The organism is Oceanicola sp. S124 (genome assembly GCF_000220565.1).
Lineage (GTDB): Bacteria > Pseudomonadota > Alphaproteobacteria > Rhodobacterales > Rhodobacteraceae > Pseudooceanicola.
This window is the reverse complement of sequence record NZ_AFPM01000281.1, coordinates 1-55,774: the sequence shown is the minus strand read 5'-3', so window position 1 is coordinate 55,774 and position 55,774 is coordinate 1. Positions and strand designations below refer to the sequence as shown.

Here is a 55,774-nt window from a genome sequence, read left to right as displayed (position 1 = left end):
TGGAGACCATCAGCACCAATCGTGCCCATGGCGGCACGCAGGGTGTCTACAGGCATGTCTCGACCGAGACGGGGACCGAGATGACATTCTCGGTCTTCGTGCCCGATCACGCGGAGGGCGAGACCCTTCCCGTGGTCTGGTACCTGTCGGGCCTGACCTGCACCCATGCCAACGTGACCGAGAAGGGCGAGTTCCGCGCCCATTGCGCGAAGCACGGGCTGATCTTCGTCGCCCCCGACACCTCGCCCCGTGGCGAAGGCGTCGCGGATGACGCGGAAGGGGCCTATGATTTCGGTCTCGGCGCCGGGTTCTACGTGAATGCCACGGAAGAGCCCTTTGCCGCCAACTACCGGATGCAGGCCTATGTCGAGGACGAGCTGCCGGCGCTGATCGCCGCCCAGTTCCCCGCCGACATGACCCGCCAGGGGATCATGGGCCATTCCATGGGCGGCCACGGCGCGCTGACCATCGGGCTGCGCAATGCCGACCGCTTCAAGGCCGTCAGCGCCTTTGCCCCCATCGTCAGCCCGCTGAACTGTCCCTGGGGCGAGAAGGCCCTGACCGGCTACATCGGCGCCGACCGCGCGGCCTGGCGCCAGTATGACGCCTGCGCGCTGATCGAGGATGGCGCACGGCTGCCCGACCTGCTGGTCGACCAGGGCGATGCCGACGGCTTCCTGGAAAACCAGCTGAAGCCCGAGCTTCTGGTGAAGACCTGCGAAGCGGCCGACCAGCCCCTGACCCTGCGGATGCAGGAAGGCTACGACCATTCGTATTACTTCATCTCGAGCTTCATGGGCGACCACCTCGACTGGCACGCCGCGCGGCTGAAGGCCTGAAACCGGCCCCCGAAGGGACCCTAGCCTGGCCGGGCGATACGGATCAGCCCGGCCTCGCAGAACGGCAGCAGCCGCTCGTAGACCGCCATCAGGTCGTCATTGGCCGAGGGGTCTTCGAGCAGCATCGGGGCGCGGCCCTCCTGCGCCAACGCGCGCAGCATCAGCAGGATCACGAAGCTAAGCCCATGCGCCACGTCCCCTGGCGCGGCGCCGGGCAGGGCATCCTGCAAGGCCGTGTAGAACACCCGGGCTGTCGGATCGAAAAGTTCGGCCGCCAGCCCGTCGAACCGTGTCTCGGTACCGATGAAACCGAGGATGCGCAGGTAGCTGAACCACCCCGGATCGCCCGACAGCACCCGCTCGAGCAGCGGGCGCATGAAGGCGTCGAGCACCGCGCCGACCTCGGGGGCCCGGTCGGTCGGCAGTGCCTCCAGCATCTCGATCCGGCGGGCGCGCAGCACGGTGGCACGGCGGGTGACCACGGCGGCGTAGAGGCTTTCCTTGGAATGGAAGTGGTACTTGACCAGCGCCAGGTTCACATCGGCTTCACTGGTGATCTTGCGCAGCGAAATCCCGTCATAGGGACCCGTCGCAAAAGCTGCCTCGGCGGAATCGAGGATTCGCGCCTGAGTTGCACGGCCATCGGCGCGGCGCGCTTTGCGAACAGACTGCAAGGGACTCATCCGGCCATTCTGAGGGGCCGGGGCACTCTTGTCACCCGCGTTTGCACCACCCCCTACGAAAGCCTCAGGTTGTGCGCGGGGATCAGCGCGGAGAGCGCTTGGCCAGGATCCGTTGCAACGTGCGCCGGTGCATGTTCAGCCGCCGGGCGGTCTCGGAGACATTGCGGTCGCACAGCTCGTAGACGCGCTGGATATGTTCCCAGCGGACGCGGTCGGCGCTCATCGGGTTCTCGGGCGGCGGGGGCAGGGTGTCTTCATGGGCCAGCAGGGCGTTGACGATATCCGTCGCATCGGCAGGCTTGGCAAGATAGTCGGTGGCGCCGACCTTCACCGCGGCGACGGCGGTGGCGATGGCGCCATAGCCGGTCAGCACCACGATGCGGCAATCCGGGCGCTTCTCGCGCAGCACCTCGACCACGTCCAGCCCGTTGCCGTCTTCCAGCCGCAGGTCGCAGACCGCATAGGCCGGGGGGCGGGCGGTGGCGATGGCCGTGCCCTCGGCGACGGTCTCGGCGGTCTCGACCTCGAAGCCGCGTTTTTCCATGGCCTTGGCGAGGCGTTTCAGGAAGGGCTCGTCATCGTCGAGCAGCAGCAGCGTCCGGTCAGGGCCGATCTCGCGCAGTTCCGTCATCACGCATCTCCAAATGTTGCAACTGAGGGGCACCATTCCGGGCCCCGACAAGTATTAGTGTGCCCCTCCATGGGCGTCAAACGGGGGCAACAGAATGCCGCAGGCAGCGGCCGGGCAGGGGCGGCCGATTGCCTTGCCCCCGAGGGTTGCCTATCACTTCGGTCATCCCGGCGAAGGAAGGCCCCATGGTGACCCAGGAGCAGACAGATCCCCAGAGCGACTTTCCGGTCAACCAGGGCCAGTATCGCGGCAACTGGATCCGGCTGCGCACGCTGATCCTGCTGCGCTGGTTCGCCATCATCGGCCAGCTCTCGGCGCTGATCGTCGCCGCGCAGGTCTACGGGCTGGAACTGCAATACGCCCCCTGCCTCTTCGTCGTCGGCCTCTCGGTGATCGCCAACCTGATCGCCAGCTTCCTGTTCCCCGAAACCAAGCGCCTGAACGAGGTCGAGAACCTCGCCATGGTGCTCTTCGACCTGCTGCAACTGGGGGCGCTGCTCTACCTGACCGGAGGGCTGCACAATCCCTTCTCGATCCTGATCGTGGGGCCGGCCACCGTGTCCGCCTTGGCGTTGTCGTCGCGGATGACGCTGTTCGTCGGCTCGACCGCCATCGTGCTGGTCACGCTTCTGGCCGAATTCCACCTGCCGCTCCGCACCGCCGAGGGGCAGGCGCTGGAGGTGGCGCAGGTCTTCCTGTTCGGCAACTGGCTGGCCATCGTCATCGCGGTGATCTTCCTCGGCATCTACTCGCGCTGGATCGTCAACGAGATGCACTCGATGTCCGACGCGCTGCAGGCGACCCAGATGGCGCTGGCGCGCGAACAGCGGCTGTCGGACCTGGGCGGCGTGGTCGCTGCCGCCGCGCATGAGCTGGGCACGCCGCTGGCCACCATCAAGCTGACCTCCTCCGAGCTGCTGGATGAACTGGAAGACCGCCCCGACCTGGCCGAGGACGCCCGGCTGATCCGCGATCAGGCCGACCGCTGCCGGGACATCCTGCGCTCGATGGGACGGGCCGGGAAGGATGACCTCCACCTGCATCAGGCGCCGCTGTCCGCCGTTCTGGAAGAGGCCGCCGAGCCGCATGGCCAACGCGGCGTGGCGCTGCATTTCCAGCACGGCGACGGCACCGGGACACCGCCCTCGATCCTGCGCCGCCCCGAGCTGATCCACGGGTTGCGCAACCTCGTGCAGAACGCCGTCGACTTCGCCCGCAGCGAGGTGCGCGTGGAAAGCCGCTGGACGGACGACCGGATCACGGTGCGGATCATGGACGACGGGCGCGGCTTCAGCGCCGCCGACCTGGGCCGCATCGGCGATCCCTTCATGCACCGGCGCTGGTCCTTCTCGGAGGGCACCGAGCGGCCGGGATACGAAGGTATGGGCCTGGGCCTGTTCATCGCCAAGACCCTGCTGGAACGCAGCGGCGCAGAACTGATCTTTGCCAACGGCAATGACTTCGACGGTGCCGAGGGCTGGTCCGGCCACCCCGGCGTCACCGGCGCCATCGTCGAGGTCTCCTGGCCGCGCAGCGTGATCGACGCCCGCACCGGTCGCCATGCCATCGCCCCGGGCAAGAACCGGCCCTTCGACTGAACCCTGCGGGCGACATGCCGGTACGGGGAAAACCCGTCCGCATACTGATGATTTAAGACTTTATTTACGCATGAGACACCATCCTTCGCGGGATCCCGGGCGGGTCTGGAAGGAGAATCCTCGTGACGCTTCTTAACGTCATCCCGTTGAAAGAGTTAACCTTTTATGAAGTCACCCTCGCGGTGCTGTTGGGATTTGCCCTGACCGTGGCCTGCCTGGTGGTCCTGCTGGGGGTGAAGGCACCGCGCCTGCGACTGTGGCGGGGCGCAGGTGAGACCTGCACGGCGCAGGAGGTGCGACTGCTGTTCACCGGCGAGCGGCTGACCGAAGCGCCGGAGGACTGGCGCAGGCTGCTCTCTGCCGTTGCGGGGCAGGACCCGGCCCTGTCGGGTGTCTCTCAGGGGATCAAAGGCAGTGACTGGGACGCGCTGCGGCTGGTGCTCTCCAGCCGCTTCCGGGGCCTGCCGCTGCGCCCGGCCCAGGTGACCGGCGCCCCCGCGCGCTACCTTTCCGAATCCACGGCCGACCCCGCCCTGCTGGAGCTGCGCCGCCGGGGCGAGGCGCTGGCCGCGACCCTGCGCGAAAACCGCGCGGCCAGCCTCTCCGACCGCTACGCAGCGCTGGATGCCGGCCGTGCCCGCCAGCTTCTGGCCGACCGGATCGAGGCGCTGCCGATCCCGGTCTGGACCATGGCCGACGGCGGCGTCGTTACCTCGGACAATGCCGCCTTCCGCCAGATCGGCGACTGCTTCGCCGCCTCGCACGAGGCCGTCGCGCCGCTGCTGCGCAGTGCCGACCGCAGCGACGAGCGCCCGGCCTTCGCCTATCGCGCCCTGCTGCCGGCCCAGGCGCGGCAGCCGGAAACCTGGGTCGACGTCTCGGCCCGGCGCAGCGAAGGCGCCTGGGAATGCGCCGCGCTGGATGTAAGCGACCTGGTCAAGGCCGAGCTGGCGCAGCGCAATTTCGTCCAGACCCTGACCAAGACCTTCGCCCAGCTTTCGACCGGCCTGGCGATCTTCGACCGTGACCGCCAGCTGATCCTGTTCAACCCCGCCCTGCTGGACCTGACCCAGCTCAGCCCCGAGTTCCTGGCCTCGCGCCCCGCCCTGTCGCATTTCTTCGACCACCTGCGCGACCGCCAGATCATGCCCGAGCCGAAGAACTACACCTCCTGGCGCGAGCAGCTGAATGCCCTGGTCAACGCCGCCGCCGATGGCCGCTACCAGGACACCTGGAGCCTTCCCAACGGTGCCACCTACCGGGTCACCGGACGGCCGCACCCCAATGGCGCGGTGGCCTTCCTGTTCGAGGACATCACCGACCATATCGCCATGACCCGCCGCTTCCGCCAGCAGCTCTCGCTCGGCCAGAGCGTGCTGGACGCCTTCACCGATGCCATCGCGATCTTCGACGGCGAGGGCCTGCTGAGCCATTGCAACCGCGCCTACCACGATCTCTTCGACCTCGATCCCGACGGGATGGCCCCCGACATCACCGCGCGCGAGGCCCATGGCACCTGGAGCGCGCGCGCCCTCTCGCCCCGCGGCCTGGACGAGGTGCTGGCGCAGCTGGTCACCCGCACCGCCCGCGATCCCAGCCGCCACGTGTTGCTGCTGGACGGCGCCGGAGAGGTCGAATGCCAGGTGCTGCCGCTGGTCGGAGGCGCGCAGATGGTGACCTTCGGCACTCCGCCTCCCGTCACCCTTGCCGTGCCACGGGCCGATAGCGCCCGGACGCCGTTCATCAGCACCGCCTGACCCACACCCGCCACGACAGCACGGTCGGGCGGCCCGGCAAGGCGCCCGGTTCCCCCAGCCCCGCGTATCTTCAGCACGTATCCCCGCCTCGCGGCCAAGAGCTTCACCCGCTCTCCCCGCCAGTTCACGCGATCAAGGGTATCCCGGAGCGGTCTCGCCCCCCTGCCGAAAGGGTCGCCAGATCACCCTTGCGGGTCGGGCTTGGCAGGGTAATGTCCTGCCATGAGCAGCCCCTTCCGCACCGAACTCCGGCTGGCCTCCGCAGAGGAGACCGCCCGCCTTGCCACCCGCATCGCCCCCCTGCTGGGACCGGGCGACGTGCTGCTGCTGTCGGGCGGCATCGGCGCCGGCAAGACCCATTTCGCCCGCGCCCTGATCCAGTCGCTGCTGGTCGAGCCCGAGGACGTGCCCTCGCCGACCTTCACGCTGGTGCAGGAATACGACACCACCGCCGGCACCCTCTGGCATGCGGATCTCTACCGGCTGTCGGATCCGCTGGAGGTCGTCGAGCTGGGGCTGGAAGAGGCCTTTTCCGACGCCATTTGCCTGGTCGAATGGCCCGACCGGCTGGCCGACCTGACCCCGCCGAGCGCCCTCGCGCTTGAGCTGATCCCCGAAGGCCCCGGCGACGCGCGCCTGCTGCGCGCCGATGGACCCACCGACTGGGCCGCGCGCCTCGCCGGGGTGCTGGCATGAGCGAAACCGCCAAGCGCGCCTTCCTCGCGGGCACCGGCTGGGAGACCGCCCGCATTGCGCCGCTGGCCGGCGACGCCTCGGCCCGCGCCTATGACCGGCTGCACCTGGGCAAGCGCTCGGCCATCCTGATGATCCTGCCCGAGGGCAGCGCGGCTGAGCTCGCCGCCTTCTGCCGGATCGCGGATCACCTCTCGGGCCTCGGGCTGGCCGCTCCGGCGCTGCTGAAACGCGACCCCGAGGCGCGCTTCCTGCTGCTGGAAGACCTGGGCGAGGGGCTCTTTCCGCTGGTGCGCGATCCGGAACCGACACAGCTTTACGCCGAGGCCGCCGCAGTGCTGCAGCACCTGCACCGCGCCCCGCCGCCCGGGGGGCTGGTGCGCTACGACAGCGCCGCCATGGCCGGGGCCTGCGACCTGGCCTGGCAGTGGTATCGCCCGGCGCTGACCCCTGGCCCCGGCGACTTCGACGGCTTCCGGGCGCTGTTTCGCGACCATCTCGCGCCGCTGGATGACACCCCGCCGGTGCTGCTGCTGCGCGACTACCACGCCGAGAACCTGGTCTGGCGCGGGACGGGCGAGGGGCTGAGCCGCGTCGGGCTGCTGGATTTCCAGGACGCCCTGCTGGGCGATCCGGCCTATGACCTTGCCTCGCTGCTGCTGGACGCGCGCCACGATGTCGATACCGCCATGGCCGAGGCGCTGATCGACAGCTTCGCGGCGCAGCGCAAGGACGACCCCGCCACCTTCCGCCGCGCCTTCGCCCTGATGGGCCTGCAGCGCAACCTGCGCCTTCTGGGCATCTTCACCCGCCTCGCCCTGCGCGACGGCAAACCGCGCTACCTGGCCTTCCTGCCCCGCGTCTGGCGCCACGTCGAGACCTGCCTCGCGCGGCTCGACGCCCCCGATCTGACGCAGGCGATCCGTACCGACCTGCCCGCGCCTGACGCCGCCACCATCCTGAGATTGCAAGACAAATGCGCCTGACACAGGTCCCTGACACCCCGGCGTCCCTGATGCTTTTTGCCGCCGGCTTCGGGCACCGGATGCGGCCGCTGACCGATGACCGCCCCAAGCCGCTGATCGAGGTGGCCGGGCGCAGCCTGCTGGATCACGCGCTGGCGCAGCGCAGCGGGCTGGCGCTGACCTGCGTGGTCAACGCCCATTACCGCGCCGACGAGATCGCCGCCCATGTGGCCGGCCGCGACATCGCGCTGAGCCGCGAGGACGGAGAGATCCTGGAAACCGGCGGCGGGCTGCGCCACGCGCTGCCGCTGCTCGGCGCCGGGCCGGTCTTTGCGCTGAACACCGACGCGGTCTGGCACGGCCCCGCCGCACTGCCGCTGCTGGCAGAGGCCTGGGATCCGGCGCGCATGGACGGCCTGCTGCTCTGCGTGCCGCGCGACAGGGCGCGCGGGCACCGAGGGCAGGGGGATTTCCTGCTGGACACCGAGGGCCGCGCCACCCCCGGCCCCGGTCTCGTCTATACCGGCGCGCAGATCCTCAGGACCGAGCTGCTGTCAGAGATCGCCGCCAGCAGCTTCTCGGTCTGGGAGCTGTGGAAGCTGATGATGGCGCGCGGCACCTTCCATGCCACCACCTACCCGGGCCTGTGGTGCGATGTCGGCCAGCCCGAAAGCATCGCCCTGGCCGAGGAGATGCTGCATGAGTGACACCCTGCCCCGCCTCTTCGACACCCCCGGCCCGCGCCTCTTCGGGCTGCCGCCGGGGTCGGACTTTCCCGCCGACCTGCTGGCCGGGCTGGACGCGCGCCTTGGCGATGCCCCGCCGCACCAGCGCGCCCGCGTGCAGATCATCGTCAACACCCAGCGGATGCGGCGGCGGCTGCGGCGGCTCTTCGATGCCGGGCCGGCGGGGCTGCTGCCGCGCGTCGACCTGCTGACCGACCTGGAGTGCCGCGCGCCGATCCCGCCTGCGGTCTCGTCGATCCGGCGGCGGCTCGAGCTGATCCGCCTGATCTCGGCCCTGCTGGATGCCGAGCCCGAGCTGGCCCCGCGCGCCGCGCTCTACGATCTGGCCGACAGCCTCGCCCGGCTGCTGGACGAGATGCAGGGCGAGCGGGTGACGCTGGAGGATATCGCCGCGCTCGACGTCTCGGACCTGTCCGGCCACTGGGCCCGGGCGCAGCGCTTCCTCGAGATCGTCGGACAGGTGCCGCGCGCCGATGACCTGCCGGACCCCGAGGAGCGCCAGCGCCGCGTGGTCGAGACCCTGATCGCCGAATGGGACGCCGCGCCGCCGCAGCATCCGGTGATCCTTGCGGGCTCTACGGGCTCGCGCGGGGCGACGCATCTGCTGATGCAGGCCGTGGCGCGGCTGCCGCAGGGCGCCGTCCTGCTGCCCGGCTACGATTTCGACCTGCCGCAGGGGATCTGGGAACAGCTGGACGATCCGCTGACCGGCGAGGACCACCCGCAGTTCCGCTTCCGCAAGCTGATGCTGGGCCTCGGGCTGGAACCGGGCGACGTGCAACAATGGGCCCCGGCGGAATGCCATCCGGCGCGCAACCGGCTGATCTCACTCGCCCTGCGTCCCGCCCCGGTGACGCACCAGTGGCTTGAGGAAGGCCCGACCCTCGGCGCGCTGGAACCGCCGCTTGAGGGCATCACGCTGGTCAAGGCGCCCGGCCCCCGGGCCGAGGCCATGGCCATCGCCCTGCGCCTGCGCCATGCCGCCGAAAGCGGCGAGGTCGCCGCGCTGATCACGCCCGACCGCAGCCTGACGCGTCAGGTCTCGGCCGCGCTGACCCGCTGGGGCATCCTGCCGGACGATTCCGCCGGGACGCCCCTGCAGACCACCGCACCCGGGCGCCTGCTGCGGCAGGTCGCCGACCTCTTCGATGCGCCGCCCTCGGCAGTCAGGCTGCTGGCCCTGCTGAAACATCCGCTGACCCATACCGGCAGCGCGCGCGGCACCCACCTGGACCTGACGCGCAGGCTTGAGCTGTTCCTGCGCCGCGAGGCCCGGCCCCATCCCGGCCCCGAGGATATCCGGGCCTTCATCGAGAGCCAGCAGGACCCGCTGGCGCCGGACTGGGCGGGCTGGCTTTGCGACTGGGCCTTCTCCACCGCCGATCCCGGCCCCGTGCCGCTGGCCGAGAGGGTCGCGGCACACATGGCGCTGGCCGAGAGGATCTCTCGGGGCTCGGACCCCGGCACCGAGGGCACCCTGTGGAAGAAGGACGCGGGCGAGGCCGCGCTGCGACTGATGCAGAAACTCTCCGACGACGCCGGGCATGGCGATGCCTTCACCGCCCGCGACTACGGCGACCTGGCCCATGCGATCCTGGGCACCGGCGAGGTGCGCAACCCCGATGAACCCCACCCCCGCATCCTGATCTGGGGCACGCTGGAAGCCCGGGTGCAGGGCGCCGACGTGGTGATCCTGGGCGGGCTGAACGAGGGCTCCTGGCCCGAGGCGACGCAGCCCGACCCCTGGCTGAACCGGCAGATGCGCAAGGATGCGGGCCTGCTGCTGCCCGAGCGCAAGGTGGGCCTCTCGGCGCATGACTTCCAGCAGGCGGCGGCGGCGAAGGAGGTCTGGCTGACCCGCGCCCTGCGGTCCCAGGATGCCGAGACCGTGCCCTCGCGCTGGCTGAACCGGATGACCAACCTGTTGTCCGGCCTGCCCGGGCAGGGCGGCCCCGAGGCGCTGGCCGCAATGGAGGCGCGCGGCGCGCATTGGCTGGGTCTGGTGCGCGGCGTCGAGGCCCCCGTGAAGGCCCCGCGCGCGCCAAGGCCGAGCCCCGCACCGCCCGTCGCCGCCCGTCCGCGCGAGCTGTGGGTGACCGATATCCGCACCCTGATCCGCGATCCTTACGCGATCTACGCCAAGCGGATCCTGCGGCTGCGGCGGCTCAATCCGCTGATGCGCGACCCGGATGCGATGATGCGCGGGATCGTCTCGCATACCGCGATCGAGACCTTCGTGCAGGGCGTCAACGAGGGCCGGATCGACCTGACCCGCGCGGCGCTGCTTTCCACCGTTTCGGATGTGCTCGACCGGGATGTGCCATGGGGCGAGGCGCGGGCGCTCTGGCGCGCAAGGCTGGACCGCAACGCCGACTGGTTCCTGCGCGGCGAGGAAGCGCGGCAGGCGCAGGCGCTTCAGGTCTTCACCGAGAAGACCGGCAAGGCCGAGATCGCGGGCCTGGGCTTCACCCTGTCCGCCAAGGCCGACCGGGTGGATCTGGACGCCCATGGCCGCGTGCACCTGTTCGACTACAAGACCGGCACCCCGCCCACCGAGGCACAGCAGAAGACCTTCGACAAGCAGCTGCTGCTGGAAGCCGCCATCGCCGAGCGCGCCGGTTTCGGCGACCTTGGCCCGCGTCCCGTGGCGCAGGCGGTCTACATCGGCCTCGGCACCAGCCCGAAGGAGGTGCCCGCGCCGCTGGACGACGAGCCACCGGGCACCGTCTGGGAAAACTTCACCGAACTGGCCCGCGCCTGGCTGGAACCGCAGCGCGGCTATACCGCGCGCCGCGCCATGGAAGAGATGGGACGGGTCGGCGACTACGACCAGCTGTCGCGGCATGGCGAATGGGAAGACAGCGACGCCCCCGACCTGCAACCCCTGAGCATGGAGGGCAGCCATGAAGCGTGATCCGGCCTCTGACCGGCAGATCCGCGCGGCGGAACCGCTGCGCTCGACCTGGCTGTCGGCCAATGCGGGCTCGGGCAAGACCCGGGTGCTGACCGACCGCGTGGCGCGGCTGCTTCTGGGCGGGGTCTCGCCACAGAACATCCTGTGTCTGACCTATACCAAGGCGGCGGCCTCCGAGATGCAGAACCGGCTGTTCCAGCGTCTCGGCGAATGGGCGATGCTGGATGACGGCGCGCTGCGCGAGGCGCTGCAACGGCTGGGGGTCGAGGATGTGATCGACGGCGCGCGGCTGGCGCAGGCGCGCACGCTCTTTGCCAGCGCCATCGAGACGCCGGGCGGGCTGAAGATCCAGACCATCCATTCGTTCTGCGCCGCGTTGCTGCGACGCTTCCCGCTTGAGGCCGGGGTGTCGCCGCAGTTCCAGGAGGTCGACGACCGCAACGCCCTGATCCTGCGCGACGCCGTGGTCGAGGAGATTTCCGAGGGGCCGGACGCGCAGGTGCTGGAACGCGCCGCCCTGCTGATGACCGACGAGAACTTCCGCGATCTGTCGGCCGAGGTGGCAAAGTACCGCGACCTCTTCGACGAGGCGCCCGCGCCCGGCAGTTTCGAGCGGATGCTAGGCCTGCCCGAGGGGCTGACGCTCGACGACCTGCTGGCCCGGGCCTTCACCGCGCAGGACATGGACCTGCTGCCGCGCCTGCTGGAGGCCCTGCGCAGCGGCACCACCAAGGGCGACGAGACCGCCCGGCAGAAGTTGCAGATAATCGACGGGCCCGGCCTCGCCGCGCTGTCGGTGCTGGAAGATGTCTTCCTGACGGGCTCGGGCGCGAAAGAGCCCTACAGCCCCTCGTCCCGCTTCCCCGGCGCGGCGGTGAAAAAGGCCCACGCCCACCTGATGCCGGAACTGGAAGACTGGCAGGCCCGCGTCGCCGAGGTGCGCGCCCTGCGGGTCGGCCTGCTGGCCCGGGATCGCGCCGAGGTGCTGCACGACTTCGCCCGCGCCTTCCTGCCGCGCTATGCGGCAGCGAAGGAGGCGCGCGGCTGGCTGGATTTCGACGACCTGATCCTGAAGACCCGCGACCTGCTGACCGATACCGTGGTCTCGCAATGGGTGCTCTGGCGGCTGGATGGCGGCATCGACCATATCCTCGTGGACGAGGCGCAGGACACCAGCCCGGTGCAATGGCAGGTCATCGCGGCGCTGGCGCGCGAGTTCACCTCGGGCTCCGGCGCGCGGGATGACGTGACGCGGACGATCTTCGTGGTGGGCGACAAGAAGCAGTCGATCTACTCGTTCCAGGGCGCCGATCCGTCCGGTTTCGACCGTATGCGGGATGGCTTCGGCGCGCAGCTGGCCGAGACCGGGCAGCCCCTGCAGGTGCTTGAGCTGGAATATTCCTTCCGCTCGGCCAGCTCGGTGCTGGAACTGGTCGACCGTGTCTTCGACGGGCGCGAGGCGGCGGGCTTCACCACTGACCAGCGCCACAAGGCCTTCAAGTCCCAGATGCCGGGCCGCGTCGACCTCTGGCCGCTGGTCGAGAAGCCCGGCAAGGAAGAGAAAGAGGATTGGTGGGATCCGGTCGACAAGCCCGGGCAGAACAACCACAACGTCCTGCTGGCTCGACAGATTGCCAGTGAAATCAAGCGGATGCTGGATGAGGGCACGCCGATCCCGCAGGAAATCGGCCATGGCGGCAGCTACAACGCACGGCCCCTGCGGGCAGGCGACATCATGATCCTGGTGCGCCGCCGCTCGGGCGCCTTCCCCCATATCATCGCCGCCTGCAAGGAGCTGGGCCTGCCGATCGCCGGCGCCGACCGCCTGAAGGTCGCCGCCGAACTGGCCGTGCGTGATGTCACCGCGCTGCTCAACTTCCTTGCCCTGCCGCAGGACGACCTGAGCCTTGCCGCCGTCCTGAAATCGCCCCTCTTCGGCTGGGATGAACAGCGGCTGTTCCACCTGGCGCAGGGCCGGGGGCGGGCCAGCCTCTGGGAGGTGATGGAGCGCGCGCCGCATCTCTATGGTGCCGAGATCGCCCTGCTGCGCGACATGCGCGACAATGCCGACTTCCTGCGCCCCTACGACCTGATCGAACGGCTGCTGACCCGCCATGAGGGCCGCCGCCGCCTGCTGGGCCGGCTGGGCAACGAGGCCGAGGACGGGCTGGACGCCCTGCTGGACCAGGCGCTGATCTACGAGCAGACGGAAATCCCCAGCCTGACCGGCTTCCTCGTCTGGATGGAGGCCGACGAGTTGCAGATCAAGCGGCAGGCGGATTCGGCCTCCGACCAGATCCGGGTGATGACGGTGCATGGCGCCAAGGGTCTGGAAAGCCCGGTGGTGATCCTGCCCGACAGCCTGAACTCGCCCGCGCAGGACCGCACCAAGGTGGTCGAGACCGGCGGGACCGCGCTTTGGGCAATGTCCAAGGACGAGGAGCCGCAGGCCCTGCGCGATGCCCGCGACCTCCGCGCCGAGCGGCGCGCCGAGGAGCTGGACCGGCTGCTCTACGTCGCCATGACGCGGGCCGAGAAATGGCTGATCGTCTGCGGCGCCGGGCAGATCGCGCGGGACAACAGCGACTGGTACGCCCGCATCGCCGAGCAGATGCAGGAGATGGGGGCCGAGGTCGCCCCGATGCCCGGCGGCGATGGCCTGCGGCTGGAAAACGGCGGTTGGGCCGGGCTTGAGATGACCGGCAGCCAGCCCGTGCCGCAGGGGCTGCCCACGTTGCCCGACTGGGCCCGCCGCCCGGCGCCCCCTGCGGAAGGGCCGGCGCAGACGCTGTCTCCGTCGCAGCTGGAAGGCGCCAAGGCGCTGCCCGGCGAAGAGGGGCTGGATGAGGATTCTGCCAAGCGGCGCGGACGGCAGGTGCACCTGCTGCTGGAACATCTGCCCGGCGTGCCCGAAGGGGACCGCGCCGCGCTGGCCGAAGCACTGCTGAGTCAGGGCCCCGACCGGGCCGAAGCCGCCGAGATCGCGCTGCTGCTGGCCGAGGCGCAGACCGTGCTGGGCAAGCCCGCCACCGCGCGCTTCTTCAGCGGCGAGGCACTGGCCGAGGTCGGCATCTCGGCCACGCTCGCGGAACTGGGCAACCGGCGGATCCACGGCATCATCGACCGGCTGATCGTCGGCGAGGACGAGATCTGGGCGGTGGACTTCAAGACCAACGTGACGATCCCCGAAACGCCCGAACAGGTGCCCGAGGGCCTGCTGCGCCAGATGGGCGCCTATCTTGCCGCACTGCGCCAGATCTACCCGGGCCACCGCATCCGCACCGGGCTGCTCTGGACGCGCACGGCCACGCTGACCGCGCTGCCTGACGATCTGGTCATGGCTGCCCTGCACCGGACGCCGCCCGCTTGACCCACCCGATGGGGATACATAGGTTCCCTGCAACATTCCCTCGATGGAGACGAGATCATGGCCACCGTTGCCGTTACCGATGAGACTTTCGAAGCCGAAGTGAAGAACGCCGAAGGCCCCGTGCTGGTGGATATCTGGGCCGAATGGTGCGGACCCTGCCGCCAGATCGCCCCGGCGCTCGAGGAAATCTCGGAAGAGATGGCCGGCAAGCTGAAGGTGGTGAAGCTGGACGCGGATTCGAACCCGAATTCGGTCATGTCCATGGGCGTGCGCGGCATCCCCGCGCTGTTCATCTTCAAGGACGGCGAGATCGTGTCCAACCGCACCGGCGCCGCCCCCAAGGCCGCGCTGCAAAGCTGGATCGACGAGTCGATCTGACCCTGCCGCGTCAGTTCTCAGCGAAGGGCGTCCCCTCGGGGGCGCCCTTTTGCGTCTCCGCCCCGCGCATGGGAACCCCGCAACGCTCCAGCCGCGCGGCGATCTGGGCCTCGGCGTCGGGCGCGCCTGTATTTACGCTTTGATCCTGCCAGAACCACCAGATGTAGCGATCAAACGCGGGCTGATGCGCTGCGATCCAGGGGAAGGCGCGGGGGCCGAGGCAGATGTGGTGAAAATCGCTCTGGGCGAAGGTCAGCCCAGGTTTGCCGAAGAAGAAACCGAAAAAGGCGGCCGAGCTGTTCTGCGTGACCACGTAGTCGCAGCCCGCCAGCATCTGCTGCATCGGCCTCTCGACCAGTTGCAGGCGGGGGAAGCGACGGCAGAGGTTGTCCAGCGCCGCCAACTCTTCGGGCGTGTAGCTTTCCTTCGGATGCAGGGTCGCCAGCAGGGGGCGGGTCTTTTCGCCCTCAAGCGTGCGCTCCAGCATCTCGATGGGCGCGCAGCTCTGGAAGCTGCGGTGGTCCAGCAGGCGGCCCTGCAGCGGGATGTAGACGAAACCCTCGCGGGTAGCGCGCTGCGGCAGGTCCCCGAACAGGCGGCCCTGCCAGCGGGCGTAGAAGGCCGCGGCCCTGTCCTGATCCACCCTGCGGCGCGGAAAGCGGGCATCGGCGACGGGCCAGCGCCAGCGCTCGGCGACCCTCTCGATCGCCCAGAAGGGCGCATGGTAGACCTTGCGGAAGACCAGCGCCCGGTCGTGGGTCGGGTGTTCCATGTGAAACATCGCCCAGCCCGGGTGCTCATGGGCGGCGTCCCGCGCCGCGCGCCCGGTGCGCAGCAGCTCGACGGAATAGCCGTTGTCCGTCAGCGCCTTGCACAGGCGCGTCAGGAAGCCATGCGTGCCGGCCTCGGCAGAGCGGATCAGCCGCTGGGACAGGTAAAGGCGAAAGTCACGGGACGGGGGCATGACGCCACGCTAGGCTTCGCCGCAAAGGCAGGCAAGAGGGCGGGCGGCTTGCCCCGGCGGGGCATGGCCCTCATATAGCCTGACAGACCAAAGGAGTGAGCAATGGCAGAGAGCGACTTTCCCGGCTGGCACGGCACCACGATCATCGGCGTTCGCAAGGGCGGACGCGTGGTGGTGGCGGGCGACGGCCAGGTCTCCCTCGGGCAGACGGTGATCAAGGGCACGGCGAAGAAGGTGCGCCGCCTCAGCCCCGGCGGCTACGACGTGGTCTGCGGCTTTGCCGGATCGACCGCCGATGCCTTCACCCTGCTGGAACGACTGGAAGCCAAGCTGGAGGCAACGCCCGGGCAACTGGCCCGCGCCTCGGTCGAGCTGGCCAAGGACTGGCGCACCGACAAGTACCTGCAAAAGCTTGAGGCGATGCTGATCGTCACCGACGGCAAGGATCTGTTTGTCATCACCGGCGCCGGCGACGTGCTGGAGCCCGAGCATGACATCGCCGCCATCGGCTCGGGCGGGAACTTTGCCTTGGCTGCCGCACGGGGCCTCTACGACCACGTCGACGACGCCGAGACCATCGCCCGCCGCGCGATGGAGATCGCCAGCGACATCTGCGTCTATACCAACGGCAAGCTGACCGTGGAGTCCATCGATGGCTGACATCACCGCCGAGGACCTGCGCGCCGCCGTGGCCGCCGGTCAGCTGACCGAGGCGCAGGCGGCGGGGCTGAAGACCCTGTCCGAGACCCGCGCCGGCATGCGCACCCCCGAGGACGAGCCCTTCGAGCTGTTTCGCGGGTTTTCCGAGATCTTCGTGACCGTGGGCCTCGGCATCCTGCTGTCGGGCGCCTTCGGGCTGGCGCTGGCCACCTCGGTGCCCGTCGTCATGGGGCTGGCCATTGTCGCGCTCTATTTCCTGGCGCGCTACTTCACCCTGACGCGGCGGATGATGCTGCCCTCGATCCTGCTGGTCGGCGCCTTCGGCACGGCGGTGCTGATGGTCGCGGCGGAGCTGCTGAGCGTGCAGTGGTACCAGGAGTCGACCATCGCGGGCTATACCTATTCCCGGTTCGATCCGGTGTTCGAAATGGCGCAGGCAGTGACCATCGCCACCGTCACCGCCGGGGCGCTGCTGGCCTGGTTCCGCGTCTTCCGGGTGCCCTTCACCATGTTCCTGGTCGGCCTCACCGGATTTGGCCTGGTGATCAGCCTGACCATGGGCACGGGCTACGACGGGGACAATCCCTTCGATCTGCTCGAAGGGTCTGCCATGGCCTGGTGCACGCTGGTGCTGGGTCTTGCCGCGCTGGCCGGGGGCATCTGGTTCGACATGCGTGACCCGCACCGGCTGGGGCGTCTCAGCTCTTCGGGCTTCTGGCTGCACCTCGTGGCGGCGCCTGCGCTGGTCAACACCGTGGCCCAGACCTTCCTCGTCATGGGGCCGGGACTGGGCTACGTGCTGATGGCCCTGGCGCTGGCGCTGATCACCCTGCTGGCGGTGGTGCTGGACCGCCGCAGCTTCCTGACGGCGGGCATAGGCTACCTGATCTTCCTGCTGATCTACGTCACCGACCGTTCCGGCGAGGGCAAGAGCTGGATCTTCGTCTTCCTCGGCACCGGCGTGCTGCTGACCCTGCTCGGCAGCTTCTGGATCGAGGCCCGTGGCCGCATCATGCGTGCCCTGCCGGACTTCCCCGGCAAGGACCGCCTGCCGCCTTACAAGAACACCACCGAAGCGCCCGCCTGACCGGGCCCGCCCGGCAGATCCGGGCGCAAGGAGACCAACATGACCGACCTGACCCCCCGCGAGATCGTCAGCGAGCTGGACCGTTTCATCATCGGCCAGAACGACGCCAAGCGCGCTGTCGCCGTGGCGCTGCGCAACCGCTGGCGGCGCAAGCAGCTGCCCGATGACCTGCGCGAAGAAGTCTACCCGAAGAACATCCTGATGATCGGCCCCACGGGTGTCGGCAAGACCGAGATCAGCCGCCGCCTGGCCAAGCTGGCCCGCGCCCCCTTCATCAAGGTCGAGGCGACGAAGTTCACCGAAGTCGGCTATGTCGGCCGCGACGTCGAGCAGATCGTGCGCGACCTGGTGGATGCCGCCATTGCCCAGACCCGCGACTACATGCGCGAAGAGGTGAAGGCCAAGGCGCATCAGGCCGCCGAGGAGCGCGTCATTGAGGCCATCGCCGGCACCGACGCCCGCGAGGGCACGCGCGAGATGTTCCGCAAGAAGCTGCGCGACGGGATGCTGGATGACACGGTGATCACGCTCGAGGTGGCCGATACCTCGAACCCGTTGGGCGCGATGGAGATCCCGGGCCAGCCCAACATGGGCATGATGAACCTGGGCGATCTGTTCGGAAAGGCCTTCGGTGGCCGCAAGGTGACCAAGCGCCTGACCGTGGCCGAAAGCTACGAGCTGCTGATCAGCGAAGAGGCCGACAAGCTGCTGGACGACGAGGCGGTGAAGCTGGCCGCTCTCACCGCGGTGGAAGAGAACGGCATCGTCTTCCTCGACGAGATCGACAAGGTCTGTGCCCGGCAGGAAGCGCGCGGCGGAGATGTCTCCCGCGAGGGCGTGCAGCGTGACCTGCTGCCGCTGATCGAGGGTACCACCGTCTCGACCAAGCACGGGCCGGTAAAGACCGACCACATCCTGTTCATCGCGTCCGGCGCCTTCCATATCGCCAAGCCTTCGGACCTGCTGCCCGAGCTTCAGGGTCGCCTGCCGATCCGCGTCGAGCTGAAGGCGCTGACCGAGGGCGACTTCACCCGCATCCTGACCGAGACCGACAACGCCCTGACCCGGCAATACGCCGAGATGATGGGCACCGAGGACGTGAAGGTCAGCTTCACCGAAGACGGCATCGCCGCCATCGCCCGCATCGCCGCCGAGGTGAATGCGACCGTCGAGAACATCGGCGCGCGGCGGCTCTACACGGTGATCGAGCGGGTCTTCGAAGAGCTCTCCTTCCATGCCCCCGACCGGGGCGGAGAAGAGATCGTGGTGGATGCGGCCTTCGTGCAGAAGAACGTCGGAGAGCTGGCGGCCAGCGCCGACCTCAGCCGCTACGTCCTGTAATCTGGCTGTAATCTGGCGCGACCGCGCGGACCGGGCCCCTGCAGCAGCTGCGGGGGCCTTTTTCGTCGGGTCCCATGCCCGGCCCGGCCTTGACGACCCGCGCCAGAGCGGGGACATGGGGGCAAGTTTCATCGCTTCCGGGAACCCCGCCATGACCAGCAAACGCATCGCCCTGTCCTCTGACCATGCCGCCATCGAGCTGCGCCAGAAGGTTGCGGCCCATATCGCCTCTCTCGGCTGGGAGGCCGTGGACGTCGGCCCGACCTCGCCCGAAAGCACCCCTTACCCCGAGCGCGGCGCCGAGGCCGCCCGCATGGTCGCCTCGGGCGATTGCCGCTTCGGCATCGTGCTTTGCGGCACGGGGCAGGGAATCATGATGGCCGCCAACAAGGTGAAGGGCATCCGCTGCGGCGTCTGCTCGGAGGAATTCTCGGCCCGGATGATCCGCCAGCACAACGATGCCAACATGCTGTCCATCGGTGCGCGGGTTGTCGGCGAAAGCCTCGCGCTGTCGATCGTCGAGGCCTTCCTGGGCGCCGAGTTCGAAGGCGGTCGCCACGCCACCCGCGTCGAGATGATCAAGGCGCTGGAAGACTGAGGGTCGTGGCGGTCAGACCGCCACCCCGAACAACTTGCCGACGCCGGCAGTGACCGCCATGGCGAAGGCCCCCCAGAGCATGACACGCAGCACGGCGGGGCCCTTCGGCGCTCCGCCCGCCCAGGCACCAAGCGCCCCAAGTACCGCCAGCGCCAGCAGGGTCACCACCAGCACCACCGGGATCACCGCTCCGCCCGGCGCCAGCAGCGCGGCGGCGACCGGCAGGGCGGCCGCGAGCGAGAAGGTCAGCCCCGAGGCCCCCGCAGCCTGAAGCGGATTGGCAGAGCTGACTTCGGTCACCCCGATCTCGTCGCGCATGTGGGCCGCGAGGGCGTCATGCTCATGCAGCTCCTGCGCCACCTGCGCGGCGGTCGCGGCGCTGAGACCGCGCGCCTGCCAGATCTCGGCCAGTTCCGCCATCTCGCCCTCGGGGTCGGCCTTCAGTGCCTCGGCCTCGCGCTGCATGTCGGCGCGTTCGGTGTCCGACTGCGACGAGACCGAGACATATTCCCCCGCCGCCATCGACATTGCCCCGGCGGCCAGCCCGGCGACGCCCGCAATCGCGATGGCGCGCGGATCCGGCGAGGCGGCGGCGACCCCGACGATGATCGACGAGACCGAGACGATGCCGTCATTGGCCCCCAGCACCGCCGCCCGCAACCAGCCGGCGCGGGTCATGAAATGGGGATCATCGGCGTGGGCTGAAGGCGAGGGGGCGGATGTGGAAGGGAAAGGGCGGGTCATCGGGGCTCCGAGAGGATTGGAATGATTCTAATTTAGGCAGGGAGGCGAGCAAGGGAAAGAGGATATCGCGATGCCGCTCCCGGTCCCGTTCCGGCCGTGACCGGCAAGCCACGGCACATCCCGGATGCCCGCCGGCGGTTGTTCATGTTTGCGCAACCGGATCCTGCGACACGCCCCCGAGACGCGTTGTTTTGGCAGGGGCTGTCACTTGACTTCGCATCCGCAGAAAGCTTGATTGCCGCACGTGTTGGAATGGCGCATGTAATGCCCTTCCCCGTCCGGCATGTTCCCGGACTTCGAATTGCCCCCACGAGGATCTTGCGATGCACGCAGATGACAGCCAGGTCGCCCGCACGGCTGCCGACCAGCCAGAGGCCGATGCCGCCCTCGCCGCCCGTAACCGTCTGGTCATCGGGCTGCTGATGATCTCGACCTTTACGGTCATCCTGAACGAAACCCTGATGTCGGTGGCGCTACCCCGGCTGATGCACGACCTCGACGTCACCGCCAATGCGGCGCAGTGGCTGACCACGGCCTTCCTGCTGACCATGGCGGTGGTGATCCCGGTCACCGGCTTCCTGCTGCAACGGCTGGCAACCCGCACCGTCTTCCTGATGGCGATGAGCTTCTTCACCCTCGGCACGGCGCTCTGCGCGGTTTCGCCGACCCTGGCGCCGCTGGTCGCCGGACGGGTGGTGCAGGCCGTCGGCACGGCAATCATGATGCCGCTGCTGATGACCACCGTCATGGCCCTCGTCCCTGCGGAAAGCCGGGGCAAGACCATGGGCAACATCTCGATCGTGATCTCGGTGGCCCCGGCCATCGGGCCGACCCTGTCGGGCTTCATCCTGCAATACTTCGAGTGGCGCTGGATGTTCGTCATGATGCTGCCGATCGCCATCGGCTCGCTTTCGCTTGGCTACTTCCGCCTGGTCAACGTGAACGAGCTGACCAGCCGCAAGCTTGACCTCATCTCGGTGCCGCTGTCGGCCATCGGCTTCGGCGGGCTGGTCTACGGCTTCTCGGCCATCGGCGAGGGCCATGGAGAGGGCGGCCCGCTGCCGCTCTGGCTGCCGATCGCGGTCGGCGCGGCGGTGCTGGTGCTCTTCGTCTGGCGGCAACTGGTGCTGGGCCCGAAAGAGCGCGCCCTGCTGGACCTGCGCACCCTCGGGGTGCGGGTCTTCACCGTCTCGGTGATCATGATGGGGCTGGCCATGATGGCACTGTTCGGGATGATCATGCTGCTGCCGCTCTTCGTGCAGAACGTGCTGGGCTATTCGACCCTGCATGCGGGTCTGCTGATGCTGCCGGGCGGCCTGCTGATGGGGATCTCCTCGCCCATCGTTGGACGGCTGTTCGACCGGGTCGGCGCGCGCAAGCTGGTGATCCCCGGCGGGGTGATCGTCAGCGCCGGCCTCTGGGCGATGACGCTGCTGACGCCCGGCTCGACGATGTTCCTGGTCCTGGCGGCGCACATGCTGCTGTCCATCGGCCTGGCGATGCTGTTCACGCCGCTCTTCACCTCGTCGCTCGGGTCGCTGCCCAAGCACCTCTATTCGCACGGCTCGGCGGTGATCGGCACGGTGCAGCAGGTGTCAGGCGCGGCGGGGATCGCGATCTTCGTCTCGGTCATGTCGCTGCGCATCGGCCGCGAGACCGCAGCCGGCGCCGAGATGATCCCGGCCATGGCGGCAGGCCTGCACCAGGCCTTCACGCTGGCGGCCAGCATCTCTTTGCTGCTGATCGTCGCGGGATTCTTCGTGCGTCGCCCGCCGGATGCCAAGGGCGCCGGCGGCCACCACGGCGGCCACTGATCAGCGCGTGCGCCTGAGGTAGATATAGTAGGCCCCGGTCCCGCCGTGCTTCTGGTGGGCCGAGGTCACCTGCAACACCACCTGGCTCAGCGGCGGCAGTGACAGCCAATGCGGCAGCTGGTGGCGCAAGATGCCGTGACGGACCGGAATGGGGCCGTCGTCCTCCGGGCGGCGGCCCTTTCCCGTGATCACCAGCACAAGGCGCATGTCTTCCGAGACGCAGCGCAAGATGAAGCCGGTCAGGGCCCGGTGCGCCCGGTCCACGGTCATGCCGTGCAGGTCGATGCGGGCCTCGGGGCTCATCTTGCCACGGGTCATCTTGCCGTGGGTCTTCTTGTCCATCCGCAGCGGCGCGCGGTGCAGCCGGTCGTGGATCGGATCCAGCACGTCATGCGAGACCGCGCCCCCCTTCGCCTTCTCGCCGAGGCGGAAGGTGGGGATCGGCGCCGGGTCCGGATCGCGGGCAGGCTTGGCCTTGGCCTCGGGCTTCTTCACCGGACGGGCGAGGGCAGGGCGCTTTTCGGGGTGCATCCGCTCGGCACTGCCGGCGACCTTCTCCCACAGCTCCATCTCGTCCGGGCGCAGCTTGCGGCGGCGGCTCATGCCGGATCCTCGGTCAGCATGGCATAGGCGCGCTGGATCGGCAGCAGCACCACCAGCCGCCCGCCGTCCTTGATCTTGGCCGCCTCCTTGCCCGCGCCGGGGCCCGACCCCATGAAGACATCCGCCCGCTGCGGCCCCTTGATCGCCGAGCCGGTGTCCTGGCCGACCATCAGCCGCCGCATGCCGCGAAAGCCCTTCTTCTCGATCCAGACCGGCGCGCCGAGGGGCACGAAGCGCGGGTCGATGGCCACCGACCGGGTGGGCGTCAGCGAGCGGTTCATGGCGCCCTTCGGCCCGGCCTCGGGCGAGACATCGGTGATTTCACGGAAGAAGACATAGGAGGCGTTATGCCGCAGCAGCGCCGCCCCTGCCACCGGATTGCGGCGCACCCAGTTCGAGATCACCTTGGCCGAGACCTGATGCGCCTTGTAGATGCCCCGCCTGACCATTTCCTGACCGATCGAGCTGTAGGGATGGCCGTTGTCGCCGCGATAGCCGATGCGGATATGGCTGCCATCGGGCAGCAGGATGCGGCCCGAGCCCTGGATCTGCAGGAACATCAGCTCGACCGGATCGTCGACCCAGGCGATTTCCAGCCCGCGCCCGGCGATGCCCGGGCCCTCGTCGATCTGCGCGCGGGTCAGCCAGGGGCGACTGACCTCAGCCTCGGGCGGCATGCGGTAGACCGGGTAGCGATAGGTCTCGGTCCGGCTGCGGGAGCCGTTCAGCTCCGGCTCGTAGTAGCCGGTGAAGAGGGCGGGGGTGCCGTCCTGGATCAGCACCGGGGTGAAGACCAGCTCGAAGAAGGTGCGGGCGCTTTCAAGGGGTTGCGCCTTGGCCATGGCGCATATGGCAGTCCAGTCGGGATCGCGCAGGTCGCCGCAGGTGACGCGGAACGCAGCAAGGGCCGCGGCGTGATCGTCCGCGGCCCATCCTGTCAGATCATCGAAATCCAGCACCGATATGGTCGGCGCCTCCGCCTCCGGGGGCTGCTGAGCCTGTCCGGGCGGCGCCAGAAGCGCCAGCGCCAGACATGCCGCAATCGCGCTGCGTGACCCCCGCCGGACCATGGCCCGCCTTACTCTCCGGTCGCGACCAGCTGCCAGTTCAGATCGTCCGAGCCCATGCGGCGCTCGAAGGTCCAGCTGTCCTTCTGGGTTTTCACCTTGCCCGGCTCGCCCTCGATCACCTCGCCGGCGCGGTCGCGGACCACCTGGGTCAGCTGGCCGACATACCGCACGGTCAGCTCGGCCAGGCCGGTATCGGGATCGAAGGTGGCGTCGGAAAGCGACAGCTCGCGCAGCCCGATGAAATCGGCCTCGATCGAGAGACCCTGCGCGTCACGTGCATGCACCACCTCGGCGAAGCTGTCGTAGACCTCTTCCGACAGGAAGGGCTTGATCTCGGCCAGCTCGCCGCGTTCGAAGCCCATCAGGATCATCTCGTAGGCCTGGCGGGCACCACCAAGGAACTCGGACACCGAGAAATCGGGCTCCACGCGCTTCATCTCGGCCAGGGCACGGGCGGCGGGGCTGTCTTCGGCGACGTGATCGGTGATGTCGGGATCGGGGCCGCCCTCGATCACCTCGAACCCGGACCGCTGCAGGGCGTCCTGGCGGGGCTGTCCGGTCACGGGCGGCTTCTCGAACCCTTCCCGTGTTCCCAGCACGTTCTTCAGGCGCAGGATCAGGAAAATGGCAATGCCAGCAAGCACCAAAAGCTGGATAAAGGGCAAGTTCGGAACTCCTCTCGGGCCTCGGGACTTTGTATCCCCCGGGTCTGGTTCCTATGTAGGTGACGGGCAGGGTCAAGTCTACCTTGCCACCGAAAGGAGATTGACCGACATGTGGCTGCTGATTGCCTTCATCGCGGTGCCGATGATCGAGATTGCACTGTTCATCAAGGTCGGCGGGCTGATCGGCCTGGGCTGGACCCTGGCCGTGGTGCTGCTGACGGCGGTGCTGGGCACCTGGCTGGTGAAACAGCAGGGGCGCCAGGCGCTCGAGAACATCCAGCGCAGCTTCTCCGAGCTGACCGACCCCTCTGCGCCGCTGGCCGAGGGCGCGATGATCCTGCTGTCCGGCGCGCTGCTGCTGACGCCCGGTTTCTTCACCGATGCCATAGGCTTTGCCCTGTTGACGCCGGCCTTCCGCCGCATGGCCTTCCTGTGGCTGCGCAAGCGGGTGAAGGTGCAGAGCTTCAGCGCGGGCTTCGACAGCCGCGACCCCCATGCGCCGCGCGGCCCCTCCGGTGATCCCGACATCATCGACGGCGACTTCCAGGAGCTGGAGCCCGGAAAACGACCGACCCACCCCTCGGGCTGGACCCGACACTGAGGGTCACCCCGCCCCGGGCCCCTTGGCCGTTGAGACCCTTCCGCCAAGCTGCTAGGAAACTCGCAAGAATTTGACCGAGGAGGGCCCGATGGCCGAGGAAACCAATGGCGCCGCGCCGCAGCAGGCTCCGGCAGTAAAGATGAACGTCCTGTCCCAGTACATCCGGGACATGTCGTTCGAGAACATCCTGGCGCGCAAGCCAGCCACCGGCAACGTGCAGCCTGACATGAAGGTGCAGGTCGCGCTGGACGCCAAGAAGCGCGACGGCGGCAACCAGTACGAAGTGATGCTGAAGCTGACCATCACCTCGAACAACAAGGAAAGCGGCGACGCCCTGTTCCTGATGGAGCTGGAATACGTCGGCCTGTTCCACATCGAGGGCGTGCCGGATGACCAGCTGCATCCCTTCCTGCTGATCGAATGCCCGCGCATGCTGTTCCCCTTCGCCCGCCGCATCGTGTCGGACGTGACCCGCGACGGTGGCTTCCCGCCGCTGAACCTGGAAACCATCGATTTCGTGCAGCTCTATCGCGCCGAGATCCAGCGCCGCGCCGCCGCCCAGCAGGCTGCCGCCGCCGATACCCTGGCGAACTGATCGCGGCCCCGACCGATCGCGGAAGGTGGGTTGCACCCACCCTACGTCCACTGACAACGAAGGCGCGTATCCCGGTACGCGCCTTTTTTGGTGGGGTTTTACAAGGGTTTTCCGGGGGCTTGCTGTCCCGCTCGGACTGTCAGGGGCCCGGAGTCCGTGGGTCAGGCGCCCTGCAACCGCCTTCGCCCGCCCCGGCATGGGCAGGGCCGCAGGATCAGAGCGTCTTCCAGAGGGCGCTGTCGCCCATCTTGTCGACGAAGGCCTGATGCGCGGCGCGCTCGTCCTCGGTGATCCGCGAGGGCAGGGGCGTCTGACGCGGACGCGGGCGCCAGGTCTCGTCTTCCTGCGCCACGTCACCGCCACGCCGCCCCGCCGAGAGCACCAGCCCCGGTTGCCGCCCGCCGATCAGTTCCAGGTAGACCTCGGCCAGGATCTCGGAGTCGAGCAGCGCGCCGTGCAGCGTCCGGGCCGAGTTGTCGATGCCGAAGCGGCGGCACAGCGCATCCAGCGAGGCGGGCGAGCCGGGGAACTTCTTGCGCGCGATGGCCAGGGTGTCGATGGCCTGTTCCCAGGGCAGCTGCGGCAGGTTCAGCCAGCCCAGCTCGGCGTTGAGGAATTTCATGTCGAAGGCGGCGTTGTGGATCACCAGCTTGGCATCCCCGACGAAATCCAGGAACTGCTGCGCCACCTGCTTGAACACCGGCTTGTCGCGCAGGAATTCGTAGTTCAGCCCGTGCACCTTGAAGGCCTCTTCGGGCACCTCACGCTCTGGGTTGATATAGACGTGATAGCTCTCTCCGGTCGGGACGTGGTTGAACAGCTCGACACCACCGATCTCGACCAAGCGATCTCCCTGCTCGGGCTCGAAGCCGGTGGTCTCGGTATCAAGAACAATCTCACGCATTTTTGATCTTCTCCTTGATATCATTGACGATTTCACGCACCTGGGCGCGGGCATTTTCCATCGTATCCGTCAGCACGACATAGTCGGCACGGGCCCGTTTCTCTGCGTCCGGCATCTGCTTTGCAAGGATCATCTCGAACTGCGCCTCGCTCATCGTGCCGCGCGCCAGCACCCGGGCGCGCTGGACCTCGGGCGGAGCGGTGACGACCACCGTCGCGTCAACGCCCCGACCGCCGCCCTCGAACAGCAGCGGGATGTCCAGAATCACGATCTCCGCCGTGCTCGTGGCGATGAAACCGGCGCGGTCCTCGGCCACCAGCGGATGCACAACGGCCTCGATCCGCTTCAGCGCGGAAGGGTCGGCGGTGATGATGCGCTTCAGTGCTTCACGTGAAACATCGCCCCCCGTCACGGCCTCGGGAAAGAGCGCGCCAAGCGGGGCCACCGCCGCGCCACCCGCCGCGTAAAGCCGGTGCACGGCGGCGTCGGCATCCCAGAGCGCACAGCCCTCGTCCACGAACATCTGCGCCGTGGTCGACTTGCCCATCCCGATGGAGCCGGTGAGACCGAGGCGGAAGCTCATGCCAGGGCGGCCGCGCGGGCCTCATCGGTGACCTGCGGACGCTTGCCGAACCAGCGTTCGAACCCGGGCACGGCCTGGTGCAGCAACATGCCCAGACCGTCGACCGTGGTGCAGCCGGCGGCCTCGGCGGCGGCCAGAAGGGGGGTCTTCAACGGGGCATAGACCAGATCGGTGACAAGCTGACCGCGCCGCAGCCCGTCCAGCGGCACCCGCAACTCGGGTTTGCCGACCATGCCGAGAGAGGTGGTGTTGACCACCGTCGCGGCCTCTTCGATCATGTTGCCGGCCTGAACCCATTCGACCACCGTCAGGCGACGGCCGAAATCGGCGTGCAACGCCTCGGCGCGGGCGCGGGTCCGGTTCGAGATGAAGATCTCGGGCACCCCGGCCTCGAGCAGGGCGCTGATGACGGCGCGCGCCGCGCCGCCGGCGCCCAGAAGCGCCGCCGGCCCGGCCTTGGGATTCCAGTTCGGCGCGTTCTGCTTCAGATTCTCGATGAACCCGTAACCATCTGTATTATCTGCATGAATTTTTCCGTCCGCGCGGAAGATCAAGGTATTGGCGGCACCGATCAGCGTGGCGCGGTCGGTCACCAGGTCGGCGATCTCCAGCACCGCTTCCTTGTGCGGAATGGTGATGTTGACGCCGACGAAGCCAGCCCTGGGCAGGGCGCGCAGCACCTGTTCCAGATCCTCGGGCGCAACCTCCATCGGAATGTAGCGTCCCGGCAGACCCATCTGCTGCAACCAGTGTCCATGCAGCTGCGGCGACTTCGAATGGGCAATCGGACGGCCGATGACACCGGCAAGGGGAATGCGGTCGAGGCTCATGCGGCAAGGGCTCCTCTGAGCGTCAGGTAGTCGAGAATTTCCAGCAGCGGCAGGCCGAGCACGGCGAAATAATCGCCCTCGACCTTCGTCATCAGCCGCGCGCCTTCGCCTTCCAGCTGATAGGCGCCGCAACTCTGGCCGATCTGTGGCCAGTTCCGGTCTATGTAACTGGCCAGATATTCGGGCGAGGGAATGCGCATCGTCAGCTTGACGGTCGAGACCTTGCGCCAGACGGGCTTGCCATCGTTGAAGATCACCGCGGCCGAATGCAGCTTGTGGCTGCGCCCGGCCAGCAACATGATCTGTTCGCGCGCCGCCTCGGCGCTCTCGGGCTTGCCGAGGATCTGGCCTTCGATGTCGCAGGTCTGGTCGCACCCGATGACGAAACTGTCCGGGTACTTGCGCCCGACCTTGGCCGCCTTCGCCTCGGCCAGGGCATCGGCGATGTCGCGCGGGCTGTCGCCCTCGGCCACCAGCGCGGCGGTGATCGCCTCTTCATCCACCCGCGCCTTTTCCACCTCGAAGGGCACCGCAGCGCCGCGCAGCAGGTCAGCCCGGATGGTCGAGCCGGAGGCGAGAAGGATTTTTGCGGGCATGTGGATAAGTCAGTGCAGAACCGGAGTACGAGATGCCGATACTTCTGGGAAAAATCACGGCTTGACGCAAGTCCCCGGCAAGGGCTGTGCACAACCCCCCGAGTCCCACACAGCGCTTAGAAAGACTCCCACCGGTGGGAAAGGATAACCGGGAAAACGCGGACTCACCGGATTCCCCGGATTCAGTCCCCACAGGGCCTTCCCGCTTATGCACAGGATTTTCCCGGCTCAAGTCCTTGGAGTCGTGCGGTTTTCGGAATCTCGCGCAGAATTTTCCCCGATTCGCCCGCGATTCGTCCCAGAGATATCCACCTGTGGATAAGTCGGTGGGCAAAGAAAGGATCCACAGGTTGAAGGCGGACTACATCAAACAACAATCTTTCTTTTCTTTTTTATTGATTGATAGAGAGGATGCGTCCAAGCGGAGTACCCGGATGTTCGACTTTCTCGCCCTTGCCTATCCCTGGACCCTGGTCCTGCACATCGTCTCGGTGATCTCCTGGATGGCCGGGATCTTCTATCTGCCCCGTCTCTTCGTCTATCACGCCGAACAGGTGACCGATCCCAAGACCGACGAGATGTTCCAAACTATGGAGCGTCGTCTTCTGAGAGGGATCATGAACCCGGCGATGATCGCCACATGGGTCTTCGGCCTGGCGCTGGTTCTGACGCCGGGGCTGGTCTACTGGGGCGATGTCTGGCCCTGGACCAAGGGCGCGGCGGTGATCGCCATGACCTGGTTCCATCATTGGCTTGGGAAGCGGCGCAAGGACTTCGTGCGCGGCGAGAACAGCCGCACCGGCCGCACCTACCGCATGATGAACGAGCTTCCGACGCTGCTGATGGTGCTCATCGTGGCCTCTGTGGTGGTGAAGTTCTGAAAACCTCCCCGGGGCCCGGAAGGGCACTGGAAGGGCCTGAGAGCGCCTCTGAGGGCCCTCCCGGGGCGGCAGGAGTCCGATTTCGTTGACTCGCGCTCTGCGAGTCCCTATCTAGCGCAGCAAGCCGCCCGTCCGGGTGAGTCCATTCTCCAGTATAGATACCGTACCGCGCGCCCCGACGGGGCCGGACGAAGGACCTTATTTTCATGACAGAGAACCGTCTGAACCTCTCCGATCTGAAGGCGAAGAGCCCAAAGGATCTGCTGGCCATGGCCGAGGAGCTCGAGATCGAGAACGCCTCGACCATGCGCAAGGGCGAGATGATGTTCCAGATCCTGCGCGAATTGGCCGACGACGACTGGCAGGTCGGCGGCGATGGCGTGCTGGAAGTGCTGCAGGACGGGTTCGGCTTCCTGCGCTCGCCGGAAGCCAACTACCTGCCGGGCCCCGATGACATCTACGTCTCGCCCGACATGATCCGCCAGTTCTCGCTGCGTACCGGCGACACGGTCGAGGGCCTGATGAAGGCGCCCGACGACAACGAGCGTTACTTTGCCCTGACCACCGTCAGCTCGATCAACTTCCAGGACCCCGAGAAGGCGCGTCACAAGATCGCCTTCGACAACCTGACCCCGCTCTATCCCGACGAGCGGCTGAAGATGGAAATCGAGGATCCGACGATCAAGGACCGCTCGGCCCGGATCATCGACCTTGTCTCGCCGATCGGGAAGGGCCAGCGGTCGCTGATCGTGGCGCCGCCGCGCACCGGCAAAACCGTGCTGCTGCAGAACATCGCGGCCAGCATCGAAAAGAACCACCCCGAGTGCTACCTGATCGTCCTGCTGATCGACGAACGCCCGGAAGAAGTCACCGACATGCAGCGTTCGGTGAAGGGCGAAGTGATCTCCTCGACCTTCGACGAACCCGCGACGCGCCACGTGGCCGTGTCCGAGATGGTCATCGAAAAGGCCAAGCGCCTGGTCGAGCATAAACGAGATGTTGTAATCCTGCTCGATTCGATCACAAGACTTGGCCGCGCCTTCAACACCGTGGTGCCGTCCTCGGGCAAGGTGCTGACCGGTGGTGTCGACGCGAACGCCCTGCAGCGTCCGAAGCGCTTCTTCGGGGCGGCGCGCAACATCGAAGAGGGTGGCTCGCTGACCATCATCGCCACCGCGCTGATCGACACCGGTTCGCGCATGGACGAGGTGATCTTCGAAGAATTCAAGGGGACCGGTAACTCCGAGATCGTCCTGGATCGCAAGATCGCCGACAAGCGCGTCTATCCGGCGATGGACATCCTCAAGTCCGGCACCCGGAAAGAGGATCTGCTGGTCGACAAGGTGGACCTGCAGAAGACCTTCGTTCTGCGCCGCATCCTGAACCCGATGGGCACCACCGATGCCATCGAGTTCCTGATCTCGAAGCTGAAGCAGACGAAGACCAACTCCGAATTCTTCGACTCGATGAACACCTGAGGGTCCGATGGACACGATCTTTGCGCTTGCCTCGGCCCCTGGCCGGGCAGGCGTCTCAGTCATCAGGATTTCAGGGCCGGGAGCATTCCCGGCCCTCACGCGTTTCGGCCTGACGGCGCCGGAACCGCGTGCGGCGGCCCTGCGCCTGCTGCGCGACGGAGACGAGGTGCTGGACCAGGCGCTGCTGCTGGCCTTCGCCGGCCCCGCCAGCTTCACCGGCGAAGACGTGATCGAGCTGCATCTGCACGGCTCGCCCGCCATCGTGTCCTCGACCTTGCGCATTCTCGGAGAGATCGACGGCTTGCGCATGGCCGAGCCGGGGGAGTTCACGCGCCGCGCGCTTGAGAACTCCAAGATGGACCTGGCGCAGGTGGAAGGACTTGCCGACCTCATTGACTCCGAGACCGAAGCACAGCGCCGTCAGGCGCAGCGGGTCTTCTCGGGCAAGCTGGGCGAGGTTGTGCAGGGCTGGCGCAAGGACCTGATCCGCGCCGCGGCGCTGCTGGAAGCGGTGATCGACTTTGCCGACGAAGACGTGCCCGTCGACGTGCGCCCCGAGGTGGTCCAGCTGCTGGACGGTGTTTCGGCGTCACTGGCCGCCCAGGCCAAGGGGGCAGAGGTTGCCGAACGTGTCCGCCAGGGCTTCGAAGTCGCCATCCTCGGCGCTCCGAACGCCGGCAAATCGACGCTGCTGAATTTCCTGGCCGGCCGCGAGGCGGCGATCACCTCGAGTATTGCTGGCACCACCCGCGACGTGATCGAAGTGCGGATGGACCTGCGCGGATTGCCTGTGACTCTGCTGGATACCGCCGGCATTCGCGAGACCGAAGACGAGGTCGAGGCGATCGGCATCGCCCGCGCCCGTGAGCGCGCCGAGCTGTCGGATCTGCGCATCTACCTGCTGGAACCCGGCGAGATTTCGCCGCGGATCGAACTACGCCCCGAGGATATCGTGCTGCGTGGCAAGGCTGACGAATCGGGCGATTCGGCCGGCATCAGTGGCGTCACGGGGCAGGGCGTCGATGCCCTGATCACCCGGCTGAGTGCTTATTTTGCTGAGCGCACCAGCCTCGTCGCCACGGCAACCCGAGAACGCCACCGGCTCGCGATCCTGCGTGCCCTTGGCGACCTGTCACAGGCGCGCGAGATGCTGGGCAACCCGGTTTACACTGAGGACCTGATCGCCGAAGAACTGCGCTCGGCTATCCGGGCGCTCGATTCTCTGGTAGGCATCGTGGATGTCGAAAACCTGCTGGACGAAATCTTCTCGTCCTTCTGCATCGGCAAGTGAGGGATGTTTCACGTGAAACAATCTGAGTTTGATGTCGTCGTTGTTGGAGGCGGTCACGCCGGGTGTGACGCTGCCCATGCGGCTGCGCGGGCAGGGGCCCGCACCGCGCTGGTGACGCTGAAGATGGAGGGCATCGGCGTGATGTCCTGCAATCCTGCGATTGGCGGCCTTGGCAAGGGTCACCTGGTTCGCGAGATCGACGCGCTGGATGGTGTCATGGGTCGTGTTGCCGACCTGGCGGGTATCCAGTTCCGCCTGCTGAACCGGCGTAAGGGACCTGCTGTGCAAGGCCCGCGCGCCCAGGCCGACCGTGCCGTCTACCGCGCCGAGATGCTGCGCGAGATGACCAGCTGCCCCGGTCTCGACGTGCTGGTCGGCGAGGTGACCGACTTCATCATGCAGGGAGACCGGATTGCCGGGATCGTGCTGGCCGATGGCTCCGAGGTGCACGCCAGGGCCGTCGTACTGACCACCGGCACATTCCTTCGCGGTTTGATTCATATTGGCGACGTTTCCTATTCCGGTGGTCGCATGGGTGATTCGGCAGCGAACAAGCTGGGGGAACGGATGGAGGATTTCGGCCTGCCGCTTGGTCGGCTGAAAACCGGAACACCGCCGCGCCTGAACGGCAAGACGATCAACTGGGAGGTGCTCGAAGACCAGCCCGGCGACGACGAGCCCGTGCTTTTCTCGTTCCTTTCCAAGGGGTTGAATCTTCGTCAGGTGGCCTGCGGGATCACCCATACCAGTGCGCGCACCCATGAGATCATCCGCGAGAACCTGTCGCGTTCCGCGATGTACGGGGGGCATATCGAGGGCGTCGGTCCGCGCTACTGCCCCTCGATCGAGGACAAGGTGGTGCGTTTCGCCGACAAGGAGAGCCACCAGGTCTTCCTTGAGCCCGAGGGGCTGGGCGATGACACGGTCTATCCTAACGGTATCTCAACTTCTCTGCCCGAGGATGTGCAGCACGACTACGTCCGCTCGATGAAGGGTTTGGAGCAGGTCGAGATCCTTCAGCCGGGTTACGCGATTGAGTATGATTACGTCGATCCGCGTGCGCTGGACATGCGCCTGGCGCTGCGCGACGTGCCAGGCCTGTACCTGGCGGGCCAGATCAACGGCACAACCGGCTATGAAGAAGCCGCTGCGCAGGGGCTTGTCGCCGGCTTGAACGCCGCGAAAGAAGCCCTGGGCCAGGAACCGGTGATCTTCAGCCGCACCGACAGCTATATCGGCGTCATGGTTGACGATCTGACGACCCGCGGGGTGTCGGAACCCTACCGGATGTTCACATCGCGCGCTGAATACCGCCTGTCGCTGCGCGCGGACAACGCCGATCAGCGCCTGACGCCGAAGGGGATTGAGGCTGGTCTGGTCGGGGAAGCCCGGCGCGTGGCCTTCGGCGCAAAGATGGAGCGCATCGGGGCAGGGCGCGAGATCCTGGAACGTACCACGGTGACGCCCAAACAGCTCAACACCGCAGGTATTCGCGTTGGCGAGGACGGCAAGCAGCGCTCTCTCTACCAGGTATTGGCTTTTCCTGAGACGTCAGTGGCAGATCTGGTGCCGCTCGCACCTTCTCTTGCGGACCTCGACGGTGAGACGCAGGAGCAACTGCGCCGCGATGCGCTTTATTCCACCTATATCCAGCGTCAGCAGAACGACGCCCAGGCGCTTCAGAAGGACGAGGCGCGCGGCATTCCGGGGGATTTCGATTACGAGCGTCTCGACGGTCTGTCGAATGAGTTGAAATCGAAGCTTCTGCGCATCCGTCCGTCCAATCTTGCGCAGGCAGGACGGATCGAAGGCATGACTCCGGCCGCGCTGGCGCTGATCCTGTCGCGTATCAACCGGGATCTGAAGGAAAAGTCGGCGTGAGCAGGGAGTATCTCGCCGCAAATGTTTCACGTGAAACATTGGAGCGCCTCGATACCTACGCGGCATTGCTGGAGAAGTGGAACCCCAGGATAAACTTGGTGGCAAGGTCGACGATTCCAGAGCTCTGGACACGCCATCTGCTTGATTCCACCCAGGTCCTGGCACAGGCGGGCGCGTTCCAGCATTGGGTCGATCTGGGAAGCGGAGGCGGGTTCCCGGGCCTTGTCGTTGCGATTCTCGCAGCAGAGAGCCATTCAGACGCTCGGTTTACTCTCATTGAATCGGATCAGCGCAAGTGTGCCTTCCTGCGCCAAGTGGCCCGTGAATGTGGGCTGAAGCCCACGATTCTGGCTGAGCGGATCGAATCTGTGGCCCATCAGGGGGCGGATATCCTGTCTGCGCGGGCGCTGGCGAGCCTGGATCAGCTTCTCGGTTTCGCTGAACTGCACCTGAAATCTGACGGAACGGCCCTTTTCCCGAAGGGAGCACGCTGGAAAGAGGAAGTTGCCGCCGCCGAGAGCCATTGGCGCTTTCACTGCGAACCGGTGCGAAGTACAACCGAGTCTGAGGCTGTGATCCTTAAAATCGGAGGAATCGAACGTGTCTAACCTGCTTTCGGCTCAGGGACCGCGGATCGTCGCCATCGCGAACCAGAAAGGCGGTGTCGGCAAGACCACGACCGCGATCAATCTGGGGGCCGCGCTGGTCGAGCAGGGGTGCCGCGTGCTGCTGATCGACTTCGATCCGCAGGGCAATGCCTCGACCGGTCTCGGGATCGAGCCGGAGGACCGTCAGAACACCACCTATGAGTTGATGCTGGACGATGCGCCGCTGAACGAGATCATCATGCGCAGCCAGATCGAGAACCTGGATGTCGTGCCGGCAACCGTCGACCTGTCATCGGCGGATATCGAGCTGATTTCCAATGAAAAACGCTCTTTCCTGCTGCATGACGCGCTGCGCCAGCCGGCGATGGAGCAATATGAGTATGATTTCGTCCTGATCGACTGCCCGCCGTCGCTGAACCTGCTGACGGTAAACGCCATGGTGGCCGCACATTCGGTGCTGGTGCCGCTGCAGAGCGAGTTTTTCGCGCTGGAAGGCCTGTCTCAGCTCATGCTGACCATCCGCGAAGTGCGCCAAAGCGCCAACCCCGACCTGCGCATCGAGGGAATCGTGCTGACCATGTACGACAGCCGCAACAACCTGTCCCAGCAGGTCGAGGAAGATGCCCGCGACAACCTCGGGGATCTGGTCTTCCGGACGATCATTCCGCGCAATGTCAGGGTGTCCGAGGCGCCGTCCTTCTCGATGCCGGTGCTGGAGTTCGACAGCAACTCCAAGGGCGCGGCCGCCTATCGTGATCTGGCGCGCGAAATCCTGACGAAATACGAAGCCGTGGCCGCCTAAAGCGGCAGGAGAGCAGCATGGACAAGAAGAAATCACGCGGCCTGGGCCGTGGCCTTTCGGCCCTCATGGCGGACGTGCAAGAGCAACCGGCAGCCACTGGCGGCGCTGCGGCTGGGACGCGGCGCCCTGATATGATGGTGCCGATCGAGAACGTGGTGCCCAACCCGGACCAACCGCGCCGCACCTTCACCGAGGATCATCTTGAGGAACTGACCGCCTCGATCCGCGAGAAGGGCGTGATCCAGCCGCTGATCGTGCGTCCGAAGCCCGGTGACCCGGGAAAGTACGAGATCGTCGCGGGGGAACGCCGCTGGCGCGCCTCGCAGCGGGCTCAGCTGCATCAACTGCCTGTTATCGTTCGAGAATTCAACGATACCGAGGTGCTGGAAGTCGCGATTATCGAGAACATCCAGCGCGCCGACCTGAACCCCATCGAGGAGGCCGCAGGCTTCCGTCAGCTGATGGACAAGTTCGGTCATACCCAGGAAAAGCTGGCCAAGGCGCTCGGCAAGAGCCGCTCGCATATCGCCAACCTGATGCGCCTGCTGCAGCTTCCTGACGAAGTGCGTGACTTGCTGCAAGAGGGCAAGCTGTCTGCCGGTCATGCGCGGGCGCTGATCACGTCGGATGAGCCTGTGGTGCTGGCGAAGAAGGTCGTCGCCGAAGGCCTGTCGGTGCGTGCCACCGAGGCGTTAGCGAAGAAGCCGAAGCCCAGTGCAGGCCCCAAGACCACCCGCAGCGCGCCGAAAAGCCTGGGAGAGAAGGACGCCGACACCAAGGCGCTCGAGGGGGATCTGTCTGCCGCGCTTGGCTACAAGGTGACGATCAACCATGTGCCGGGGCAGGATGCGGGCACGATCACCATCAGCTACCCCTCGCTTGAGGCGCTGGACGACATCTGCCAGATCCTCGGCAGCGGCAGCTAGGAAGGGCGGGTCCAGAGGAAGAGCATCACGCAGCAGAGCGTGGCGCCCTGGATCAGCAGCAGCATCGGGCGCAGGCCCATCAGGACCGACAGTAGAAAGACGCCTCCGACCGTGACGGTCGCTAGGCGTTTTGCTTTCAGCGAGACGGCGCCGCGGACCTGCCAGTCACGAATCGCCGGGCCGAATCGCGGGTGATGCACCAGCCAGTCGTGCAGACGTTCGGACGAGCGGGCGAAACAGAAGACGGCGAGCAGCATGAAGGGCACCGTGGGCAAAAGCGGCAGCACGACACCGATGAGGCCGAGTGCAACCGCCAGAAGCCCGCAAATCAGCCAGATCACCCGCATTTTCTACGAATCCAGCAGTTTGTTTATGACCGCGTTCAACAGCATACGACCTTGATCGGTAACGAAAATCCGCCGATTTTCGAGTTTCAGAAGCTCTCTCTCGCAAAGGTCATCGACCTGGGATGCGTTGAGCGGTGCTGAGCTCAATCTCTCGAACCGGTTCAGGTCGATGCCTTCGCGCAGGCGAAGACCCATCAGAAGGTATTCCTCGGCCTGTTCCCGTCCAGTTAATGCCTCTACCAGCGAATCGGCGTTTCCGGCCTCGGCGCGCTCCAGCCACCTGCCGGGGGCGCGGGGCTGCTCGGTCGCATGGCGGTGACCGTCCAGCGTGACGCGGCCATGGGCGCCGGGACCGACGCCGATGTAATCGCCGTAGCGCCAGTAAAGGACATTGTGCCGCGAGCGGGCGCCGTCGCGGGCGTGGTTGCTGACTTCGTAGTTCTCGAAACCGTGGGCGGCGGTGACCTCTTGGGTCAGCTCCCACATGTCGGCGGCCAGGTCTTCCTCGGGCAGGCCCTTGAGGCCGCCGCGCTTGTAGCGGTCGCCGAAGGCGGTGCCCTCCTCGATGGTCAGCTGGTAGAGCGACAGGTGGTCGATGGCCAGGGACAGGGCGCGGTCCAGCTCGGCCTCCCAGGCCGCAAGGGTCTGGTTCTGGCGGGCATAGATCAGGTCGAAGGAGACGCGCTCGAACTGGTTGCGGGCGATGTCGAAGGCGCGCAGCGCCTCGTCGACGGAGTGCAGGCGGCCGAGGCGGCGCAGGTCCTCGTCGTTCATCGCCTGGAAGCCCATCGAGACGCGGTTGACGCCCGCTGCCGCGTAGCCCTTGAACCGGCCCGCGTCGATCGAGGTGGGGTTGGCTTCCAGCGTCACCTCGACCTCGTTCGCTTGGGGCCAAAGCCTTCTGATCGCTGAGAGAATCCCGTCCACCGTGGCGGGCTCCATCAGCGAGGGCGTGCCGCCGCCGAAGAACACTGACTGCACCACGCGGCCCGGCGTCAGGGCGGCATAGCGTTCAAGTTCGGAAATGTAGGATTTCAGCCAGCGGCTTTGGTCGACGCGCTCCCACACATGGGAGTTGAAGTCGCAGTAGGGGCATTTGGATTGGCAGAACGGCCAGTGGACGTAGATCCCGAAGCCGGCGTTCCGCCAATCCTCCTGATGCTCACTCAAAGCAGGCCTTGAGCTTGGCAAAGGCATCGGCGCGGTGGCTGATGCGGTTCTTCTCGGCGGGGTCCATCTCTCCGAAGGTCTGGTCGTAGCCCTCGGGGACGAAGATCGGGTCATAGCCATGACCTTCCTCGCCGCGCATGGGCCATTCGACCTTGCCTTTGCAGATGCCCGCGAAGATCTCGTCATGGCCATCGGGCCAGGCGAGGCAGAAGGTGCAGTTGAAGGCGGCGGTGCGCGGGTAGGGGGCGTTCTTGGCCTCCAGCGCGTCCCAGGTCTTTTGCATCGCCATGGGGAAGTCACGGCCATTGGGCGTTTCGGCCCAGTCGGCGGTGTAGACACCCGGCGCGCCATCCAGGGCGTCGACGGTAATGCCGCTGTCATCGCTCAGCGCGGGCAGGCCGGTGGCCTTGGCGGCGTAGTGCGCCTTGATGCGGGCATTGCCGACGAATGTATCCTGGTCTTCGACCGGCTCTTCCAGCCCGTGATCGGCGGCTGACGACACCTCGATCCCTAGGGGGCCAGAAGCTCCGCGATCTCGCGGAGCTTGCCCTTGTTGTGGCTGGCCAGGACCAGCTTCTGCCCGTCGAACTTACGCATCGACCGCGGCTTTCTGGGCTGCGACCAGCTCTCCCACGCCCTTCTCGGCGAGGTCCATCAGCTGGTTCATCTGGTCGCGCGAGAAGACGGAGCCCTCGGCGGACATCTGCACTTCGATCAGCTTGCCCGAACCGGTCATGATGAAGTTGCCATCCACGCCCGCTTCGCTGTCCTCGGGGTAGTCGAGGTCCAGCACCGGCTGCCCGGCGTAGATGCCGCAAGAGACGGCGGCCACCGGATCGACCAGCGGGTCAGAGGTGATGGCGCCGGTCTTCAGCAGCTTGTTGACGGCCAGTTTCAGGGCCACCCAGCCGCCGGTGATGCTGGCGCAACGGGTGCCGCCATCGGCCTGGATGACATCGCAGTCGACGGTGATCTGGCGTTCACCAAGCGCGACGCGATCCACGCCGGCCCGCAGGGACCGACCGATAAGCCTTTGAATTTCAACGGTTCTTCCGCCCTGCTTGCCCATGGCTGCCTCGCGCCGCATGCGCGAGGTCGTCGAGCGCGGCAGCATGCCATACTCCGCCGTCACCCAGCCCAGGCCCGAGCCCTTGACGAAGGGCGGCACGCGCTCTTCCAGGGTGGCGGTGCAGAGCACATGGGTATCGCCCACCTTGATCAGGCAGGAGCCTTCGGCGTGTTTGGTGACCCCGGTCTCGATTGAAACCTGGCGCATTTCGCTTAAATCTCTTCCAGACGGTCGCATGATAACCCCTTTTGCTTGTCGCCGTGATAGGCAGGCAGGGCCGGGTAAGGCAAGCCCCGTTGACCTTTGGCGGCCACCGACTTTAATGGCTCTTCGCAAGAGAGACCCGATGCCAGAGAAGACCACGACCCTAGAAGAGATGAACGACCGCTCGCGGGAGGTCTTCCGCCGGGTGGTCGAAGGCTACCTTGAAAACGGTGAGCCGGTCGGCTCGCGCTCGCTCACCCGCGTGATGAGCGAGAAGGTCTCGGCGGCCACCATCCGCAACGTGATGCAGGACCTGGAGTACATGGGCCTGCTGGACAGCCCCCATGTCAGCGCCGGGCGGATCCCGACGCAGCAGGGGCTGCGCATGTTCGTGGACGGGCTTCTCGAGGTCGGTGACCTTGACCCGACCGAGCGTCAGAAGATCGACGCCACGGTGGGCAATGGTGGCGATATGGGCGGGTTGCTGGATCGCATCGGCTCTGCGCTCAGCCTGGCGACCCATGGCGCCTCACTGGTGCTGACGCCAAAGCACGAGGCGCCGATCAAGCATATCGAGTTCGTCAGCCTTGGCCCCGAACGGGCGCTGGTGGTGCTGGTTTTCGGTGATGGCCACGTTGAAAATCGCCTGTTCACCCCGCCGCCGGGTCAGACGCCCAGCTCGATGCGCGAGGCGGCGAATTTCCTGAATGCGGCGCTCGAGGGCAAGACGCTCTCCGAGGCGAAGTCGGCCGTTTCACGTGAAATAGAGGCGCGGCGCCAGCAGATCGACGGGCTGGCCCGGGCGCTGGTGGAAAGCGGCGCGGCCATCTGGGAGGGCGAGGGCGATTTCGGCGAACGCCTCATCGTGCGCGGCCGCTCGAACCTGCTGGACAGCCAGGAAGCGGACCTGGACCGCATCCGCAGCCTGTTCGACGACCTCGAGCGCAAGCGCGACATCGCCGAATTCCTCGAACTGACCGAAGAGGGCGAGGGAGTCCGTATTTTTATCGGCTCCGAGAACAAACTTTTCTCACTTTCGGGTTCCTCTCTGGTGGTCTCTCCATATATGAACGCTGACCGGAAGATCATCGGTGCGGTCGGGGTGATCGGGCCTACACGGCTCAACTACGGGCGCATCGTTCCGATTGTTGATTACACGGCGCAGCTGGTCGGGCGGATGCTGACCGACCGGCGCTAGGCCGATATGAGGTGAAAGATGGCAGAGCCGAAGGACGAAGAGTTCCTGGACGATATCGAACAGGCCGAAGCCGAGGCCTATGAGGTCGAGATCGAAGAGATCGACGACGACGAGGCCGAGATCGAGTCCCTGCGCGCCGAGCGGGACGAGATGAAGGACAAGTGGATGCGCGCGCTGGCCGAGGCCGAGAACGCCCGCAAGCGCGCCGACAAGCAGCGCCGCGAGGCCGAGAACTACGGTGGCGCCAAGCTGTCGCGCGACATGCTGCCGGTCTACGACAACCTCAAACGCGCGGTCGAAGCCATGGGCGAGAAGACCGAGGAAAACGCGCCGCTCTTCGAGGGCATCGAGCTGACCATGCGCGAGCTGCTGAACACCTTCCGCAAGCACGGCATCGAGCCGATCGCCCCGGACGTCGGTGACAAGTTCGACCCGAACGTCCACGAAGCCATGTTCGAGGCCCCGGTGCCCGGCACCAAGGCCGGAGAGATCATCCAGGTCTCGGCCGAAGGCTTCATGCTGCACGACCGCCTTCTGCGCCCCGCGCAGGTCGGCGTCTCCAGCTTCACCGGCTGATTTCGCCCCCTGCAGGGGCGAAGCCTCCGGCGGCAGTATTTTCAGCCATCGGATAGATGTAAGAGGCCCTTCCTTCTATCCGATGGCCACAAATACTGCGGGGGAATCCGCAGAGCGGATGGGGGCAGAGCCCCCTCACCAGATCCCGAAAGGCGCCCCGGTCTCCCGGCGGCGCCTTTTTCAGTCCTGAAGCCCTGCCATGGCCAGGATCGCGGCCATCACGGCATAGATTCCGCGCAGGCTCAGCTCCGGCTCGGTGTCGATCCATTCGTCCAGCGTATGCGCCCGGCCCCCAGTGCCGCCCGAGCCGATGCAGATCGCGGGAACGCCCAGAGACATGGGGATATTGGCATCGGTCGAGCTGACGCGGAAGGCGGGTTCGAAACCGAAGGCGCGGACGGCCTCGGCGCTGGCCCTGTGGATGGCCTCCTCGGGTGCGGTGCGGCCTGCGGGGCGGTTGCCCAGCACGTCGAAGCGCGCGGTGATCTCGCCCTTGGAGGTATCGTTGCGGCCGTTTTCCAGCGCCAGGGCACCCTCGACCAGCGCCCGCATCTGCGCATCCAGCGCGTCCAGCGCCTGCGGGTCGACCGAGCGCATGTCGATATCGACGTAGACCTTTTCCGGGATCGCGTTGATCGAGGTGCCGCCGCCGAGGATCGACAGGTTCAGCGTGGTCTTCGGCTCTTCCGGCACCTCGATACGGGCGAAGCCCGCGGCGAACTCGGCAAGCGCATTGGCCGGGTTCACGATGCCGAAATCGCCGAAGCTGTGGCCGCCCGGCCCTTCGAAGGTCACGCGGTAGCGGTAGGAGCCGACGCCGCGATCCACCAGCTCGGGCGTTTCCAGCCCGTCGACGGTGAAGAAGCTGCCGATTTGCGGCCCCAGCGGGTTCTCGTTGAACAGGTAGCGGATGCCGCGCAGGTCGCCCACGCCTTCCTCACCGACATTGCCGACAAACAGGATATCATTCTGCGGCGTGATCCCGGCGGCCTTCATGGCGCGGATGATCGACAGGTTCACCGCCAGCGCGCGGGTGTCATCGCCGACGCCCGGCGCGAAAAGCTTGGTGCCCTCACGCCGCACGGTCACGTCGGTGCCCTCGGGGAAAACCGTGTCCAGGTGGGCCGCCACCGCGACCATGGCGCCATTGCCCGAGCCCCGGTAGATCCCGTGGGCATTGCCGATCCCGTCGATTTGCACGTCTTCCAGACCGGCCTCGCGCAGCATTTCTGCATAGGCCTTCGCCTTCTCCTCTTCCATGAAGGGGGGCGCGGGGATCTCGGTCAGGGTGACGATCTCTTCCACCATGCGGTCATGGTCGGCCCGCAGCAGCTCCTGCGCGTGCTTCACCTTCGGATGGGAGATAATATCGTTCATTTCCATAGGTTTAGTCCTTCATTCCCTCAGCCGCGAGAGGCATCCTTCAGCCGGTACAGCACTTCCAGCGCCTCGCGGGGCGAGAGGTCGTCGGGCGTCACGCCCTCCAGCATCTCGGCCACGGCGCGGATGTGCTCGGGCACCTTGGGCTGGCTTGGTGCAGGCGCGGCGGCGAACAGCGGCAGATCGTCGATCACCGCCTTGGGGCCCGCGCCCTTGCGGTCGTTGTCCTCGAGCGAGGCCAGCACCTCGCGCGCGCGGTTCACCACGCTCTCGGGCAGGCCCGCCAGCTTGGCCACCTGCACCCCGTAAGAGCGGTCTGCGGCGCCCATGCGGACCTCGTGCATGAAGATCACCTCGCCCTCGTGTTCGCGCACGGTGACGGTGGCGTTCTCCACCCCGTCGAGGCGTTTCGAAAGCTCGGTCATCTCGTGGTAATGGGTCGCGAAAAGGGCGCGGGCGCGGTTGACCTCGTGCAGGTGCTCCATGGTTGCCCAGGCGATCGAGAGGCCGTCATAGGTGGCCGTGCCGCGGCCGATCTCGTCCAGGATCACCAGCGCGCGGTCGTCGGCCTGGTTGAGGATGGCGGCGGTTTCCACCATCTCGACCATGAAGGTCGAACGGCCCCGGGCGAGGTCGTCGCTGGCACCGACCCGGCTGAAGATCTGGCTGACGAGGCCGATATGGGCAGTCGTGGCGGGCACATGGCTGCCCATCTGGGCCAGCAGGGCGATCAGCGCGTTCTGGCGCAGGAACGTCGACTTACCGGCCATGTTGGGGCCGGTCAGCAGCCAGATCGCGGCGGCGTCGCCACTGGGCAGCAGGGCGCAGTCATTGGCGATGAAGGGCGCGCCTTCGCGTTTCAGCGCCTGTTCCACGACGGGGTGGCGGCCACCCTCGATTTCCAGCCGCCGGGACATGTCGACGCGCGGGCGCACCCAGTCCTCGGCGCGCGACAGATCGGCCAGCGCGGTGGCCAGGTCGAACTCGGCCAGGGCGCGGGACAGGCGGGTGATCTCGGGTGCGGCGTCCAGGATCGCCTCGCGCAGCTGGCCGTAGAGCCGCAGCTCGATGCTTTGGGCCTGACCGGCGGCATTGAGGATGCGCGTCTCAAGCGTGGTCAGGTCGGGCGTGGTGAAGCGCACCTGGTTGGCAGTGGTCTGGCGATGCTTGAAGGCGTCCGAATGCGGCGGATTCAGCATCTTGTCGGCATGGGTTGCCGTGACCTCGATGAAGTAGCCCAACACGTTGTTATGCTTGATCTTCAGCGAAGAGATACCGGTCTCTTCCGCGTATTGGTTCTGCATGCTGGCGATGACGCTGCGACCCTCGTCGCGCAGCTTGCGCACCTCGTCCAGCTCGGCGTCGTAGCCCGGCGCGATGAAGCCGCCGTCACGGGCCATCAGGGGCGGTTCGGCAACCAGCGAGACGTCGAGAAGGGCCAGCAGCTCGACCAGCCCGGTCAGCCCCTGCGCGCTTTCGGCCAGCAGGGCGGGCAGCTGTACGTCGGACAGGCGGGCGGAAAGCACCTCGGCCTGGGCAAGGGCATTGCGGATCGCGGCCAGGTCACGCGGGCCGCCCCGGTCCAGCGACAGACGCGACAGGGCGCGGTCGAGGTCGGGCACCTTGCGCAGGCTGTCGCGCAGATCCGACGAGAGGCGGGTGTATTCACAAGCGAAATCCACGGCATCCAGCCGCGCGGTGATCACCGGCAGCGCGCGCGAGGGCGACGAGATGCGCCGCTCCAGCAGCCGGGCGCCGACCGCCGTGACCGTGCGGTCGATCGAGGCCAGCAGCGAGCCGGCGCGGGCCCCGTTCATCGCGTGGGTGATTTCCAGATTGCGACGGGTGGCGGCGTCGATCTGCACGTTGCCATCCAGCGCCTCGCGCTGCGGCACCTGCAGCAGGGGCAGTTTGCCCTTCTGGGTGATCTCCAGGTAGTCGACCACCGCGCCCATGGCCGAGACCTCGGCGCGGGAGAAGCTGCCGAAGCTTTCCAGCGTGCCGACCTTGAACAGATCGGTCAGCCGGGTCTGCGCGCCCGAGCTGTCGAAGCTGCCGCGTGACAGGGGCGTCAGCGAGATGCCGAAATCGTCGACCAACTCGCGCACCTCGGCCTCGTCCACCTCGCTGACCAGCAGTTCCGAGGGGCTGAGCCGGGCCAGCTCCGGCCCCAGCTTCACCGCCGCCATGGGCATCACGTGAAACGCCCCGGTCGAGATGTCGACCCAGGCCAGCGCGCTTTCGCCGCGCACGGTGGAAAACGCCGCAAGGAAGTTGTGGCGGCGGGCCTCCAGCAGGCTGTCCTCGGTCAGCGTGCCCGGCGTCACCAGCCGCACCACGTCGCGGCGCACCACGGACTTGCTGCCGCGTTTCTTGGCCTCGGCGGGGTCTTCCATCTGCTCGCAGACGGCGACGCGAAAGCCTTTGCGGATCAGCGTCAGCAGGTAGTTCTCGGCGGCATGGACGGGCACACCGCACATCGGGATGTCCTCGCCCAAGTGCTTGCCGCGCTTGGTCAGGGCGATGTCCAGCGCGCTGGCGGCGGCTTCGGCATCGGCAAAGAACATCTCGTAGAAATCGCCCATGCGGTAGAACAGCAGCGCGTGCGGATATTGTTCCTTGATTTCAAGGAACTGGGCCATCATCGGCGTGACGTTGGCAGCTTGGTTCATGGGGCCCCTCTGGTCTTTCGGGGAACTTACAAGTGCGGGATGGTTGACGAAAGGCGAAACCTTCGCCCAGTTGTCGGGTCGGCGGGTGTTGTGTAAGACGCCATGGCCTTGAAGGGAGTGCACCATGTCCAAGAGCCGGATCAGCCGCGAAGACGCGCTGGCGTTTCACCTCGAACCGACCCCAGGAAAATTCGAGATCAAGGCCTCGGTGCCGATGACCACCCAGCGGGACCTCAGCCTGGCCTACAGTCCCGGCGTCGCGGTCCCCTGCGAGGAGATCGCCGAACGCCCGGAAACCGCTTACGACTATACCAACAAGGGCAACCTCGTGGCGGTGGTCTCGAACGGGACGGCGGTGCTGGGGCTTGGCAACCTGGGTGCGCTGGCCTCGAAGCCGGTGATGGAGGGCAAGGCGGTGCTGTTCAAGCGCTTCGCCGACGTGAACTCCATCGACATCGAGCTGGACACCGAGGACCCGGAAGAGATCATCAAGGCCGTGCGGCTGATGGCGCCGACCTTCGGCGGCATCAACCTGGAAGACATCAAGGCGCCCGAGTGTTTCATCATCGAGCAGCGCCTGAAGGAAGAATGCGATATCCCGGTCTTCCACGACGACCAGCACGGCACCGCCGTGATCTGCGCCGCCGGGCTGATCAACGCGCTGCATATCAGCGGCAAGCGGATCGAGGACGTGAAGATCGTGCTCAATGGGGCAGGGGCCGCCGGTATCGCCTGCCTCGAGCTGCTGAAGGCCATGGGCGCGCGCCATGACAACTGCATCATGTGCGACACCAAGGGCGTGATCTACCAGGGCCGCAAGGAAGGCATGAACCAGTGGAAGTCGGCCCATGCCGCCAACACCAGCGCCCGCACGCTGGCCGAGGCGATGGAGGGGGCAGATGTCTTCCTGGGTGTTTCGGTGAAGGGCGCCGTCACGCAGGAGATGGTGAAGTCCATGGGCGCCAACGCCGTGATCTTCGCTATGGCCAACCCCGACCCCGAGATCACTCCGGAAGAGGTGCACGAGGTGCGCGAGGACGTGATCGTCGCCACCGGCCGGTCGGATTACCCGAACCAGGTCAACAACGTGCTGGGCTTCCCCTACCTGTTCCGTGGCGCGCTGGACATCCACGCCCGCGCGATCAACGACGAGATGAAGATCGCCTGCGCCGAGGCGCTGGCCAAGCTGGCGCGTGAGGATGTGCCGGACGAGGTCGCCATGGCCTATGGCCGGGCACTGTCCTTCGGGCGCGATTACATCATCCCGACGCCCTTCGACCCGCGGCTGATCTACGTCATCCCGCCGGCCGTCGCCCAGGCCGGGATGGAGACCGGCGCGGCGCGTCGTCCCATCGTCGACATGGACGGCTACGAGCAGGCGCTGAAGGCCCGTCTGGACCCGACCGCGACCATCTTGCGCGCCCTGCATGCCCGGGCCCGTCATGCCCAGGCGCGGATGATCTTCGCCGAGGGCGACGACCCGCGCGTGCTGCGCGCCGCCGTCAGCTACCAGCGCAGCGGGCTGGGCGAGGCCATCGTGGTGGGCCGCGAGGCCGACGTGAAGGCCAAGCTTGAGGCCGCCGGTCTCGGCGACGCCGTGGACGAGCTGAAGGTGGTGAACGCGGCCAACACGGAGTATCTGAGCGAATACAAGGACTTCCTCTACCAGCGCCTGCAACGCAAGGGGATGGACCAGCAGGATGTCCACCGCCTTGCCGCGCGTGATCGCCATGTCTTCGCGGCGCTGATGCTGGCCCATGGTCATGGCGACGCGATGATCACAGGCGCGACGCGGAAGTCGGCCCATGTGATGGAGCTGATCAACCACGTCTTCGACGCCGGCCCCAAGGATGGCGCCGTCGGCACCACCGCCGTTCTGCTGAACGGGCGCATCGTGCTGATCTCTGACACGCTGGTGCATGAATGGCCGGACGAGAATGACCTGGCCGATATCGCCGAGCGCTCTGCCGAGGTCGCCCGCGACCTGGGGCTGGAACCCCGCGTGGCCTTCGTCAGCTTCTCGACCTTCGGCTACCCGGTTTCCGAGCGCGCCGAGAAGATGCACCTGGCGCCCAAGGTGCTGGAAAAGCGCGGCGTGGACTTCGAGTTCGAAGGTGAAATGACCGTGGACGTGGCGCTGAACGCCCGGTCGCGGGCGCATTATCCCTTCGCCCGCCTGACCGACAACGCCAATATCCTCGTCGTGCCGGCGCGGCACTCGGCCTCGATCTCGGTCAAGATGATGCAGGAGATGGCCGGGGCCACGGTGATCGGTCCGATCCTTTCGGGCGTCGACAAGCCGGTGCAGGTCTGCTCGACCGGCTCGACCGTCAACGACATCCTCAACATGGCCGTGATGGCCGCCTGCAAGGTGAAGTGATGGCCGTCTGGAATCTTGGATCAATCAACGCGGATCTCGTGTTCCGCGTGCCGCATCTGCCTGTGCCGGGCGAAACCCTTGCCGCCACGGGGTTTTCCCGTGGCCTCGGGGGCAAGGGTGCGAACATGTCCGTCGCCCTGGCCCGCGCCGGGTCGCAGGCGCACCATATCGGGGCCGTCGGCGAGGACGGGCTGTGGATGAAGGAACGGCTGGCGGAGTACGGCGTCTCTGTCGCCCATCTGGCCGAACTTCCGGGCCCATCGGGGCAGGCGGTGATCGAGCTGGATGCCAAGGGCGAGAACCGCATCGTGATCCTCGGCGGGGCCAACCGCATGCTGGACGAGAGCGCCTTCGCGCAGGTCCTTGCCCAGGCCGGTCCCCAGGATTGGGCGGTCTTCACCAATGAAACCAACGGGATCGAGGCCTTCGCCCGGGCTGCCAAGGCGCAGGGGCTGAAGCTGGCCCATGCCGCGGCGCCCTTCGATGCCCAGGCGGTGGCGCCGCTTCTGCCGCTGCTTGACCTGCTGGTGGTCAACAAGGTCGAGGCCGAGCAGCTGGCCGAGGCCACCGGCCAGCCGCCCGAAGCGCTGCCCGTCGCCGATGTGGTGATCACCCTCGGCGGCGATGGTGCCCGCTGGATCCACACCGCCACTGGCGAGGCGCAGGACTTTGCCGCGCCGAAGGTCACGCCGGTCGACACCACGGGCGCCGGGGACACCTTCACCGGCTACCTCGTGGCGGGCCTTGCGCAGGGCATGCCCCTGCCCGAGGCCATCACGCTGGCCCAGAAGGCCGGGGCGCTGATGGTCACCCGCCTCGGCACCGCTGACGTGATCCCGCGCCGGGACGAGCTCTAGCCTCACGCTTTCGTCAGGAGAGGTGAGAAAAAAGGGCGTCGGGGGCTGAAACCCCGGCGCCCTTTCTGCGTGTCTTCATCAACCGCGCCTCGCAGGGGGCGGTTGTTTGTTCAGTAATAGGGGGAGGTTTCCCATGAAGACGACCATTCTTGCCACCGGCCTGATCCTTGCCGCAGGCGCCGCAGTCGCCGACGACCACATGATGCCCATGGTCGAGGCGATGGACCAGAGCGTCGCCAATGGCGTCGTCAGCGCCGACAAGATCTCCGCGCCGGAAAACGGCTGGCTGGTGGTGCACCGCACCGACGCCGAAATGAAGCCCGGCCCGGTTGTCGGCTACGCGCCGCTGCGCGCCGGCGAGACCATGGATGTCGCCGCCATCCTGCAGGAAGACGTCGCCTCGGGCGACATGCTGATGCTGATGGTCCACTCCGAGGCCGGCGGCATGAAGACCGGCGTCTTCGAGTACACGCTGGGCGCCAAGGAAGATGGCCCGATCCGCGTCGACGACAAGCTCGTGATGACCGTGATCACCGCCGAGTGATACCGTGCGGGGTAGGGGCCTTGCCTCTTCCCCGCCCGGTTCGGGTCCGGATCCTTCCACCCAGGCTCTCCGCGACCCTTGAAGGGGGAAGGCCGCTTGGCTTTCCCCCTTTTGCCTCCTAGCTTTGCGCAAAATCGGAGGCACAGATGAGCGATACCCGGGAACAGACCGCCCATGATGCGGAACACGACGCCCGCAACGATGACCTGAAGTTCTGGCTGAACGGCCGCGTGGTCGACAAGGCCGAGGCCGTCGTCTCGATCTACGATTCCGGGTTCATGCTGGGTGACGGGATCTGGGAGGGTCTGCGTCTGTACGATGGTCACTGGGCGTTCCTGGGCGAGCACCTGGACCGGCTGTTCGAGGCCGCGCTGGCCATCGACCTGGAGATCGGGCTGAGCAAGGCCGACCTGGTGCAGGCGCTGGAAGACCTGCGCGCCGCGAACGGGATGCACACGGATGCCCACGCCCGCCTGATGGTGACCCGTGGCGTCAAGGACAGGCCCTTCCAGCATCCCTCGCTGTCGCGCTCGGGCCCCACCGTGGCGATCATCATGGAGCACTCCAGGCCCGTGCTGGGCCGCCCGATCCGCCTGGCCACCGTGCCGCATCTGCGCGGATTGCCGATGACGCAGGACCCCAAGCTGAATTCCCATTCCAAGCTGAACTGCATACTGGCCTGCATCGCCGCCGAAAAGGCCGGCGCCGACGAGGGGCTGATGCTGGATATCCACGGCTTCGTGAACACCACCAACTCCTGCAACTTCTTCATCGTGCGGAAGGGAGAGGTTTGGACCTCGACCGGCGACTATTGCATGAACGGGATCACCCGACAGAAGGTCATCGACCTGTGCCGTGCCAATGAGATCCCCGTCTTCGAGCGCAATTTCTCCCTCGTCGACACCTATGGCGCGGACGAGGCCTTCCTGACCGGCACCTTTGGCGCCCAGACCCCCGTCAGCCAGATCGACGGCCGCCAGATCGGCACAGGCCAGCTTGGTCCGGTGACCGAACGCCTGCGCGGCCTCTACAAGGCGCTGGTCGCGGCGGAGGCTGCCGCATGAAGATCGCCTGCTGGTCCGGCCCCCGCAATATCTCGACCGCGATGATGTATGCCTTCGGCAACCGCGCCGATTGCTCGGCGGTGGATGAACCCTTCTACGCCGCCTACCTGAAGATCACCGGGCGCGAGCACCCGATGGGCGATCAGATCCTGGCTTCTCAGCCGCAGGACCCGGGGCAGGTGATCGCGGCGCTGACCGGCCCCGACGCGACGCCGCATGTTTATCACAAGCACATGGCGCAGCACATGATCCCGGACGTGCCGCGGGACTGGTTCGCCGACATGCGCCATGTCTTCCTGATCCGGCATCCGGCCCGCGTCGTCGCCAGCTTCTCGGCCAAGTACGACAACCCCGAGCTGTCCGAGATCGGCTTTGTCCAGCAGGCCGAGCTTTACGAGCAGCTGCTGACCGAGGGGCACAGCCCGGTGGTGATCGACAGCGTGGACATCCGCGCCAATCCCGAAGGCATGCTGCGCGCGCTCTGCGACCGGCTGGGACTGGACTGGGATCCGGCAATGCTGAGCTGGGAGGCCGGGCCGAAGCCCCATGACGGCGTCTGGGCGGCGCATTGGTACAATGCCGTGCATGGCTCGACCGGGTTTGCCGGCGCCGAGGGGCCGATGCCGCAGTTGCAGGGCGACATGGCCGCGCTGGCCGAGGCCGCGCTGCCGTCCTATGCGCTGCTGCAGGCGGTGAGGTTGCGCGCCTGACCCGGGCAGAGAGCTGTCGGCCATGAAAAAACGCGGCCCCCGGGAGGGGACCGCGTTTCTGGATCCGCAAGGATCCGAAGGCTTATGCCAGAGCGATGTTCGTCGCGGATTCGCGGCCGTCACGGCCGGATTCCACGTCGAAGGTCACTTTCTGGTTGTCGGCCAGGCCGGTCAGGCCGGCGCGCTCGACAGCAGAGATATGCACGAAGATATCCTTGCCGCCGGTTTCCGGTGCGATGAAGCCGAAGCCCTTGGTGGTGTTGAACCATTTTACGACGCCAGTGGCCATGTCGTAGTCTCCTGTAAATGATCTGCCCGCGGTATGCGGCAGCGCGGCGTGGTCGGTCTGGATCGAGACTGAGCGCCGTATTAGAGGAGACAGTGGTCGAAATAGAAAAACGTTAGCCCCTGCGGACTACGCTGGTTAGGTGAGTCTCACAAGGAAAATCTTTTGACGGGGGCAAGTGACGCGGCGCTGTCTGGTCCGGATGAGGGGCCTGGATCAGCTGTTGAGGGGGGCTTGGGGGCGCTTTCGGATGCCCCCGGGGCTCCGCCCGTTCGGCCCTGAAACTGTCCCCCGGACAGTTTCCGAGACGGGCCTCACCCCAGAACCTTCCCAAGTTTCAGCGCCAGGGACATATCACCCGAGACCTTGATCTTGCCGAAGGCGAAGGCGGTCATGGGGTTGAGGTCTCCGGCCATCAGCTTGACGAGGTTCTCGCGGCTGATGTGGATGGTGCAATCGGCAGGCTCGTCCGCCAGTGTCACGGCGCCATCACGTAGGGTGATCGCCCCGTCCTCGCCGCAGTCGAACTTGTAGCTGTCCTCGATCGGGCGCTTCTGCAGCCCGCGCGCCATCTTCGCGGCAATCTCGTCCATTGTCATGGTTGTCACCCTCTGGTTGGCGCCAGAGGTGACCGCGGCCGCGCGACTTGCCAAGCGTGACGTTGCTGCAATTTGTGTAAACTTTGCGTCGTGCCCGCAGGCGTGCAGAGGCTTGCCGAATGGCTGCCGCAGGGTCATCCTGAGCCGTACAACAGGGAGAGACGCCGATGGATCCGGTCAACCTGGTCTACTACGCGGTGATCTGTGCGGGGCTTTCGGGCCTCTCGCCCCGGCTGCGCACACTGCCGCTGCGGTTGGCGGTCGGGGCGCTGGTCGGGCTGGTGGCGGCGGGCCTGCTGCCGCAGATCACATCCGCGCTCGGGGTCTAATATACTGATCCCAAAGGAAAAGGCCGGACCCAGGGGCCCGGCCGGATCGTTTACTTGACGCGCTTGTTGCGCGCTGCCAGCAGCTTCAGCCGCAGGGCGTTGAGCTGGATGAAACCCGCCGCGTCCTTCTGGTCGTAGGCGCCGGCGTCGTCCTCGAAGGTGACATGCGCCTCGGAGTACAGCGAGTAGTCCGACCAGCGGCCCACGGTGCGCGCCGAGCCCTTGAAGAGCATCAGGCGGACAGTGCCCGAGACGAACTCCTGGGACTTGTCAATCAGCGCCTGCAGCATCTCGCGCTCGGGGGAGAACCAGAAGCCGTTGTAGATCAGCTCCGCGTAGCGCGGCATGATCGAGTCTTTCAGGTGGCCAGCGCCGCTGTCCATGGTGATCTGTTCGATGCCCCGGTGGGCTTCCAGCAGGATGTCACCGCCCGGCGTCTCGTAGATGCCGCGGGACTTCATGCCGACGAAGCGGTTTTCCACGAAGTCGAGACGACCGATGCCGTGCTTCTTGCCCAGCTCGTTCAGCTTGGTGAGGATCGTTGCCGGGCTCATCGCCTCGCCGTTGATCGCCACGGCGTCACCCTTTTCGAAGGTCACTTCGATGTACTCGGGCTCGTTCGGGGCCGACAGGACGGGATCGTCGGTGCGCTGGTAGACATAGTCGGGCGCTTCGACGGCCGGATCTTCCAGCACGCGACCTTCCGAGGAGGTGTGCAGCAGGTTGGCATCGACCGAGAAGGGCGCCTCGCCGCGCTTGTCCTTGGCGATCGGGATCTGGTGCTGCTCGGCGAAGGCCAGCAGCGCGGTCCGCGAAGACAGGTTCCATTCGCGCCAGGGGGCGATGACCTTGATTTCGGGGTTCAGCGCGTAGGCCGAGAGTTCGAAGCGCACCTGGTCGTTGCCCTTGCCGGTGGCGCCATGGGCCACGGCATCGGCGCCGGTCTCGGCGGCGATCTCGACCAGCCGCTTGGAAATCAGCGGGCGGGCAATCGAGGTGCCCAGCAGGTAGAGGCCTTCATAGACCGCGTTGGCGCGGAACATCGGGAAGACGAAGTCGCGCACGAATTCTTCTCGGACATCCTCGATGTAGATGTTCTCGGGCTTGATCCCCAGCATCTCGGCCTTGGCACGAGCGGGCTCAAGCTCTTCGCCCTGACCGAGGTCAGCGGTGAAGGTGACGACTTCGCAACCATATTCGGTCTGAAGCCATTTCAGGATGATCGAGGTGTCGAGGCCGCCGGAATAGGCCAGGACGACTTTCTTGGGCGCGGACATAGGTATTCCCTCATTCGGATGCGAGTGCGGCGATAGCGCCTTTCCGGCACAAGGGCAAGCGAAGCGCCGCGAATGCGCCTTGCAGTGCTGGGAAAAGCGGCGCTCCGGGGCGGTTTCCGACTGCGCTGCCCGCGGGACAATGCGGCAGGCGCGCCACAGTGGGTGACAGAGCAGGGCCCCGTGGTCGGCGGGGGGGAGTTGACGTGGTGGGCGTCCTGTTCCTCGCGCCGATGCTGAGCCTGCTCCACCGGGACCTCATCCTCGACGTCGGGGCCGGGCCAGATCGGACTGGCACGACGGCATCCTCCGCCGAGCCTTCGATCGGTTGAGCCCCGCCGGGCAGGGATCATCTGACTTGACCGTCCGTCCATCCCGGGGAAAGGTCGCCGAAATTTCAATCAGGTCTTCATCGGGAGTACATTCATGAAAGGCTGGAAGATTTTCACCCAGAGCCTGAGGCTCGTCTTTGCCAATCTCGGCGCGGCGCTGCGGGTGTCCCTGCTGCCTTTCCTGATCGCCTCGGCGGCGATGACCTGGTTCCTGGTGACCAACGGAGAGTTCCTGGAAGAGAACACCAACGCCAATATCTACGGCTTCAACTGGCTGTCCTTCATCACCTTCATGGTGGTCGGAGCGGTGGCCTACCTGTGGATCGCCGTGGCCTGGCACCGCTACGTGCTGCTGCGCGAAGAGGGCGCGGGCTGGGTGCCGCGATTCCGCAGCGACCGGATGCTGGGCTACCTGGGGCGGGGCATCCTGCTGGTGCTGCTCATGGTAATCCCGGCCATGATCATGGGAATCCTCGTCGGCGCGCTGGCCATGTCGGGCAGTTTCGCGCTGGTCTTCATCGGCTCGGTGGTCATCACCTTCGCGCTGATGGTGATCTTCTACCGCCTCTCGCCGGTGCTGCCGGCCACGGCGCTCGGCGAGCCGCTTAAGATGAAGGAGGCCTGGGCCAAGACCAGGGGCGCCGGCTGGGACATCGCCCTGCTGGCGCTGATCACCGCGGTGATCAACTCGGTCCTGCAGGCCGTGGGTGAGCTGGGCGGCGATCCGGGCGCGCCGCTGACGGTGATCTACGCCATCGTCACCGGCTGGCTGCAGTTCATGGTCGGCCTGTCGATCCTGACCACGATCTACGGCCACTACGTCGAAGGCCGCTCGATAGACTGAGGCGACAGGCGCGGGCTTGCCAAACCCCGCGCCTTGCGCCACCTCTGGCCCATGAACGCTTTCGTCGATGCCGCCCGAAACGCCATGCTGGCCATGCGCGAGGTCTTCCCCGCGACGCCCCTGCTGCGCAATGACCACCTCTCGGCCAAGTATGGCGCCGAGATCTGGCTGAAGCGCGAGGACCTCTCCCCGGTGCGCAGCTACAAGCTGCGGGGCGCCTTCAACGCCATGCGCAAGGTGCTGGCGGATCGCGAGGTTTCGGCCTTCGTCTGTGCCAGCGCCGGCAACCATGCCCAGGGCATGGCCTTCATGTGCCGCCATTTCGAGGTGCCGGGCGTGGTCTTCATGCCGGTGACGACGCCGCAACAGAAGATCGACAAGACGCGGATCTTCGGCGGGGACTTCATCCAGATCCGCCTTGTCGGCGACTATTTCGACGACACCCTGGCCGAGGCGCAGCGCCATTGCGTCGAGATCGGCGGGCACTTCCTTGCGCCCTTCGACGATGAGGACGTGATCGAGGGGCAGGCCTCGGTCGCCGCCGAGATCGAGGAGCAGATGCCCGAACCGGCCGAGATGATCGTGCTGCCCGTTGGCGGCGGCGGGCTGGCCTCGGGGATCCACAGCTACCATGGCGCGGCGATGGATCTGCGGCTGGTCGAGCCGGAGGGCGGCATGTCGCTGGCCGCGGCCCTGCAGGCCGGCGAGCCGGTGACCCTGGCCCATGTGGACAATTTCGTCGATGGCGCCGCCGTGGCGCGGATCGGTGCCGCGCCCTTCGCACGGCTGAAGGACATGGCACCCGAGCATGTGCTGGGCGTGCCCGAAGACCGCATCTGCATCACCATGCTGGAGATGCTCAACGTCGAGGGCATCGTGCTGGAACCTGCCGGGGCGCTCTCCGTCAATGCGCTGGAGGATCTGAAGGACCAGATCGCCGGCAAGCGGGTGGTCTGCGTGACCTCGGGGGGCAACTTCGACTTCGAGCGCCTGCCCGAGGTGAAGGAGCGCGCGCAGCGCTACGCCGGGGTGAAGAAGTACTTCATCCTGCGGCTGCCGCAGCGGCCCGGCGCGCTGCATGACTTCCTGCAGATGCTGGGCCCCGAGGATGATATCAGCCGCTTCGAATACCTGAAGAAATCGGCGCGCAACTTCGGCTCGGTGCTGATCGGCATCGAGACGAAGCGGGCCGAGAACCTGGATGCGCTGGCCACGCGGATGCGGGCCGGGGGCTTCACCTTCCGCGATATCACCGACGACCCGGTGCTGGCCGAATTCCTGATCTGAGCCCCGCCCGGCGCTCAGGCCGCCAGCCGGTCCGAAAGTTCCGCCAGGAAGATCCGGCGGCTTTCGCCGTAGCTGGTACGGATCGCGCCGAGGTTCACCGCACCGCCCTCGCCACGGGCGGCCATGACCTCTCCCTCGGCGCAGAGGCCCGAGAAATGGGTAAAGCCGAGGTTCAGCGCCGATCCCTTCAGCGCGTGCAGCATTGCCTCGAGCTGCGCGCCATGGGACAGCCCGCGCAGCGTTTCCTCGACTTCTTCCAGGAAGATCTCGACCACCTCGCCAAAGTCGTCGTGACCGACATCTTCCCGCAGTTCGATCACCTGGTTCCAGTCGATCATCGGTATCTCCTGCAGCATGCCCTCAGGCTAGGGCAGCCCCGTTAACCGGCCCTGAACCGTCCTGGTCGGGTTAGAGACAGTTTGACCTTTAAGCAGGCCTTAAGGGGCCCTCCGTATCCCTGACCTCCCGTGGCCCGCAGATCCGGTGGCCGGATGGCCCGGGGCCGCCGAAAGCGGGCGGTCCGGCGGTAAGGCGTATCGGAGCAGGCGTGCAGACC

General features: G+C 66.7%; 53 protein-coding genes and 1 pseudogene. 33 read left to right on the top strand and 21 right to left on the bottom strand.

The annotated features are described in order from the left end of the window. Positions 1-839: S-formylglutathione hydrolase (gene fghA, locus OS124_RS0119200; RefSeq protein WP_010141536.1), on the top strand; the 839-nt coding region annotated here is incomplete at its 5' end. Positions 840-859: 20 nt separating this feature from the next. Here the strand turns inward: fghA and OS124_RS26240 are convergent. Together OS124_RS26240 and OS124_RS0119190 are read right to left on the bottom strand one after the other, a co-directional pair. Next, entirely contained in the window at positions 860-1,513 is a 654-nt protein-coding gene (locus OS124_RS26240) for a TetR/AcrR family transcriptional regulator (RefSeq protein ID WP_168161495.1), read from the bottom strand. A 91-nt stretch (positions 1,514-1,604) separates the two neighbouring features. Next, positions 1,605-2,153, bottom strand: coding sequence for an ActR/PrrA/RegA family redox response regulator transcription factor (locus OS124_RS0119190; protein WP_010141534.1), 549 nt, complete (start codon positions 2,151-2,153; stop codon positions 1,605-1,607). 185 nt (positions 2,154-2,338) lie between these two features. Between OS124_RS0119190 and regB the strand changes: the two genes are divergently transcribed. From regB to trxA, 8 genes are all read left to right on the top strand, one after another. Beyond that, a complete protein-coding gene (gene regB, locus OS124_RS0119185) occupies positions 2,339-3,751 on the top strand; it encodes a sensor histidine kinase RegB (protein WP_010141532.1) in 1,413 nt (470 codons plus the stop codon). Between the two features lie 122 nt (positions 3,752-3,873). After that, entirely contained in the window at positions 3,874-5,508 is a 1,635-nt protein-coding gene (locus tag OS124_RS25265) for a PAS-domain containing protein (RefSeq protein ID WP_237708139.1), read from the top strand. Between the two features lie 222 nt (positions 5,509-5,730). Further along, on the top strand, positions 5,731-6,204 hold the full coding sequence (tsaE, locus tag OS124_RS0119175; RefSeq protein WP_010141530.1) for a tRNA (adenosine(37)-N6)-threonylcarbamoyltransferase complex ATPase subunit type 1 TsaE: 474 nt from the start codon (positions 5,731-5,733) through the stop codon (positions 6,202-6,204). Beyond that, positions 6,201-7,187, top strand: a complete 987-nt coding sequence (locus tag OS124_RS0119170) for an aminoglycoside phosphotransferase family protein (protein ID WP_010141529.1) — start codon at positions 6,201-6,203, stop codon at positions 7,185-7,187. The genes tsaE and OS124_RS0119170 overlap by 4 nt, the downstream gene beginning before the upstream one ends. Before the next feature lie 29 nt (positions 7,188-7,216). Beyond that, positions 7,217-7,873: a nucleotidyltransferase family protein gene (locus OS124_RS0119165; protein ID WP_138919591.1), complete on the top strand. Its 657-nt coding sequence runs from the start codon at positions 7,217-7,219 to the stop codon at positions 7,871-7,873. Beyond that, a complete protein-coding gene (addB, locus tag OS124_RS0119160; protein ID WP_010141527.1) occupies positions 7,866-10,826 on the top strand; it encodes a double-strand break repair protein AddB in 2,961 nt (986 codons plus the stop codon). The genes OS124_RS0119165 and addB overlap by 8 nt, the downstream gene beginning before the upstream one ends. Continuing rightward, a complete protein-coding gene (addA, locus tag OS124_RS0119155) occupies positions 10,816-14,196 on the top strand; it encodes a double-strand break repair helicase AddA (protein ID WP_010141526.1) in 3,381 nt (1,126 codons plus the stop codon). Before addB ends, addA begins: the two co-directional genes overlap by 11 nt. Before the next feature lie 57 nt (positions 14,197-14,253). Continuing rightward, entirely contained in the window at positions 14,254-14,574 is a 321-nt protein-coding gene (gene trxA / locus OS124_RS0119150) for a thioredoxin (RefSeq protein WP_010141525.1), read from the top strand. 10 nt (positions 14,575-14,584) lie between these two features. On the opposite strand, the gene OS124_RS25260 is transcribed toward trxA, so the two are convergent. Beyond that, the gene (locus OS124_RS25260; RefSeq protein WP_010141524.1) at positions 14,585-15,538 is read right to left on the bottom strand and encodes a hypothetical protein; all 954 of its coding nucleotides are present in this window, start codon (positions 15,536-15,538) and stop codon (positions 14,585-14,587) included. A 102-nt stretch (positions 15,539-15,640) separates the two neighbouring features. Here OS124_RS25260 and hslV point away from each other — a divergent pair, with 102 nt between their 5' ends. From hslV to rpiB, 4 genes are all read left to right on the top strand, one after another. Next, complete coding sequence (gene hslV / locus OS124_RS0119140) at positions 15,641-16,198, top strand: ATP-dependent protease subunit HslV (RefSeq protein ID WP_010141522.1); 558 nt, start codon at positions 15,641-15,643, stop codon at positions 16,196-16,198. Then, positions 16,191-17,285 carry a hypothetical protein gene (locus tag OS124_RS0119135; protein ID WP_010141521.1) on the top strand — a complete coding sequence of 365 codons (1,095 nt, stop codon included), beginning with the start codon at positions 16,191-16,193 and terminating at the stop codon, positions 17,283-17,285. The genes hslV and OS124_RS0119135 overlap by 8 nt, the downstream gene beginning before the upstream one ends. Before the next feature lie 39 nt (positions 17,286-17,324). After that, positions 17,325-18,626, top strand: coding sequence for an ATP-dependent protease ATPase subunit HslU (gene hslU, locus OS124_RS0119130; protein ID WP_010141520.1), 1,302 nt, complete (start codon positions 17,325-17,327; stop codon positions 18,624-18,626). A gap of 151 nt (positions 18,627-18,777) precedes the next feature. Continuing rightward, positions 18,778-19,224: a ribose 5-phosphate isomerase B gene (gene rpiB / locus OS124_RS0119125; protein ID WP_010141519.1), complete on the top strand. Its 447-nt coding sequence runs from the start codon at positions 18,778-18,780 to the stop codon at positions 19,222-19,224. A gap of 12 nt (positions 19,225-19,236) precedes the next feature. Here the strand turns inward: rpiB and OS124_RS0119120 are convergent, their stop codons facing one another. Next, entirely contained in the window at positions 19,237-19,902 is a 666-nt protein-coding gene (locus OS124_RS0119120; protein ID WP_010141518.1) for a VIT1/CCC1 transporter family protein, read from the bottom strand. Positions 19,903-20,291: 389 nt separating this feature from the next. On the opposite strand from OS124_RS0119120, the gene OS124_RS0119115 reads away from it, so the two are divergent. Next, positions 20,292-21,782 carry an MDR family MFS transporter gene (locus OS124_RS0119115; protein ID WP_010141517.1) on the top strand — a complete coding sequence of 497 codons (1,491 nt, stop codon included), beginning with the start codon at positions 20,292-20,294 and terminating at the stop codon, positions 21,780-21,782. Here the strand turns inward: OS124_RS0119115 and OS124_RS0119110 are convergent, their stop codons facing one another. From OS124_RS0119110 to OS124_RS0119100, 3 genes are read right to left on the bottom strand one after another with little or no spacing between them, the layout of a single operon-like run. Then, a complete protein-coding gene (locus tag OS124_RS0119110; protein WP_010141516.1) occupies positions 21,783-22,385 on the bottom strand; it encodes a Smr/MutS family protein in 603 nt (200 codons plus the stop codon). Next, positions 22,382-23,455 carry a murein transglycosylase A gene (gene mltA, locus OS124_RS0119105; RefSeq protein WP_010141515.1) on the bottom strand — a complete coding sequence of 358 codons (1,074 nt, stop codon included), beginning with the start codon at positions 23,453-23,455 and terminating at the stop codon, positions 22,382-22,384. The genes OS124_RS0119110 and mltA overlap by 4 nt, the downstream gene beginning before the upstream one ends. An 8-nt stretch (positions 23,456-23,463) precedes the next feature. Continuing rightward, positions 23,464-24,120: a Tim44/TimA family putative adaptor protein gene (locus tag OS124_RS0119100; RefSeq protein ID WP_010141513.1), complete on the bottom strand. Its 657-nt coding sequence runs from the start codon at positions 24,118-24,120 to the stop codon at positions 23,464-23,466. Between the two features lie 109 nt (positions 24,121-24,229). Between OS124_RS0119100 and OS124_RS0119095 the strand changes: the two genes are divergently transcribed. Next, complete coding sequence (locus tag OS124_RS0119095; RefSeq protein ID WP_010141512.1) at positions 24,230-24,721, top strand: FxsA family protein; 492 nt, start codon at positions 24,230-24,232, stop codon at positions 24,719-24,721. 88 nt (positions 24,722-24,809) lie between these two features. Beyond that, the gene (gene secB / locus OS124_RS0119090) at positions 24,810-25,316 is read left to right on the top strand and encodes a protein-export chaperone SecB (RefSeq protein WP_040607570.1); all 507 of its coding nucleotides are present in this window, start codon (positions 24,810-24,812) and stop codon (positions 25,314-25,316) included. Between the two features lie 214 nt (positions 25,317-25,530). Here the strand turns inward: secB and dnaQ are convergent, their stop codons facing one another. The 4 genes from dnaQ to OS124_RS0119070 are packed head-to-tail and all read right to left on the bottom strand — an operon-like array spanning position 25,531 to position 28,229. Then, positions 25,531-26,220, bottom strand: a complete 690-nt coding sequence (gene dnaQ / locus OS124_RS0119085; protein WP_010141510.1) for a DNA polymerase III subunit epsilon — start codon at positions 26,218-26,220, stop codon at positions 25,531-25,533. Then, a complete protein-coding gene (gene coaE / locus OS124_RS0119080) occupies positions 26,213-26,803 on the bottom strand; it encodes a dephospho-CoA kinase (RefSeq protein WP_010141509.1) in 591 nt (196 codons plus the stop codon). Before coaE ends, dnaQ begins: the two co-directional genes overlap by 8 nt. Next, positions 26,800-27,633 (bottom strand): shikimate dehydrogenase, encoded by an 834-nt coding sequence (locus OS124_RS0119075; RefSeq protein WP_010141508.1) that lies wholly within the window; start codon positions 27,631-27,633, stop codon positions 26,800-26,802. Before OS124_RS0119075 ends, coaE begins: the two co-directional genes overlap by 4 nt. After that, entirely contained in the window at positions 27,630-28,229 is a 600-nt protein-coding gene (locus OS124_RS0119070; protein WP_010141507.1) for a Maf family protein, read from the bottom strand. Before OS124_RS0119070 ends, OS124_RS0119075 begins: the two co-directional genes overlap by 4 nt. 434 nt (positions 28,230-28,663) lie before the next feature. On the opposite strand from OS124_RS0119070, the gene hemJ reads away from it, so the two are divergent. The 7 genes from hemJ to OS124_RS0119035 all read left to right on the top strand — a co-directional run bounded on the left by hemJ (position 28,664) and on the right by OS124_RS0119035 (position 36,096). Beyond that, positions 28,664-29,110, top strand: coding sequence for a protoporphyrinogen oxidase HemJ (gene hemJ / locus OS124_RS0119065; protein ID WP_010141506.1), 447 nt, complete (start codon positions 28,664-28,666; stop codon positions 29,108-29,110). Positions 29,111-29,316: 206 nt separating this feature from the next. Beyond that, complete coding sequence (gene rho, locus OS124_RS0119060; RefSeq protein WP_010141505.1) at positions 29,317-30,588, top strand: transcription termination factor Rho; 1,272 nt, start codon at positions 29,317-29,319, stop codon at positions 30,586-30,588. Between the two features lie 7 nt (positions 30,589-30,595). Then, positions 30,596-31,879: a tRNA uridine-5-carboxymethylaminomethyl(34) synthesis GTPase MnmE gene (gene mnmE / locus OS124_RS0119055; protein WP_010141504.1), complete on the top strand. Its 1,284-nt coding sequence runs from the start codon at positions 30,596-30,598 to the stop codon at positions 31,877-31,879. A gap of 3 nt (positions 31,880-31,882) precedes the next feature. Beyond that, complete coding sequence (gene mnmG / locus OS124_RS0119050) at positions 31,883-33,760, top strand: tRNA uridine-5-carboxymethylaminomethyl(34) synthesis enzyme MnmG (protein WP_029375578.1); 1,878 nt, start codon at positions 31,883-31,885, stop codon at positions 33,758-33,760. After that, the gene (rsmG, locus tag OS124_RS0119045) at positions 33,757-34,368 is read left to right on the top strand and encodes a 16S rRNA (guanine(527)-N(7))-methyltransferase RsmG (protein ID WP_010141502.1); all 612 of its coding nucleotides are present in this window, start codon (positions 33,757-33,759) and stop codon (positions 34,366-34,368) included. Before mnmG ends, rsmG begins: the two co-directional genes overlap by 4 nt. Beyond that, positions 34,361-35,170 carry a ParA family protein gene (locus tag OS124_RS0119040; protein ID WP_010141501.1) on the top strand — a complete coding sequence of 270 codons (810 nt, stop codon included), beginning with the start codon at positions 34,361-34,363 and terminating at the stop codon, positions 35,168-35,170. The genes rsmG and OS124_RS0119040 overlap by 8 nt, the downstream gene beginning before the upstream one ends. Positions 35,171-35,187: 17 nt before the next feature. Further along, complete coding sequence (locus OS124_RS0119035) at positions 35,188-36,096, top strand: ParB/RepB/Spo0J family partition protein (protein WP_010141500.1); 909 nt, start codon at positions 35,188-35,190, stop codon at positions 36,094-36,096. On the opposite strand, the gene OS124_RS0119030 is transcribed toward OS124_RS0119035, so the two are convergent. The 4 genes and pseudogenes from OS124_RS0119030 to rph form a co-directional block, all read right to left on the bottom strand. Then, positions 36,093-36,443, bottom strand: coding sequence for a YbaN family protein (locus OS124_RS0119030; protein ID WP_010141498.1), 351 nt, complete (start codon positions 36,441-36,443; stop codon positions 36,093-36,095). The genes OS124_RS0119035 and OS124_RS0119030 overlap by 4 nt on opposite strands. Before the next feature lie 3 nt (positions 36,444-36,446). Next, positions 36,447-37,640 (bottom strand): radical SAM family heme chaperone HemW, encoded by a 1,194-nt coding sequence (hemW, locus tag OS124_RS0119025; protein ID WP_050900927.1) that lies wholly within the window; start codon positions 37,638-37,640, stop codon positions 36,447-36,449. Next, positions 37,606-38,210: pseudogene (rdgB, locus tag OS124_RS25255) on the bottom strand (RdgB/HAM1 family non-canonical purine NTP pyrophosphatase). Before rdgB ends, hemW begins: the two are co-directional and overlap by 35 nt. Next, a complete protein-coding gene (gene rph, locus OS124_RS0119015) occupies positions 38,203-38,919 on the bottom strand; it encodes a ribonuclease PH (RefSeq protein ID WP_010141493.1) in 717 nt (238 codons plus the stop codon). Before rph ends, rdgB begins: the two are co-directional and overlap by 8 nt. A gap of 109 nt (positions 38,920-39,028) precedes the next feature. Between rph and hrcA the strand changes: the two genes are divergently transcribed. Further along, positions 39,029-40,084 carry a heat-inducible transcriptional repressor HrcA gene (hrcA, locus tag OS124_RS0119010; protein ID WP_010141492.1) on the top strand — a complete coding sequence of 352 codons (1,056 nt, stop codon included), beginning with the start codon at positions 39,029-39,031 and terminating at the stop codon, positions 40,082-40,084. An 18-nt stretch (positions 40,085-40,102) separates the two neighbouring features. Continuing rightward, a complete protein-coding gene (locus OS124_RS0119005) occupies positions 40,103-40,660 on the top strand; it encodes a nucleotide exchange factor GrpE (protein ID WP_010141491.1) in 558 nt (185 codons plus the stop codon). Positions 40,661-40,840: 180 nt separating this feature from the next. Here the strand turns inward: OS124_RS0119005 and OS124_RS0119000 are convergent, their stop codons facing one another. Together OS124_RS0119000 and mutS are read right to left on the bottom strand one after the other, a co-directional pair. Further along, positions 40,841-42,037 carry a M20/M25/M40 family metallo-hydrolase gene (locus OS124_RS0119000; protein WP_237708138.1) on the bottom strand — a complete coding sequence of 399 codons (1,197 nt, stop codon included), beginning with the start codon at positions 42,035-42,037 and terminating at the stop codon, positions 40,841-40,843. A gap of 26 nt (positions 42,038-42,063) precedes the next feature. Continuing rightward, complete coding sequence (mutS, locus tag OS124_RS0118995; RefSeq protein ID WP_010141488.1) at positions 42,064-44,712, bottom strand: DNA mismatch repair protein MutS; 2,649 nt, start codon at positions 44,710-44,712, stop codon at positions 42,064-42,066. A gap of 124 nt (positions 44,713-44,836) precedes the next feature. Between mutS and OS124_RS0118990 the strand changes: the two genes are divergently transcribed. The 5 genes from OS124_RS0118990 to OS124_RS0118970 all read left to right on the top strand — a co-directional run bounded on the left by OS124_RS0118990 (position 44,837) and on the right by OS124_RS0118970 (position 50,267). Further along, positions 44,837-47,092, top strand: a complete 2,256-nt coding sequence (locus tag OS124_RS0118990) for an NADP-dependent malic enzyme (protein ID WP_010141487.1) — start codon at positions 44,837-44,839, stop codon at positions 47,090-47,092. Then, the gene (locus tag OS124_RS0118985; protein WP_010141486.1) at positions 47,092-47,949 is read left to right on the top strand and encodes a ribokinase; all 858 of its coding nucleotides are present in this window, start codon (positions 47,092-47,094) and stop codon (positions 47,947-47,949) included. The genes OS124_RS0118990 and OS124_RS0118985 overlap by 1 nt, the downstream gene beginning before the upstream one ends. Before the next feature lie 133 nt (positions 47,950-48,082). After that, complete coding sequence (locus OS124_RS0118980; protein ID WP_010141485.1) at positions 48,083-48,493, top strand: DUF7282 domain-containing protein; 411 nt, start codon at positions 48,083-48,085, stop codon at positions 48,491-48,493. A gap of 146 nt (positions 48,494-48,639) precedes the next feature. After that, complete coding sequence (locus OS124_RS0118975; RefSeq protein WP_010141484.1) at positions 48,640-49,557, top strand: D-amino acid aminotransferase; 918 nt, start codon at positions 48,640-48,642, stop codon at positions 49,555-49,557. Further along, complete coding sequence (locus OS124_RS0118970; protein WP_010141483.1) at positions 49,554-50,267, top strand: branched chain amino acid aminotransferase; 714 nt, start codon at positions 49,554-49,556, stop codon at positions 50,265-50,267. The genes OS124_RS0118975 and OS124_RS0118970 overlap by 4 nt, the downstream gene beginning before the upstream one ends. An 82-nt stretch (positions 50,268-50,349) precedes the next feature. Here OS124_RS0118970 and OS124_RS0118965 read toward each other — a convergent pair whose 3' ends face one another. Both OS124_RS0118965 and OS124_RS0118960 read right to left on the bottom strand, forming a co-directional pair. After that, entirely contained in the window at positions 50,350-50,556 is a 207-nt protein-coding gene (locus tag OS124_RS0118965; RefSeq protein ID WP_010141482.1) for a cold-shock protein, read from the bottom strand. 311 nt (positions 50,557-50,867) lie between these two features. Then, positions 50,868-51,152 (bottom strand): SCP2 sterol-binding domain-containing protein, encoded by a 285-nt coding sequence (locus OS124_RS0118960; RefSeq protein ID WP_029375577.1) that lies wholly within the window; start codon positions 51,150-51,152, stop codon positions 50,868-50,870. A 167-nt stretch (positions 51,153-51,319) separates the two neighbouring features. Between OS124_RS0118960 and OS124_RS27605 the strand changes: the two genes are divergently transcribed. Then, positions 51,320-51,481 (top strand): hypothetical protein, encoded by a 162-nt coding sequence (locus OS124_RS27605; RefSeq protein ID WP_168161494.1) that lies wholly within the window; start codon positions 51,320-51,322, stop codon positions 51,479-51,481. 50 nt (positions 51,482-51,531) lie between these two features. Here OS124_RS27605 and OS124_RS0118950 read toward each other — a convergent pair whose 3' ends face one another. Beyond that, positions 51,532-52,758 (bottom strand): argininosuccinate synthase, encoded by a 1,227-nt coding sequence (locus OS124_RS0118950; RefSeq protein WP_010141480.1) that lies wholly within the window; start codon positions 52,756-52,758, stop codon positions 51,532-51,534. 423 nt (positions 52,759-53,181) lie between these two features. On the opposite strand from OS124_RS0118950, the gene OS124_RS0118940 reads away from it, so the two are divergent. Both OS124_RS0118940 and ilvA read left to right on the top strand, forming a co-directional pair. Continuing rightward, positions 53,182-53,931 carry a hypothetical protein gene (locus tag OS124_RS0118940; RefSeq protein ID WP_010141479.1) on the top strand — a complete coding sequence of 250 codons (750 nt, stop codon included), beginning with the start codon at positions 53,182-53,184 and terminating at the stop codon, positions 53,929-53,931. 51 nt (positions 53,932-53,982) lie between these two features. Continuing rightward, on the top strand, positions 53,983-55,218 hold the full coding sequence (gene ilvA / locus OS124_RS0118935; RefSeq protein ID WP_029375576.1) for a threonine ammonia-lyase IlvA: 1,236 nt from the start codon (positions 53,983-53,985) through the stop codon (positions 55,216-55,218). A 14-nt stretch (positions 55,219-55,232) separates the two neighbouring features. On the opposite strand, the gene OS124_RS0118930 is transcribed toward ilvA, so the two are convergent. After that, the gene (locus tag OS124_RS0118930; RefSeq protein WP_010141477.1) at positions 55,233-55,556 is read right to left on the bottom strand and encodes an Hpt domain-containing protein; all 324 of its coding nucleotides are present in this window, start codon (positions 55,554-55,556) and stop codon (positions 55,233-55,235) included. Positions 55,557-55,774 lie beyond the last annotated feature (218 nt).

Bases quoted from the DNA above. Each gene is read 5' to 3' on its own strand.
- OS124_RS0119190 (WP_010141534.1), bottom strand. From the start codon at position 2,153: ATGACGGAACTGCGCGAGATCGGCCCTGACCGGACGCTGCTGCTGCTC.
- regB (WP_010141532.1), top strand. From the start codon at position 2,339: ATGGTGACCCAGGAGCAGACAGATCCCCAGAGCGACTTTCCGGTCAAC.
- tsaE (WP_010141530.1), top strand. From the start codon at position 5,731: ATGAGCAGCCCCTTCCGCACCGAACTCCGGCTGGCCTCCGCAGAGGAG.
- OS124_RS0119170 (WP_010141529.1), top strand. From the start codon at position 6,201: ATGAGCGAAACCGCCAAGCGCGCCTTCCTCGCGGGCACCGGCTGGGAG.
- OS124_RS0119165 (WP_138919591.1), top strand. From the start codon at position 7,217: ATGCTTTTTGCCGCCGGCTTCGGGCACCGGATGCGGCCGCTGACCGAT.
- addB (WP_010141527.1), top strand. From the start codon at position 7,866: ATGAGTGACACCCTGCCCCGCCTCTTCGACACCCCCGGCCCGCGCCTC.
- addA (WP_010141526.1), top strand. From the start codon at position 10,816: ATGAAGCGTGATCCGGCCTCTGACCGGCAGATCCGCGCGGCGGAACCG.
- trxA (WP_010141525.1), top strand. From the start codon at position 14,254: ATGGCCACCGTTGCCGTTACCGATGAGACTTTCGAAGCCGAAGTGAAG.
- OS124_RS25260 (WP_010141524.1), bottom strand. From the start codon at position 15,538: ATGCCCCCGTCCCGTGACTTTCGCCTTTACCTGTCCCAGCGGCTGATC.
- hslV (WP_010141522.1), top strand. From the start codon at position 15,641: ATGGCAGAGAGCGACTTTCCCGGCTGGCACGGCACCACGATCATCGGC.
- OS124_RS0119135 (WP_010141521.1), top strand. From the start codon at position 16,191: ATGGCTGACATCACCGCCGAGGACCTGCGCGCCGCCGTGGCCGCCGGT.
- hslU (WP_010141520.1), top strand. From the start codon at position 17,325: ATGACCGACCTGACCCCCCGCGAGATCGTCAGCGAGCTGGACCGTTTC.
- rpiB (WP_010141519.1), top strand. From the start codon at position 18,778: ATGACCAGCAAACGCATCGCCCTGTCCTCTGACCATGCCGCCATCGAG.
- OS124_RS0119120 (WP_010141518.1), bottom strand. From the start codon at position 19,902: ATGACCCGCGCCGGCTGGTTGCGGGCGGCGGTGCTGGGGGCCAATGAC.
- OS124_RS0119115 (WP_010141517.1), top strand. From the start codon at position 20,292: ATGCACGCAGATGACAGCCAGGTCGCCCGCACGGCTGCCGACCAGCCA.
- OS124_RS0119110 (WP_010141516.1), bottom strand. From the start codon at position 22,385: ATGAGCCGCCGCCGCAAGCTGCGCCCGGACGAGATGGAGCTGTGGGAG.
- mltA (WP_010141515.1), bottom strand. From the start codon at position 23,455: ATGGTCCGGCGGGGGTCACGCAGCGCGATTGCGGCATGTCTGGCGCTG.
- OS124_RS0119095 (WP_010141512.1), top strand. From the start codon at position 24,230: ATGTGGCTGCTGATTGCCTTCATCGCGGTGCCGATGATCGAGATTGCA.
- secB (WP_040607570.1), top strand. From the start codon at position 24,810: ATGGCCGAGGAAACCAATGGCGCCGCGCCGCAGCAGGCTCCGGCAGTA.
- dnaQ (WP_010141510.1), bottom strand. From the start codon at position 26,220: ATGCGTGAGATTGTTCTTGATACCGAGACCACCGGCTTCGAGCCCGAG.
- coaE (WP_010141509.1), bottom strand. From the start codon at position 26,803: ATGAGCTTCCGCCTCGGTCTCACCGGCTCCATCGGGATGGGCAAGTCG.
- OS124_RS0119075 (WP_010141508.1), bottom strand. From the start codon at position 27,633: ATGAGCCTCGACCGCATTCCCCTTGCCGGTGTCATCGGCCGTCCGATT.
- OS124_RS0119070 (WP_010141507.1), bottom strand. From the start codon at position 28,229: ATGCCCGCAAAAATCCTTCTCGCCTCCGGCTCGACCATCCGGGCTGAC.
- hemJ (WP_010141506.1), top strand. From the start codon at position 28,664: ATGTTCGACTTTCTCGCCCTTGCCTATCCCTGGACCCTGGTCCTGCAC.
- rho (WP_010141505.1), top strand. From the start codon at position 29,317: ATGACAGAGAACCGTCTGAACCTCTCCGATCTGAAGGCGAAGAGCCCA.
- mnmE (WP_010141504.1), top strand. From the start codon at position 30,596: ATGGACACGATCTTTGCGCTTGCCTCGGCCCCTGGCCGGGCAGGCGTC.
- mnmG (WP_029375578.1), top strand. From the start codon at position 31,883: ATGTTTCACGTGAAACAATCTGAGTTTGATGTCGTCGTTGTTGGAGGC.
- OS124_RS0119035 (WP_010141500.1), top strand. From the start codon at position 35,188: ATGGACAAGAAGAAATCACGCGGCCTGGGCCGTGGCCTTTCGGCCCTC.
- OS124_RS0119030 (WP_010141498.1), bottom strand. From the start codon at position 36,443: ATGCGGGTGATCTGGCTGATTTGCGGGCTTCTGGCGGTTGCACTCGGC.
- hemW (WP_050900927.1), bottom strand. From the start codon at position 37,640: ATGCCTTTGCCAAGCTCAAGGCCTGCTTTGAGTGAGCATCAGGAGGAT.
- rph (WP_010141493.1), bottom strand. From the start codon at position 38,919: ATGCGACCGTCTGGAAGAGATTTAAGCGAAATGCGCCAGGTTTCAATC.
- hrcA (WP_010141492.1), top strand. From the start codon at position 39,029: ATGCCAGAGAAGACCACGACCCTAGAAGAGATGAACGACCGCTCGCGG.
- OS124_RS0119005 (WP_010141491.1), top strand. From the start codon at position 40,103: ATGGCAGAGCCGAAGGACGAAGAGTTCCTGGACGATATCGAACAGGCC.
- OS124_RS0119000 (WP_237708138.1), bottom strand. From the start codon at position 42,037: ATGAACGATATTATCTCCCATCCGAAGGTGAAGCACGCGCAGGAGCTG.
- mutS (WP_010141488.1), bottom strand. From the start codon at position 44,712: ATGAACCAAGCTGCCAACGTCACGCCGATGATGGCCCAGTTCCTTGAA.
- OS124_RS0118990 (WP_010141487.1), top strand. From the start codon at position 44,837: ATGTCCAAGAGCCGGATCAGCCGCGAAGACGCGCTGGCGTTTCACCTC.
- OS124_RS0118985 (WP_010141486.1), top strand. From the start codon at position 47,092: ATGGCCGTCTGGAATCTTGGATCAATCAACGCGGATCTCGTGTTCCGC.
- OS124_RS0118980 (WP_010141485.1), top strand. From the start codon at position 48,083: ATGAAGACGACCATTCTTGCCACCGGCCTGATCCTTGCCGCAGGCGCC.
- OS124_RS0118975 (WP_010141484.1), top strand. From the start codon at position 48,640: ATGAGCGATACCCGGGAACAGACCGCCCATGATGCGGAACACGACGCC.
- OS124_RS0118970 (WP_010141483.1), top strand. From the start codon at position 49,554: ATGAAGATCGCCTGCTGGTCCGGCCCCCGCAATATCTCGACCGCGATG.
- OS124_RS0118965 (WP_010141482.1), bottom strand. From the start codon at position 50,556: ATGGCCACTGGCGTCGTAAAATGGTTCAACACCACCAAGGGCTTCGGC.
- OS124_RS0118960 (WP_029375577.1), bottom strand. From the start codon at position 51,152: ATGACAATGGACGAGATTGCCGCGAAGATGGCGCGCGGGCTGCAGAAG.
- OS124_RS27605 (WP_168161494.1), top strand. From the start codon at position 51,320: ATGGATCCGGTCAACCTGGTCTACTACGCGGTGATCTGTGCGGGGCTT.
- OS124_RS0118950 (WP_010141480.1), bottom strand. From the start codon at position 52,758: ATGTCCGCGCCCAAGAAAGTCGTCCTGGCCTATTCCGGCGGCCTCGAC.
- OS124_RS0118940 (WP_010141479.1), top strand. From the start codon at position 53,182: ATGAAAGGCTGGAAGATTTTCACCCAGAGCCTGAGGCTCGTCTTTGCC.
- ilvA (WP_029375576.1), top strand. From the start codon at position 53,983: ATGAACGCTTTCGTCGATGCCGCCCGAAACGCCATGCTGGCCATGCGC.
- OS124_RS0118930 (WP_010141477.1), bottom strand. From the start codon at position 55,556: ATGATCGACTGGAACCAGGTGATCGAACTGCGGGAAGATGTCGGTCAC.